This is a genomic window from Antribacter soli (genome assembly GCF_021568775.1).
GTDB lineage: Bacteria > Actinomycetota > Actinomycetes > Actinomycetales > Cellulomonadaceae > Antribacter > Antribacter soli.
Genome location: NZ_JAKGSG010000025.1, coordinates 227,585 through 284,248 on the forward strand (window position 1 = coordinate 227,585; position 56,664 = coordinate 284,248).

Annotated in this window: 52 protein-coding genes and 1 pseudogene (2 of these 53 only partly in view); 18 read left to right on the forward strand and 35 right to left on the reverse strand. The window is 71.5% G+C overall.

Features of this window, described 5'->3' with window-relative positions:
• The 6 genes from L1785_RS08490 to L1785_RS08515 all read left to right on the forward strand — a co-directional run.
• Positions 1-352, forward strand: partial view of a branched-chain amino acid ABC transporter permease gene (locus L1785_RS08490; protein ID WP_236088778.1) — the end only. It extends 680 nt beyond the left edge of the window; only the last 352 of its 1,032 coding nucleotides appear in the window; its start codon lies off the left edge, out of view; it ends in the stop codon at positions 350-352.
• Positions 349-1,062 carry an ABC transporter ATP-binding protein gene (locus L1785_RS08495; RefSeq protein ID WP_236088779.1) on the forward strand — a complete coding sequence of 238 codons (714 nt, stop codon included), beginning with the start codon at positions 349-351 and terminating at the stop codon, positions 1,060-1,062. Before L1785_RS08490 ends, L1785_RS08495 begins: the two co-directional genes overlap by 4 nt.
• Positions 1,059-1,775, forward strand: coding sequence for an ABC transporter ATP-binding protein (locus L1785_RS08500; protein ID WP_236088780.1), 717 nt, complete (start codon positions 1,059-1,061; stop codon positions 1,773-1,775). The genes L1785_RS08495 and L1785_RS08500 overlap by 4 nt, the downstream gene beginning before the upstream one ends.
• 54 nt (positions 1,776-1,829) lie before the next feature.
• Positions 1,830-3,326, forward strand: coding sequence for a GMC family oxidoreductase (locus L1785_RS08505; RefSeq protein ID WP_236088781.1), 1,497 nt, complete (start codon positions 1,830-1,832; stop codon positions 3,324-3,326).
• A 308-nt stretch (positions 3,327-3,634) separates the two neighbouring features.
• Positions 3,635-5,155 (forward strand): WXG100 family type VII secretion target, encoded by a 1,521-nt coding sequence (locus tag L1785_RS08510; protein ID WP_236088782.1) that lies wholly within the window; start codon positions 3,635-3,637, stop codon positions 5,153-5,155.
• A 28-nt stretch (positions 5,156-5,183) separates the two neighbouring features.
• The gene (locus L1785_RS08515) at positions 5,184-5,789 is read left to right on the forward strand and encodes a hypothetical protein (protein WP_236088783.1); all 606 of its coding nucleotides are present in this window, start codon (positions 5,184-5,186) and stop codon (positions 5,787-5,789) included.
• Positions 5,790-5,797: 8 nt separating this feature from the next.
• Here the strand turns inward: L1785_RS08515 and L1785_RS08520 are convergent, their stop codons facing one another.
• The 3 genes from L1785_RS08520 to L1785_RS08530 are packed head-to-tail and all read right to left on the reverse strand — an operon-like array spanning position 5,798 to position 9,890.
• Complete coding sequence (locus L1785_RS08520; protein ID WP_236088784.1) at positions 5,798-6,304, reverse strand: hypothetical protein; 507 nt, start codon at positions 6,302-6,304, stop codon at positions 5,798-5,800.
• Positions 6,305-6,306: 2 nt separating this feature from the next.
• Positions 6,307-8,364 carry a primary-amine oxidase gene (locus tag L1785_RS08525; protein WP_236088785.1) on the reverse strand — a complete coding sequence of 686 codons (2,058 nt, stop codon included), beginning with the start codon at positions 8,362-8,364 and terminating at the stop codon, positions 6,307-6,309.
• A gap of 26 nt (positions 8,365-8,390) precedes the next feature.
• A complete protein-coding gene (locus tag L1785_RS08530) occupies positions 8,391-9,890 on the reverse strand; it encodes an APC family permease (protein ID WP_236088786.1) in 1,500 nt (499 codons plus the stop codon).
• Between the two features lie 248 nt (positions 9,891-10,138).
• On the opposite strand from L1785_RS08530, the gene L1785_RS08535 reads away from it, so the two are divergent.
• Positions 10,139-11,611 (forward strand): APC family permease, encoded by a 1,473-nt coding sequence (locus tag L1785_RS08535; RefSeq protein WP_236088787.1) that lies wholly within the window; start codon positions 10,139-10,141, stop codon positions 11,609-11,611.
• Complete coding sequence (locus L1785_RS08540) at positions 11,608-12,318, forward strand: helix-turn-helix domain-containing protein (RefSeq protein ID WP_236088788.1); 711 nt, start codon at positions 11,608-11,610, stop codon at positions 12,316-12,318. The genes L1785_RS08535 and L1785_RS08540 overlap by 4 nt, the downstream gene beginning before the upstream one ends.
• Here the strand turns inward: L1785_RS08540 and L1785_RS08545 are convergent.
• A complete protein-coding gene (locus tag L1785_RS08545; RefSeq protein WP_236088789.1) occupies positions 12,307-13,284 on the reverse strand; it encodes a helix-turn-helix transcriptional regulator in 978 nt (325 codons plus the stop codon). The two genes, L1785_RS08540 and L1785_RS08545, sit on opposite strands and share 12 nt — an antisense overlap.
• Positions 13,285-13,301: 17 nt before the next feature.
• On the reverse strand, positions 13,302-13,874 hold the full coding sequence (locus L1785_RS08550; RefSeq protein WP_236088790.1) for a dihydrofolate reductase family protein: 573 nt from the start codon (positions 13,872-13,874) through the stop codon (positions 13,302-13,304).
• Between the two features lie 178 nt (positions 13,875-14,052).
• Here L1785_RS08550 and L1785_RS08555 point away from each other — a divergent pair, with 178 nt between their 5' ends.
• The gene (locus L1785_RS08555; protein ID WP_236088791.1) at positions 14,053-14,739 is read left to right on the forward strand and encodes an alpha/beta fold hydrolase; all 687 of its coding nucleotides are present in this window, start codon (positions 14,053-14,055) and stop codon (positions 14,737-14,739) included.
• A gap of 70 nt (positions 14,740-14,809) precedes the next feature.
• Here the strand turns inward: L1785_RS08555 and L1785_RS08560 are convergent, their stop codons facing one another.
• Positions 14,810-15,403: a hypothetical protein gene (locus L1785_RS08560; protein ID WP_236088792.1), complete on the reverse strand. Its 594-nt coding sequence runs from the start codon at positions 15,401-15,403 to the stop codon at positions 14,810-14,812.
• A 318-nt stretch (positions 15,404-15,721) separates the two neighbouring features.
• Between L1785_RS08560 and L1785_RS08565 the strand changes: the two genes are divergently transcribed.
• The 3 genes from L1785_RS08565 to L1785_RS22790 all read left to right on the forward strand — a co-directional run bounded on the left by L1785_RS08565 (position 15,722) and on the right by L1785_RS22790 (position 17,505).
• Positions 15,722-16,690, forward strand: coding sequence for an NAD(P)-dependent alcohol dehydrogenase (locus L1785_RS08565; protein WP_236088793.1), 969 nt, complete (start codon positions 15,722-15,724; stop codon positions 16,688-16,690).
• A 270-nt stretch (positions 16,691-16,960) separates the two neighbouring features.
• The gene (locus tag L1785_RS08570) at positions 16,961-17,218 is read left to right on the forward strand and encodes a globin family protein (RefSeq protein ID WP_236088794.1); all 258 of its coding nucleotides are present in this window, start codon (positions 16,961-16,963) and stop codon (positions 17,216-17,218) included.
• Positions 17,219-17,373: 155 nt separating this feature from the next.
• Positions 17,374-17,505, forward strand: a complete 132-nt coding sequence (locus L1785_RS22790) for an SRPBCC family protein (RefSeq protein WP_268914996.1) — start codon at positions 17,374-17,376, stop codon at positions 17,503-17,505.
• A 23-nt stretch (positions 17,506-17,528) separates the two neighbouring features.
• Here the strand turns inward: L1785_RS22790 and L1785_RS08575 are convergent, their stop codons facing one another.
• Positions 17,529-17,729: a hypothetical protein gene (locus L1785_RS08575; RefSeq protein WP_236088795.1), complete on the reverse strand. Its 201-nt coding sequence runs from the start codon at positions 17,727-17,729 to the stop codon at positions 17,529-17,531.
• 293 nt (positions 17,730-18,022) lie between these two features.
• Between L1785_RS08575 and L1785_RS08580 the strand changes: the two genes are divergently transcribed.
• Positions 18,023-20,008 (forward strand): coiled-coil domain-containing protein, encoded by a 1,986-nt coding sequence (locus tag L1785_RS08580; RefSeq protein ID WP_236088796.1) that lies wholly within the window; start codon positions 18,023-18,025, stop codon positions 20,006-20,008.
• Positions 20,009-20,090: 82 nt separating this feature from the next.
• Here L1785_RS08580 and L1785_RS08585 read toward each other — a convergent pair whose 3' ends face one another.
• The 8 genes from L1785_RS08585 to L1785_RS08620 form a co-directional block, all read right to left on the reverse strand.
• On the reverse strand, positions 20,091-21,077 hold the full coding sequence (locus L1785_RS08585; protein ID WP_236088797.1) for a sugar phosphate isomerase/epimerase family protein: 987 nt from the start codon (positions 21,075-21,077) through the stop codon (positions 20,091-20,093).
• Positions 21,074-21,700, reverse strand: a complete 627-nt coding sequence (locus L1785_RS08590) for a tRNA-specific adenosine deaminase (protein ID WP_236088798.1) — start codon at positions 21,698-21,700, stop codon at positions 21,074-21,076. Before L1785_RS08590 ends, L1785_RS08585 begins: the two co-directional genes overlap by 4 nt.
• 16 nt (positions 21,701-21,716) lie before the next feature.
• Positions 21,717-23,240 carry a GMC oxidoreductase gene (locus L1785_RS08595; protein ID WP_236088799.1) on the reverse strand — a complete coding sequence of 508 codons (1,524 nt, stop codon included), beginning with the start codon at positions 23,238-23,240 and terminating at the stop codon, positions 21,717-21,719.
• 56 nt (positions 23,241-23,296) lie between these two features.
• A complete protein-coding gene (locus tag L1785_RS08600) occupies positions 23,297-24,439 on the reverse strand; it encodes an ROK family transcriptional regulator (protein ID WP_236088800.1) in 1,143 nt (380 codons plus the stop codon).
• Complete coding sequence (locus L1785_RS08605; protein ID WP_236088801.1) at positions 24,436-25,332, reverse strand: carbohydrate ABC transporter permease; 897 nt, start codon at positions 25,330-25,332, stop codon at positions 24,436-24,438. Before L1785_RS08605 ends, L1785_RS08600 begins: the two co-directional genes overlap by 4 nt.
• Positions 25,329-26,267, reverse strand: a complete 939-nt coding sequence (locus L1785_RS08610) for a carbohydrate ABC transporter permease (RefSeq protein ID WP_236088802.1) — start codon at positions 26,265-26,267, stop codon at positions 25,329-25,331. Before L1785_RS08610 ends, L1785_RS08605 begins: the two co-directional genes overlap by 4 nt.
• A 7-nt stretch (positions 26,268-26,274) precedes the next feature.
• Positions 26,275-27,573, reverse strand: coding sequence for an extracellular solute-binding protein (locus L1785_RS08615; RefSeq protein WP_236088803.1), 1,299 nt, complete (start codon positions 27,571-27,573; stop codon positions 26,275-26,277).
• Between the two features lie 205 nt (positions 27,574-27,778).
• Positions 27,779-28,390: a helix-turn-helix domain-containing protein gene (locus L1785_RS08620; protein WP_236088804.1), complete on the reverse strand. Its 612-nt coding sequence runs from the start codon at positions 28,388-28,390 to the stop codon at positions 27,779-27,781.
• A 118-nt stretch (positions 28,391-28,508) separates the two neighbouring features.
• Here L1785_RS08620 and L1785_RS08625 point away from each other — a divergent pair, with 118 nt between their 5' ends.
• Entirely contained in the window at positions 28,509-29,561 is a 1,053-nt protein-coding gene (locus L1785_RS08625) for an isopenicillin N synthase family dioxygenase (RefSeq protein ID WP_236088805.1), read from the forward strand.
• Between the two features lie 27 nt (positions 29,562-29,588).
• On the opposite strand, the gene L1785_RS08630 is transcribed toward L1785_RS08625, so the two are convergent.
• From L1785_RS08630 to L1785_RS08660, 7 genes are read right to left on the reverse strand one after another with little or no spacing between them, the layout of a single operon-like run.
• Positions 29,589-33,980: an FtsK/SpoIIIE domain-containing protein gene (locus L1785_RS08630; RefSeq protein WP_236088806.1), complete on the reverse strand. Its 4,392-nt coding sequence runs from the start codon at positions 33,978-33,980 to the stop codon at positions 29,589-29,591.
• 1 nt (position 33,981) lies between these two features.
• Positions 33,982-35,670, reverse strand: a complete 1,689-nt coding sequence (locus L1785_RS08635; protein WP_236088808.1) for a LysM peptidoglycan-binding domain-containing protein — start codon at positions 35,668-35,670, stop codon at positions 33,982-33,984.
• A 59-nt stretch (positions 35,671-35,729) separates the two neighbouring features.
• Positions 35,730-36,431 carry a hypothetical protein gene (locus L1785_RS08640; RefSeq protein WP_236088810.1) on the reverse strand — a complete coding sequence of 234 codons (702 nt, stop codon included), beginning with the start codon at positions 36,429-36,431 and terminating at the stop codon, positions 35,730-35,732.
• Positions 36,428-37,114, reverse strand: a complete 687-nt coding sequence (locus L1785_RS08645; RefSeq protein ID WP_236088814.1) for a hypothetical protein — start codon at positions 37,112-37,114, stop codon at positions 36,428-36,430. The genes L1785_RS08640 and L1785_RS08645 overlap by 4 nt, the downstream gene beginning before the upstream one ends.
• Positions 37,114-38,493: a hypothetical protein gene (locus tag L1785_RS08650; RefSeq protein WP_236088815.1), complete on the reverse strand. Its 1,380-nt coding sequence runs from the start codon at positions 38,491-38,493 to the stop codon at positions 37,114-37,116. Before L1785_RS08650 ends, L1785_RS08645 begins: the two co-directional genes overlap by 1 nt.
• A gap of 26 nt (positions 38,494-38,519) precedes the next feature.
• On the reverse strand, positions 38,520-38,801 hold the full coding sequence (locus tag L1785_RS08655) for a type VII secretion target (RefSeq protein WP_236088817.1): 282 nt from the start codon (positions 38,799-38,801) through the stop codon (positions 38,520-38,522).
• A 4-nt stretch (positions 38,802-38,805) separates the two neighbouring features.
• Positions 38,806-39,102: a WXG100 family type VII secretion target gene (locus L1785_RS08660; RefSeq protein ID WP_236088818.1), complete on the reverse strand. Its 297-nt coding sequence runs from the start codon at positions 39,100-39,102 to the stop codon at positions 38,806-38,808.
• A gap of 327 nt (positions 39,103-39,429) precedes the next feature.
• Here L1785_RS08660 and L1785_RS08665 point away from each other — a divergent pair, with 327 nt between their 5' ends.
• The gene (locus L1785_RS08665; protein ID WP_236088820.1) at positions 39,430-40,308 is read left to right on the forward strand and encodes an alpha/beta fold hydrolase; all 879 of its coding nucleotides are present in this window, start codon (positions 39,430-39,432) and stop codon (positions 40,306-40,308) included.
• Here L1785_RS08665 and L1785_RS08670 read toward each other — a convergent pair.
• The 12 genes and pseudogenes from L1785_RS08670 to L1785_RS08725 form a co-directional block, all read right to left on the reverse strand.
• Complete coding sequence (locus L1785_RS08670; protein WP_236088821.1) at positions 40,280-41,209, reverse strand: ATP-grasp domain-containing protein; 930 nt, start codon at positions 41,207-41,209, stop codon at positions 40,280-40,282. The genes L1785_RS08665 and L1785_RS08670 overlap by 29 nt on opposite strands.
• Positions 41,206-41,964 (reverse strand): hypothetical protein, encoded by a 759-nt coding sequence (locus tag L1785_RS08675; RefSeq protein WP_236088822.1) that lies wholly within the window; start codon positions 41,962-41,964, stop codon positions 41,206-41,208. Before L1785_RS08675 ends, L1785_RS08670 begins: the two co-directional genes overlap by 4 nt.
• A gap of 4 nt (positions 41,965-41,968) precedes the next feature.
• Positions 41,969-42,292: a hypothetical protein gene (locus L1785_RS08680; protein WP_236088823.1), complete on the reverse strand. Its 324-nt coding sequence runs from the start codon at positions 42,290-42,292 to the stop codon at positions 41,969-41,971.
• Between the two features lie 189 nt (positions 42,293-42,481).
• The gene (locus L1785_RS08685) at positions 42,482-42,790 is read right to left on the reverse strand and encodes a hypothetical protein (RefSeq protein WP_236088824.1); all 309 of its coding nucleotides are present in this window, start codon (positions 42,788-42,790) and stop codon (positions 42,482-42,484) included.
• Positions 42,791-42,939: 149 nt separating this feature from the next.
• Positions 42,940-44,526 carry a glycoside hydrolase family 32 protein gene (locus L1785_RS08690; protein WP_236088825.1) on the reverse strand — a complete coding sequence of 529 codons (1,587 nt, stop codon included), beginning with the start codon at positions 44,524-44,526 and terminating at the stop codon, positions 42,940-42,942.
• 56 nt (positions 44,527-44,582) lie between these two features.
• Positions 44,583-46,127: a glycoside hydrolase family 32 protein gene (locus L1785_RS08695; protein WP_236088826.1), complete on the reverse strand. Its 1,545-nt coding sequence runs from the start codon at positions 46,125-46,127 to the stop codon at positions 44,583-44,585.
• A gap of 32 nt (positions 46,128-46,159) precedes the next feature.
• A complete protein-coding gene (locus L1785_RS08700) occupies positions 46,160-47,212 on the reverse strand; it encodes an ATP-binding cassette domain-containing protein (protein WP_236088827.1) in 1,053 nt (350 codons plus the stop codon).
• On the reverse strand, positions 47,209-48,186 hold the full coding sequence (locus L1785_RS08705) for an ABC transporter ATP-binding protein (RefSeq protein WP_372461847.1): 978 nt from the start codon (positions 48,184-48,186) through the stop codon (positions 47,209-47,211). The genes L1785_RS08700 and L1785_RS08705 overlap by 4 nt, the downstream gene beginning before the upstream one ends.
• 51 nt (positions 48,187-48,237) lie before the next feature.
• Positions 48,238-49,071: pseudogene (locus L1785_RS08710) on the reverse strand (ABC transporter permease); the annotation flags it as partial.
• Positions 49,072-49,222: 151 nt separating this feature from the next.
• Positions 49,223-50,200: an ABC transporter permease gene (locus L1785_RS08715; RefSeq protein WP_236088829.1), complete on the reverse strand. Its 978-nt coding sequence runs from the start codon at positions 50,198-50,200 to the stop codon at positions 49,223-49,225.
• Positions 50,201-50,282: 82 nt separating this feature from the next.
• Positions 50,283-51,953 (reverse strand): ABC transporter substrate-binding protein, encoded by a 1,671-nt coding sequence (locus tag L1785_RS08720; RefSeq protein ID WP_236088830.1) that lies wholly within the window; start codon positions 51,951-51,953, stop codon positions 50,283-50,285.
• Between the two features lie 72 nt (positions 51,954-52,025).
• Positions 52,026-53,084, reverse strand: a complete 1,059-nt coding sequence (locus L1785_RS08725; protein ID WP_236088832.1) for a LacI family DNA-binding transcriptional regulator — start codon at positions 53,082-53,084, stop codon at positions 52,026-52,028.
• A 207-nt stretch (positions 53,085-53,291) separates the two neighbouring features.
• Between L1785_RS08725 and L1785_RS08730 the strand changes: the two genes are divergently transcribed.
• Positions 53,292-54,182 carry a phosphotransferase family protein gene (locus L1785_RS08730; protein ID WP_236088834.1) on the forward strand — a complete coding sequence of 297 codons (891 nt, stop codon included), beginning with the start codon at positions 53,292-53,294 and terminating at the stop codon, positions 54,180-54,182.
• 99 nt (positions 54,183-54,281) lie between these two features.
• Here L1785_RS08730 and L1785_RS08735 read toward each other — a convergent pair whose 3' ends face one another.
• On the reverse strand, positions 54,282-55,199 hold the full coding sequence (locus L1785_RS08735) for a phosphotransferase (protein WP_236088835.1): 918 nt from the start codon (positions 55,197-55,199) through the stop codon (positions 54,282-54,284).
• Positions 55,200-55,395: 196 nt separating this feature from the next.
• Between L1785_RS08735 and L1785_RS08740 the strand changes: the two genes are divergently transcribed.
• Both L1785_RS08740 and L1785_RS08745 read left to right on the forward strand, forming a co-directional pair.
• Positions 55,396-56,100 (forward strand): VanZ family protein, encoded by a 705-nt coding sequence (locus tag L1785_RS08740; RefSeq protein ID WP_236088836.1) that lies wholly within the window; start codon positions 55,396-55,398, stop codon positions 56,098-56,100.
• A gap of 68 nt (positions 56,101-56,168) precedes the next feature.
• Positions 56,169-56,664: the 5' portion of a response regulator transcription factor gene (locus L1785_RS08745; RefSeq protein WP_236088837.1), read on the forward strand. 200 nt of this gene lie beyond the right edge of the window; only the first 496 of its 696 coding nucleotides appear in the window; its start codon is at positions 56,169-56,171; the stop codon falls past the right edge of the window.

Sequence of the window (56,664 nt, forward strand, 5' to 3'; positions counted from 1 at the left end):
CGTGACGAGCGCGGTCACCGGGGTCGCGGGCGCGCTGCTCGCGGCCGGCTCCGGGATTCTCGACCCCGCGTCGTTCAAGGCGCAGCAGTCGGTCCTGCTCTTCGCGACGGTGCTCATCGGCGGGGCCTTCTCGCTGTTGGGCGCCGTCATCGGTGGCCTGTTCTTCTACGGCATGCCTCAGCTGCTCAGCACGGTCGGCCTCGACGGCAACCTCGTGTTCGTCGTCCTCGGCCTCGGGCTGGTCCAGGCGGTCACGACCGCCCAGGCGGGCATCGCCGGCCAGCTCGCCGAGCTGTGGCGGCGGCTGCGGCCGCGGCTGTGGCCGCGGCCCCGGCGGGAGGTGACGGTATGAGCCGGCTCACCCTGTCCGGGATCACCGTCCGGTACGGCGGCGTGAAGCCGCTCGACGACGTCTCGCTGGCGTTCGAGTCAGGTGTCTGCGGGGTCATCGGCCCCAACGGCGCCGGCAAGACGACGACGTTCAACGTGCTGTCCGGCTTCGCGCTCCCGGTGGCCGGGTCGGTCGACCTCGACGGCGACGACCTGCTGGCGGTCCCGGCGCACCGCCGCGCGCGCTGGGGCCTGCGCCGCTCGTTCCAGCAGGAACAGGTCGTCCGCACCCTCACGGCGCGCGAGAACGTGCTGCTCGCCGCCGAGCACAGCGGCTCCCCCGCCGCCGACGCCGACCGCGCGCTCGACTACGTACGGCTCGCGCGGCCGCACCGGCTGGGCGCGGAGCTGACGATGTTCGAGCGGCGGCTGGTCGACATCGCCTCCTGCGTCGTCGGGACGCCGCGCCTCGTGCTGCTGGACGAGCCCGCGGCCGGTCTCGACCCGGCGGAGTCCGAGCGGCTGCTCGGGCTGATCACGCGCATCCCCGAGGAGGTGGGCGCACTGGTGCTGCTCGTGGACCACGACATGGACCTGGTGCGCGCGGCGTGCGGCACCGTGGCGGTGCTCGACTTCGGCCGCCGGATCGCGGCAGGCCCGACGCTCCAGGTGCTGAGCTCCCCCGAGGTGCGCAAGGCGTACCTCGGCATCGACGAGGAGGTGACGACGTGACCGCCCTGGAGATCAGCGACCTGCGCATCCGCCGCGGCGGGATCGAGGTCGTGCACGGCATCGACCTGACGGTCAACGCGGGCGAGGTCACGGCGCTGCTCGGCGCGAACGGAGCGGGGAAGTCATCGACGGTGCTGGCCGTCGCCGGGATCCTGCGTGACACCAGCGGCTCGATCACGACCGACGGCACGACCATCCGTGGCCTCGCGCCGAACCGGGTGCGCCGCGCCGGCGTCGCGACGATGCAGGAGGGACACCGCGTGTTCGGCGACATCTCGGTCGCCGACAACCTCACCATCGCCTCCCTGCTGCTGCCGCGCCACGAACGCGCCGAGGCGGTCGACTCGATGCTCGACCTCTTCCCCGAGATCCACGGCTTCGCCGACCGGCCTGCGGGCTCGCTCTCCGGCGGTCAGCAGCAGATGCTCGCCCTCGCCACCGCGCTCGCCGCCCGGCCGAAGGTCCTGGTGATCGACGAGATGTCGCTCGGGCTGGCACCGCTGGTCGTCGCGCGCCTGGTGCCCGCGCTGCGGGCCGTCGCCGAACGAGGCGTCGGGGTGCTGCTCATCGAGCAGTTCACCAGTGTCGCCCTCGAGCTGGCGACCAGCGTCACGGTGCTCGCCCAGGGCCTCGTCACGCTGCGTGCGCCGGCGAAGGAGCTGCTGGACCATCCGGAGAAGCTCACCGCGGCGTACCGCCTCACCGAGCACTGAACGAGCAATGACCACGGCGGCGCACCCGTCGCCCGGAAGGAGAAGGAGACAGCCATGGCTGATTACGACGTCGTAGTCGTCGGGGCAGGGACCGCGGGGAGCGTCGTCGCCCGGCGCCTGGCCGACGCCGGCCGCAGGGTCGCGATCCTCGAGGCGGGCGGGTCCAACCGCGACGACATGATCCAGGACGTGGGCCGGCTCAACCAGCTATGGCACAGCGAGCGTGACTGGGGCTACCACACGGTGCCCCAGCCGCACGCCGCCGGTCGCCGGATCCACCTGCCGCGCGGGCGCGTGCTCGGGGGTTCCCACTCCCTCAACGCCGCGATCTGGGTGCGCTGCGCCCCTGAGGACTTCGACGGCTGGGCGGCCGACGGCTGCCCCGGCTGGTCATGGGCGGACGTCGAGCCGGTGTACCGGCGGATCGAGCAGTGGCACGGTGCCGCCGACGCACGCCGCGGCACCGACGGGCTGCTGCCGGTCGCGCCCAACGAGCCGCTCCACCCGGTGCAGCAGGCGATCATCGACGCGGCCGTGCAGGCGGGCCTCCCCCTCAACCGGGACTACAACGTGGACGAGCTCGGAGGCGTCTCGGTCCAGCAGGTGACCGTCGCCGACGGCGACCGCGTCACGACGTGGGACGCCTACGCGCAGCCCGCCGTCGACGAGGGCCGCCTCACCGTGCTCACCGGTGTCGTGGTGCACCGGGTCCGGATCGAGGGCGGCCGGGCGACGGGGGTCGAGCTGGCAGACGGCCGCGTGATCACCGCCGATCAGGTCGTGCTCTCGGCGGGTGCCGAGGGCAGCGCCGAGACGCTGCTGCGCAGCGGGGTGGGCCCGGCGCAGCACCTCACCGCCCTCGGCATCGACGTCGTCGCGGATCTGCCGGTCGGCGAGAACCTGCACGACCACTACCTCGTCCCCGTGATCTTCGCGACCGACCGCGAGGTGGATCCTCCGACCCCGCACCGCAGCGTGACGCAGACGCACTGGTTCTGGCGCTCCGATCCGTCGCTGCCCGTCCCCGACACGCAGCCGATCAACTTCGCCGTGCCGATGCTCGAGCCGGACATGGAGCCGATCCCGTGGGGCTTCTCGCTCATGGCGGGCATCGTCACCACGCGATCGCGGGGCACGCTGCGCCTGGCCAGCGCCGACCCGGCGGACGGCATCCTCATCGACCCGCACGTCATGGAGGACGAGCGCGACGTCTCCTCGATGCTCGCTTCGGTCAAGCAGTGCCTCGAGGTCGGGGCGCAGGAGGCGCTCGCCTCGGACTGGAAGGCGCGACCGCACTACCCGTCGAACGACCTGAGCGACGACGCTCTCGTGGAGTACATCCGCCGGCGCGTGATCACCTACCACCACCAGGTGGGCACGTGCCGCATGGGCTCGGACGAGCGCTCCGTCGTCGACCCCACGCTGCGGGTGCGCGGGATCGAGGGCCTCATGGTGGCGGACGCGTCGGTCATGCCGACGATCACCACGGGCAACACCAACGCGCCGAGCGCAATGATCGGTGAGAAGGCGGCGGACCACCTGCTTGCCTGAGCAGCCTGGTTTCAACAATCACGTCCGTGGCCGGCGCCGACGCCGTCGGGCGGAGCCACCCGGGCAGGAGTACCCGCACCTGGTCCCGGATCTCCTGCCGCCGTCCTGCGAGGTGGTGCGCCCGTCGCTCTGCAGGACGGCGGCGATCGCTTCCTCGGTCTGCACGGTCAGGGTGGTGCCGTCGTGGAGGGGCAGATCTCCCCATGGCCGCCCGAGCCGGATCCCGCTATGTTCACCTCTGCCGGATGACCGGCCCCAAGGCTGACCGGGTCCACCGGTACGCGGACGACCGGCGGAGCGGGGGACCAATGGGTGAGGTATGGGGCGCCGACATCGCCCAGCTGCGCACCCTCGCGGCCACCATTCGAGAGAAGACGCAGACCCTCGAGGCCGCGCGCGCTCAGGTGGACTCACTGATCGACGGCCTGGACTGGTTCGGCCCGAACGCCGAAGAGTTCTACGCGGAGTGGTCGGGCATGCACCGCGGGAACATGTCTGCGGCCATCGACACTCTCACGCAGGCCGGCGACGCGCTGGACCGGAACGCCGACAGCCAGGAGCAGACGAGCGAGGACGCCGGGATCGCCGGGGCGGGCACCAGCGGCCCCATCTCCGACACCGCGCCGGGCGGACCCGGGGCCGGCGTCCCCACGACTCCCCAGACGCCTGCGCTCACCCCCGAGGAGTACACGGACCTCTCGAACGCGGAGCGCGAGGCCTGGCTGAAGACCGCCTCCGACGAGGAGATCGCCGCCCTCCTGGCCGCGATGGAGGCTCAGGGCCTGTACCCGGGACCGGACGCCCGCCTGGTCGCCAACGCGCACTGGACCCGGCAGGCGGCCCAGGACGCCGGCATCGACTACCTCGAGTGGGACCCGAGCCTCGGGGCCGAGGCGAACCGCGAGAACATCGAGGCCGTCTACGAGTACTACGCGCAGCTGTATCTCGAGAACCCCGACCTGCATTGGGCCGGGATGGCCGCGATGATCGGGCCGTCGTTCGCCGCAGGCTTCCTCGACCTGGCCCTGATGCGCGATGTCGCGCAGGGCTTCGAGGTCGCGGGCGAGGTGGTCCAGCACCTCCCCGGCGGCCTCCCCCAGGGCGTCCTGATCGAGCAGGTCGCCGGGATGACCGACGACGAGCTGCGCTTCTACGAGACCACCTTCCTGTCGATGCAGCAGGAGATCTTCCGCGACCAGGCCTCGATGCACGCCGCCTACGAGCACGGCGGCATGGCAGAGATCGACCGGATGTACGAGTCCGGTGCGATCGACGAGGCGGCGTACGACGCCTGGGCGGACATCGCGTCCGGCGATCCCGAGCGCGTCCAAGAGGGCAACGTCGAGATGCTGCGCCGCGAGCAGCAGGACATCATCGCGGACGACTACGGGGACATGCGGAACCACCCGGTCACGGGTGAGGCGATGACCTACATGATGACGGTGGTCGGTGAGGCGTCGATCCCCGGTGCGGGGACGTTCGGCGAGTACAACCCGCTGAGCGTGACCGTGGAGACGCCCGGGCCCGAGAGCGTGGACATCCCGTTCACCGGCCTGTCCGTCGACAACCCCGTCCAGGGGTCGGTCACCATCGACACCCCGCTGCCGGACGGGAACATCGCGGACACCGGGCAGCGCTGGGACTACATCAAGGCCGACACGCTCCCCGCGTACCAGGACCTGCTCGCGAACGACCCGGGTCGTGTCCAGGAGATCCTGCAGACCGACGTGTCCGACCGCATCGAGGAGTACCGCCTGACCAACCCGGACCGGCTCGGCCGCATCGCGGACGACCTCGCGACGAACTGGGACGTGGATGTCGACCAGTGACCTCCCAGCGACGTGACAAGGTGGACCGATGGCAGTACGACAGGTGATCCTCGCGGCGTGCGCGATCTTCGCCCTCACGGTGGCGGCCGGCTGCACCGTCCACGTCGGCGGCGACCAGGACGACGACGGCAACGACGGCACCCAGGTATTCGGAGAGGCGAACAGCATGCAGTGGGACCTGACACGACCGCTCGAGGCGGAGGCCCTGGGACTCCCGGCGGACGACATGGTGATCGTCGCCGTGCCCGAGGACGCCACCGTCAGCCTCACGCTCCCCAGCGGCACGTGGTCCGGGCGCACCGAGGAGATGACGGTGACCACCCGGCACGGCTACGTGGACTCGGTCGACCTGTTCTGGACCGAGGCGGGCGGGCAGGCTGCCGCCGACCGGATGGTGGCGGACGCAGCGCTCCTCGGCGTCGACGCCGCTCAGGTCGCCGAATGGGCCGAGACCGCACGGTGGGCCGAGACCGCCGACGTCAACGAGACCCGCGCGAAGGACAACTACAACGGCTCGACCGGTGAGGTGTCCACTGCGATCAAGCCCAGCATGGCTGTGGGCGAGGGCGCGGGGACACCGGTTCGGCTCTGGTACAAGTTCTACGTCCGCGACGTGGTCGAGACGGCGGGCTGAGCAGGGTCTCAGGCGACGACGGCGGCCGCCATGAGCGCCACCGATCCCGCCCCCGCCAGGACGGCCACCCGGTCCTTCGTCCGTTGTCCGGCACCCGCGGCGACCACGCAGCTGGCGACGACGAACACCGCCGCCCCGCCGAGCCCGAGCACGAGGAGGGGGTCCGCGCCGGCGCCGTGACGGTGGCCCGACGACGCCGCGCCCGGCCCCGCCATGGCCGCGGTGAGCGCCGCCATCGCGAGCAGGCAGCCCACGTGCAGCAGGTGCCGACCGTGGTCCTCGCCGCCGTCGGACGGTCCGTGCCGCCGCGTCCCGGCCAGGGCGACCGCGGCGGCGAGCAGCACCGCGACCCAGACGAGGTCCGGCACCCCGCCGGGCACGAGCGCGATGTCCGCCATCGCGACGAGCATGACCAGCCCGGTCGCGACGGCCGCGCGCCCACCCCGCCCCCGGGCCGGGGTGCACGCGACCGCGAGCACCGCCGGCCCGAGGGCGAGGGCGTGGAGCACGTACACGCTCAGGCCCCGTGGTGCGGGCAGGGCCCGTCGCCGTGCGCGCCGCCGCAGCACGGGGTCGACGACGCCGACGTCGGCGCGCAGTGCGCCGACGTCGAGGCGGGCACGTCCAGCGTGGGGTTGCGGTCGAAGAAGCCGTACGGCGTGAGCTTGAAGCCGGTGTGGTCCACGGGCATGACCGGCCAGTCCTCGGGCCGCGGGAAGTGCGTGAGCCCGAAGGTGTGCCACAGGACGACGTCCTGCCCGTCCAGCGGCCGGTCCTTGGCCTGCCACTGCGGCAGTCCCCCGCCCCCCGCGTGCTGGTTCACGTACGTGCCGGCCGCGTACCGCTCGTCGTCGGCGAACCGCGTCACCCAGACGTGCTGGGTGGCGAACGCGGCGCGCGACGCGATCGAGGAGTCGTCGGCGGCCAGCAGCGTCGGGGCGTCCTGCGCGTGCAGCACGTACGCCGTCGGGCGCCCGAGCCGGTTGGTGCGCTCGGTGGAGCTGATGTGCCAGGTGCGGCCCACCGACCCGTCGGCGCGGCGGGCGGCCCCGGCCTCCGAGGTCAGCCGCGTGCGCCTGGCGGTGAACGCGTTGCCGAACGGGTTTCCCTCCCCCACCGGGACGCGCACCGCATCGACCTCGTCGACGGCGTTGGCGGTGCCGTCCACGTCCAGGTCGAGCCGGGCCGAGAACAGGTGCTGGTGGTAGGGGGCGCCCAGGCCCGGAGCCACCTCGGACGCATAGGGGTACGGCTCGCCGTCTGGCCCCGGCCCGGGGTAGGCCGAGGAGAACAGGAAGCCGGTGAGCTTGGCCTCGCACTCGATCGTGCCGTCCAGGTACAGGTACCAGTAGAAGCCGTAGTCGTAGTTGCCCACGGTGGTGAAGAACGAGACGACCATGCGGCGCTGACGCCGCGTCTCGTTGACACCGGTGAAGATGTCCGAGTGCTTCCACAGCACCCCGTAGTCCTCCTCGTGCAGGCAGATCCCGTTCTTGACCACGCGGGGGCGGCCGTGCTCGTCGGCGAGGACGGCGTCGAGGTAGTGGATCTCGCCCAGGCAGTCGCAGCCGAGCTCGAGCGAGTTCACGTACCGGCCGAACAGGTACTCGCCGGTGTCGAAGTAGTTCTGCCAGAACCGGGTCGGGGACGGGTCGGCGTAGGGCACGACCATCTCGGAGATGGACGCCCGGTAGGCCACCGAGCGCTGCTCGCCCGCGTCGTCGACCGAGATGCGGTGCAGCACCAGGCCCTCTCGCGCGTCGAACGAGACGCGTACCTGCCAGCTCTCCCAGGTCACCAGGCCGTCGTCGGTCACCTGGAAGGAGGGGCCTTGCGGCTGCGTGATCTCGATGGGCCTGAGCGTGGTGCGGGGCGTGCCCGCGAGGTCGGGCCGGGTGTAGTTGCCGTGCTCGGCGGGCACGGGCAGGGTCGTGTGGTCGATGACGCGTGTGACCTCGCGCGTGGTGAGGTTCACGTACGCGACCAGGCCGTCGACGGGGTGCGCCCACGGGTGGTCGGCCTCGTGGTCCATGCGGAACCCGAAGACGCGGGCCATGCGCTTGCCCGCCTCGTCCTCGAAGCCGAAGACGCCGGCCGACAGCGGCACGGTCACCACCGCGGCGGGGTCCAGGCCGCGCCTGGCCAGAGCGTCCAGCCACTCCGGTGACGCGGCGACGATCTCGGGGACGATCTCGAACTCCAGGTCGAGGATGGGAAGCTGGCCCACCTCGGCGGTGTCGAGCACCTCCTGGGACACCAGGGAGCCGGCGGTCACGTCCACGACCGTGTCGTGCTGGACCCCGGTGGCAAGGTCCAGCAGCTGGACCCGGACCTGCCGGGGCGGCGCGCCGCCCGTGCCGGCCTCCCAGGCCAGGACGGCCGCCTTCGGCGCCTCGAGCAGCCCGACGTAGACGAAGCGCGTGGTCTCGCCCACCAGGCCGGCCGAGCCGACGACGGCGGCAGCGGCCGTGATCTCGCCGGCGGTCAGCGTGGCGAGCGGATGCCTCGTGGTGGGGTCTGCGGTGGGTTCGATGGCCGGGGTCGTGCCCGGCGCGACGGAGTGCGTGGCGGTCATCGTGTTTCTCCTCTCGAGGGTCGGCGTCAGCCGATGGCCTCGGTGATGCGGGCGTAGGTCTCGGGGCTGCGACGGCGCAGGACGACCGCCTGCACCCAGCCGGCGGCGGGGCAGAGCACGATCAGGGCGAGCAGCACCGCGCTGGTCGCGCCGAACTGCTGGTTCCCGGCGGCGTCGACGTCGCCCACCAGGAGCGGGAAGTTCGCGACGATGGCGACCGCCGCACCAGCCAGGCCGACCAGGCCGAGCGCGGGGGCGACGACCGTGTTCCAGACCCGCGCGTCCTGCCGGGTGCGGCGGAACCAGACGATGACCGCCAGGCTGGTGACCGCCATCAGGATCGCGATGGCGAGCGTGGCGACGCCGGCGAACCAGGTGAAGACCTCGAGCACCGGGTCGAGCCCCGCCAGCGCGAACACGAGCACCAGCAGGACGGTGGTGGCCGACTGCACGAGCGACGACCAGTGCGGGGACAGGTGCCGGGCGTGCACCGCGCCGACGGCGCCGGGCAGCAGGCCGGCGTTCGCCATCGTGTGCTGGTAGCGCGTGATGACGTTGTGGAAGCTGAGCACGCAGGCGAACATGCTCGTGATCAGCAGGACGTTGACGATCACCTCACCGGCCGTGCCGAGGTACTTGGCCGTGGTCGTCAGGATCATCGCGCCGGGGTCCGCGGCGGCGACGTCGACGGCGTGGTCGGGACCCCACGCCATCACCAGGCCCCATGAGGCCAGGGTGTAGAAGATGGTGATCCCGATGACGGCGGCGTAGGTGGCGCGCGGGATGGTGCGAGCCGGGTCCCGCGCCTCGTCGCGGAAGACCGCCGTCGCCTCGAAGCCGATGAAGGCGGCGATGGCGAACGTCAGCCCGATGGCCGGGGACCCGGAGAAGACGTTGGCCGGCTCGAACGGTTCCAGCGACAGCCCCTGGTCGCCGCCCGTGAGCACGACGCCGGCCACGACCGCCAGCACGATGCCGATCTCGCCGACGAGCAGGACGCCCAGGACCTTCGACGACAGGTCGATGTGCCGGTAGCCGAGCACGCCCACCAGCGCGGCGACCGCCAGGGCCCACAGCCACCAGGGCAGCTCCGCCACGCCGAGCTGCGCGAAGGTGACCGACAGGATGTAGCCGAGGTATCCGTACACCGCGACCTGGACTGTCGTGTAGGTCAGCAGCGCCAGGTATGCGGCGCCGAGGCCGGCGCGCCGGCCCAGGCCGTGGCCGACGAACGTGAAGAACGCGCCGGGCCGCGGGACCACGCGGGTCATCGCCGCCAGGCCCACCGAGAACAGCAGCAGGATGACACCCGAGGCGACGTACAGGGCGGGGAAGCCGACGCCGTTGCCGAGCAGGATGCCGAGCGGGGCGGCGCCGCCGACGACGGTCAGCGGCGACGCGGCGGCGACCACCATGAAGACGATCGCGACGGGCCCGAGCTTGCCGGTGAGCGCGCGGACGGCGGGGGCTGCGGGGGCTGGGCCCGCGTCGAACGGCGACGAGCCGGTCCGGATCGGAGCGGACATTGGACCTCCAGGGCGTGACAGGACGGGGAGCGTGACGTCCACCAGAGTCCGAGGCAGCCGTTGCTCCGGGGTCTCCGCGTCGTAAACCTTCGTCGGAGGCCGCCGAGACGTCGGCCGAGCCCGTGTCTCGTTGAGGGTCACACCGCCGAAACACGAGCCGGCGGCCGGCGCAACAGCCCGTTGTTAGGCTCCCGCACACCCGGCCGGACGACGGCCGGAAGACCGGTCGGACGACGGAGGGAGCGCTCGTGACCACACCCGCCCCCGTGCGCGCCCGCCGGCCCGTCGTCGGAACCCGCTCTCCGGTGCACGGCCTGGCCCGCCGCTCGCTGCCGTTCACCGACGTTGTGGCGCAGTCGCTGTCGGCCGTCGCGCCGTCGGCCGCCGCCACGACGATGCCGCTCCTGGTGGCCACCGTGGCCGGCGGCTCGACCGTGCTCGCCCTCGCCGTCGCCCTCGTCCTGGCGGTCGCGGTGGCCGCGTGCGTGAACCAGTTCACCCGGCGGATCGCGGCCACGGGCTCGCTGTACACCTTCGTCGTCCGCGGCCTCGGCCCGCGAGCGGGTGTGGTCACCGGGGTGGCGATGCTGCTGGGGTACGGGTTCATCACGATGTTCGCCCTGGCAGGCGGTGGCTGGTACGCGCACATCCTGGTCGTCCGGTTCTTCCCGGCTCTGGCGCCGGGAGCGGCGCCCGCGCTCGTCGTCGTGCTGCTCATGGGCGCCGCGGTGTGGTGGGTGCTGCTGCGCGGGATCCGCCGCTCGGCCCGGGTGACGCTCGTCATCGAGGTCGTCTCCGTGGTGCTCCTGGCCGTGCTCGTGCTCGCGATGCTCGCGCACACCGGGCCTACGGCCGCCGTCCGCGCGGCCCTGCCGGAGCCGGGCACCGGCCCCGCCGACGTCGCGGTCGGCACGGCGATCGCGCTCACCGCGTTCGTGGGCTTCGAGTCCGCTGCCACGCTCGGCGCCGAGGCGCGGCGGCCGTTCCGCGCCGTCCCGCGCGCCGTCACCTGGACCGCGCTCGGCTCGGGCCTGCTGTACCTGGGCGCCTCGGTGAGCCAGCTCGTGGGCTACGCCGGCCTCGGGCTCGACCTCGCCGGCGCCCGCTCCCCCGCCAACGAGCTCGCCGTGGCCTACGGCGTGAGCTGGGCGGGTCCGGTGCTCGACGTCGGCATCACGGCGTCGTTCTTCGCCTGCGCCATCGCCTCGTCCACGGCGCTCGTGCGCGTGCTGTTCACCATGGGGCGCGAAGGCCTGGCGCCCCGGGCGTTCGGCATCGCGCACGCCGTGCACGGCACCCCTGCCCGGGCGCTGGCGCTGACGATGCCCGTGGTGACCCTCGGCCCGGTCGCGATGGTGCTGCTCGGCACGGACCTCTGGTCGGCCATGCAGGCGATCCTTGTCGTCGCCGCCGGCGGCTACATCACCGCCTACGCGCTGGTCTGCGCCGCCGTGCCCGCCTTCCTGCGCCGCATCGGCGAGGCGACCTGGCCGCCCGTCGCGCTCGCCGCGGGCACCGCGACGCTGCTGGCCGGCTCGCTCGTCGTCATGCTGGTGGTCCAGAGCGGAACGCCCCGGCAGGCCGGCGTGTGGGTGTTCGTGACGCTGCTGGCCGTCGGGGTCGCGGCCGGCCTGGTCCGGCTCGGACGCCTCCCCCGGCTGTGGGCGCGGCTGGGCGTGCACGACGAGGCGGTCGTCACCGATCTGCTCGGCGCCGAATGAGCCGCCCCATCTTCGCCAGCCCCGAGGCCGCCGCGCGGCTGCTCGGGCTCGCGGACGGTGGCGCAGCGGACAAGGGTGCCGACGACGCGGGCGAGGAAGGGCTGCGCGGGCGTCAGCCGCGCGCCGCGCGGCACGCTCTGCGGGTGCTCGAGTACGTGGCCGCGTCCGGGGCCGGCGTGACCGGCCAGGAGATCTCGGCCGATCTGGGCCTGTCCCGCGCGACCACGTACCGGCTCATCCAGGTGCTGACCGAGGACGAGTACCTCGTCCGGCTCCCGGACCTGCGCGGCTTCGCGCTCGGCCGCAGGATGGCCGCGCTGTTCCCGCCGCCCGCACCGCGTCCGCCCCGCGCGGCGCGGGCGATCCTGGACCGGCTCCGCGCGGGGCTTCGGGGCGGGATCCACCTCGTCCGGCTCGACGGCGTGGTGCACGCGGTGGTCGACGAGGACCCCGACTTCCCGCTCGTCCCCGAACCGGGTGTCCGCGAGGTCGTCGACGGTGTGTGCGCCGAGCTGACCGCCGGGAGGCAGCCGGCAGTTTGCGTGGCGGACCGGTGGACCGCCATCGGCGCCACCGTCGTCGACGAGGCCGGCCAGGTGGTCGCCGGGCTCGTCGTGGTCGCCCCCGAGGACCGGATGCCCGGCGCGGCCGAGGTCGACGCCCGGCTCGCGCCCGCCGCCCTCGAGCTGGGGCCGCTACTCGCCTGAGCCTGAACCTGAGGGGTCCGCCACCGCCGCGGCGAGCCGCGCCGCGAGCGCCCCGACCGCGGCCCGGAGCTCGGGCCCGCCCTCCACCCGGAACGGGTACGGCACGCTCGCCAGCCACTCCTGCGCGTACATCTCCGGTTTCCGCGTGCTGCCGACGAGCACGCACCCGTCGTCCGACGCCTCGAGCCGCCCCATCTGCGCCCCGACCCACGGCGCGACGTCGGCGAGCGGGGCGTCGAACACGACGCGGGTGGTGAACTGCCAGCCGGTGCCCAGGTGCTCCTCGAGCGCCGCCACGGGGTCCAGGTCGGAGGGCGGTTCGAAACGCTGGTCGCTGTGCTCGACGGCGAGGACCCGGTCGACGCGGTAGGTGCGGACCGCACCGGCGCGGTGGGAGTGGCACAGGAGGTACCAGCGCCCGTAGCGCACGACGACGGCCCAGGGGTCCACCTCGGCGACCCACTCGCTGCCGGACTCGCCCCGGTAGGTGACCAGCACGCGCCGTCGGGCGGCGATGGCCGCGACCAGGTCGCTGGTGATCGCGGTGTCCGGGCGGGCGGCGAACCGGTCGGGCGCGGCCGAGGCATGCTCGCGCAGCGCGGCCGCCTGCCGTCCGACGTCCTCGGGCAGCGCCCGGATCACCTTGCCGAGAGCGGTGTCGACGAGGTCGTCGCCGTCGGCGTCGGGGTTACCATCGAGCACCGCCATGACCAGGCCGAGCGCCTCGGTCTGCGTGAAGGTGACCGGTGGCAGCCGGGTCCCGCGCCCGAGGCGGTAGCCGCCGTGCGGGCCCCGGGACGACGAGACGGGGACCCCGGCCTCGCGCAGTATCCCGACGTACCGGCGGGCGGCACGCTCCGTCACGCCCAGCCGGTCGGCGAGCTCGTCCGCCGTCGTGCCCGGGCGCGTCTGCAGGATCTCCATGGCCCGGAGCGCGCGTGCGGTGGGGCTGATCTCGGACGGCACGCCCTCAGGCTAGGCCGTCAGCGCACTACCTCGAAGATCTGCTTCTGGACGCCGTTCTTGTACACCTCGTGCTCGACCAGCCGGAGCTTCTGGGCCGCCTTGTCGGCGTCGCTGAACAGCGGCTTGCCCTGGCCGAGGAGCACCGGGAAGACGAGCAGGTGGTACGCGTCGATGAGCCCCGCGTCCGCGAGCGCCCGCGTGAGGGACACGCTGCCGTGCACCTGGATCTCGCCGCCGTCGGTCTCCTTGAGCCGCACGACGTCGTCCAGCGAGCGCAGGATCGTGGTCTCGCCCCAGTTGTCGGTCAGGTCGTCCTCGGTGAGCGTGGTGGAGACGACGTACTTGGGCAGGGTGTTGTAGCGCGTGAACTCGTCCATGTCCGGCCAGACGGGCGCGAACATCTGGTAGCTCACGCGGCCGAGCAGCAGTGCGCCGGCCTCCTCCTGCTCCCTGCCCTTGAGCTCGTACATCTCCGGCAGGGCGTCGACCGTCTTGAAGGTCCACGCGGTGTCGTGCAGCTCGGGGTCGCCGCCGGTCGGGTCGACCTTGCCGTCGAGCGAGACGAAGTGCGTGGCGACGATGTTGCGCATTCGAGTTTCTCCTGTCGTCCGGCCGCACGGTGCGGCCCTCCAGCAACACAGACGAGGAGGGCACGAAGAAATCATCGGATGCGTGGTGCCGGGAATGATCCGGAAGCAGAACGTCCGGAACTGGTCCTAGCGTGGGAGTCATCGGCATCCGGCCGCACCTCATCACGGAGGAGAAATCATGGACATCCTGCTCATCGGCGGCCTCTGGCTCGACGCGTCCGCCTGGGACGACGTCGTACCCGAGCTCGAGGCGCTCGGCCACCGCCCCGTGCCGATCGCGCTCCCGGGCCAGGGCGACGGGGCGACGTCGGCCACGCTCGACGACCAGGTCGCCGCCGTGCTCGCTGCCCTGGACGCGGCATCCGGGAAGCCGCTGGTCGTGGGGCATTCCGCCGCCTGCACGCTGGCCTGGCTCGCCGTCGACGCGCGTCCCGAGAAGGTGGCCGGGGTCGTCCTCATCGGCGGCTTCCCCTGGGACGACGGCAAGCTCTACGCGGACCTGTTCGAGATCACGGACGGCGTCATGCCGTTCCCCGGCTGGGGGCCGTTCGAGGGGCCGGACTCCGCCGACCTCGACGAACAGGCCAAGGATGCCTTCGCGGCCGCGGCCGTCCCCGTCCCCGAGGGGGTTGCCCGGGGCGTGGTGCGCCTGGCCGACGAGCGCCGGTTCGACGTCCCCGTCACCGTCGTGTGCCCGGAGTTCACGCCCGCCCAGGCCCAGCAGTGGATCGATGCCGGCGACGTGCCCGAGCTCGCACGGGCCAAGCACGTCGACCTGGTCGACCTCGACGCGGGCCACTGGCCGATGTTCACGCGCCCGGCCGAGCTCGCCGTGGTGCTGGCGGGCGCGGCACGGTCGGCCTGACCGGCACAGCCCGTGTGACGACGTCGGCCCCGCCCCGCCCACCTTGGGGCGGGGCGGTGCGGCGACGGCGTCACCGCTTCAGGCCGAGGTCCCGCAGCTCGAGGTCGGCCAGTCTGCGCACGACGGCGGGGTCGCCGTCGCGCCACGCGCCCACCGGGTCGTCGGAGATCTGGGTCAGGGCCCGCAGCGGCTGGTTCGCGAGGGCGCGCAGAGCCAGCAGCGCCGGATCGGCCCCGACGAAACGACGTGCGGCGCCCGCACGCCGCACGAACCGGATCCGCAGCGGCACGTACAGCACGGCCACCAGCAGCACCGGGATCAGGAACACCGCGATCCCGGCCAGCAGCGCGACGTCGGCGACCGTCTCGGCCTGGGACCGTCCCGCGGCGGCCAGGCTCTCCGCCGCGTCCGCGGCGCCGCTGAAGGGTGCGGCCAGGTCGTCGCCGACACCCGGGATACGGCCGATCCGGCCCTCGACGTCGTGGAACTGGCCGGCCATCTCGTCGGCCGCCGACGCCGTCGCCCGGCCGGGCCGCCCCAGCTCCAGGGTCGCCTCGTGGACCGCACGCCCGGCCCAGGCCCAGGCCGCGATCCAGGCGAGCAGCACCAGGTCGCCGAGCACCTGGCGGGCACAACGGGCCGGTGCGGCCGCGTACAACCTCATGGTCTGATCCTCCGGACGTCGGCGAGCTGCACGCCGCACCGTATCGGACATGAGCCGATATTCGGGGACCAGCTGAGCCGCTACGCCGAGCTCGCGTACGACGAGCTCGTCCTGCCGGACCGGAACCTGGGCGCCGACGCAGACGCAGGGCAGGACCTCCTGGGGCGGGTCAAGACGGAGGTGCTGGAAAAGCTGTAGCAGGGGTGTACGACCGGCTCGCGCCCGCCGCCGAAGAGCTGGGGCCATTGGCCTGAAGCCTGTCGCCCGGCGCGGCTAGGCTCGTGCCCGCCCGGAAGCAGGCCACGACGAGGGGTCACCATGCGAGCTGTCGCCTACGACGAGTACGGCCCGCCGGACAGGCTGCGGATCGAGGAGATACCGGTGCCGTCGCCGGGCCCGAAGCAGGTCCTGGTCAAGGTCGTCGCGACGTCGGTCAACCTCTCCGACTGGGAGAGCCTGCGCGGGACACCGTTCTACGCGCGGCTCGGCGGGCTGCGCACCCCGGCCCGCCGCGTGCTGGGCTCGGACATCGCCGGTCGGGTCGAGGCCGTCGGCCCCGAGGTGACGCGGTTCCGCCCCGGCGATGCGGTGTACGGCGACAACCTCGGGCTCATGGGCGGGTTCGCCGAGTACGCGGTGGCACCTGAGTCAGCCCTCGCACACAAGCCCGAGGCCATGACGTTCGCCGAGGCGTCGACGCTGCCGCAGGCGGGCGCCATCGCGCTCCAGGGAACCGCGGCCGCACGCCCGGGCCGGCGCGTGCTGATCAACGGCGCAGGCGGCGGTTCGGGATCCTTCGCGATCCAGCTGGCCAAGCGCGCCGGAGCCCACGTGACCGGCGTGGACGCCGCCGGCAAGCTCGAGTACATGCGGTCTCTCGGCGCCGACCACGTCATCGACTACCGGACCGAGGACTTCACCCGGACCGGGCCGTACGACCTGGTGCTCGACCTCGTCGCCCACCGATCGGTCTTCGCGTACCACCGCGCGCTGGCGCGGGGCGGCCAATACCTGTGTGTCGGCGGACCCGTGCGGACACTGGTGCAGATCGCGACCCTCGGCCCCCTCGCCGGCCTGCTGACCGGCCGCCGGCTCGGGGTCCTCGTCGTGCGCCTGGGTCCGAAGCACTTCGAGCCGCTGACCGAGCTGTGCGCGGCCGGGCAGGTCGGCATCCGCATCGACCGCACGTACTCGCTCGACGAGGTACCCCAGGCACTGGCTCACCACGGCGAAGGCCGCGCCCTGGGCAAGGTGGTCGTCGACGTCGCGGGCAGCAGCGGGCGCTGAGCTGCCCGTCACCTGCAGTTCACCCGGCCGCGACAGGCTGGGGCGATGACCCGTCACCCGTCCGCGCGGGCTCGCGCGGACCGGCTCCGTGGCCTCCCCTCACCCTGGACGCCGATGCGGACGTCGCGGCGGTGCTCGACGCCTACGACGACGAGCTCCTGGATGGCCGCGGGTGGGACCCGATGCCGGAACCGCAGACGGCAGACGACGAACCCCAATCTCAGGGACTGGCACACGAAGCAGCTGGGCAGGCTTCCGGGGCTCAAGTTCATGCGAACGCTGTGGGTCTGTGCGGTGGCCGGCGGGCCGTTCCAGTATGCGGCGACCGAGCCCGGGAGTACCGAAATGGGTCTCGAGGAAGCGCATCGCGAACTGAAGATCGCGCCCGACGAGTTCGACGAGGTCGCGGCCGAGGTCGGTCGCACCCTTGACTTCTTCGAGGTGCCTCCTGCCGAGAAGGGCGAAGTCCTCGCCGCCTTCGCGGCCCACAAGGACGAGGTGACGACGGGCTACCAGGACGCGCACTGACAGGTTGAAGCCTGGCATCGCACTCGCCCTGCCGACACGCGTCGTGTTCGCGCGCAGCCGTAGGGCTCGTTGCCGCGCGGCGATCAGCTGAGGATGGTGGGGGCGCTCGGTCGGACCGACAGATGGCCTCGGGAGCCCGAGGTGACGGCACGCGCATGACGCTCCGCAACACGGGAGAGCCGTCAGGCTTCGCCTCGGTCGCCGCGCCGGTCGTGGAGGCCCCGATGCGACGTGCGACGAACAAGGACCTCGCACGGCTCGCGCGGATCCTCGAGGGCCCCGCGTAGACCGGTCGATGCGCGGACACGCCTCAGCCGGAGTGACCGGACCGGCCTGCTCGCGCGGCCCAGACGATCAGCGCGATCCCGGCGAGGGCGAGGATCGGCCCGATGATCGCCCACAGCGTCACGCCCGTCATCACGCTGCCCGCAAGGTAGCCAAGTCCCTGCAACGTGAACACGCAGCCGATGATCACGAGGACGACGCCGAGCGCCATCAGGCCTGACTTCACGTCTGCCTCCGAACTGTCGCGGGGCTCGGGATCGGCAGTACGACCTCCATGGGTCGCCTCCTGGTCCGGGACGCACGGTCGCTCACACCGTATGGCTCAACTGTCCCGCGCGTCGAGGTGCCCCGGTCCGGTCGTGTCGACACCGCCCTGACGCACAGACCTTTCGCTGGCGGTAAACTAACTTGAGAAGAAACCTTGCGTCTCACGCATGTTTGCCTTAGAGTCGGTCTCACCTGTTGAAAGAGCGACTTCTCATCTGGGAGTCTCTCGCACCTCTGTCGAGGAGACGCCTCATGTCTGTGCGCACGCAGAAGACCGCTCGCCGTGTTGGTACCGCCGTAGTTCTGCCGGGGATGTTCGCCGGGATGCTGATGATCGCCGGGCCGGCCACAGGCACGACGAGCCAGACCACCGGGATCTGCAACGGTGTGACGAACCAGCTGGCCCACCGGGGCAGCGTGCAGCCGAACCTGCTCAGGGCCGCGGCGCGCCAGAACGCCGAGCAGATCGCGAAGCTGCAGGCCGAACGGGCCGCGCTGGTCACCACGCAGAACAGCCTGACGGCGCAGGTCGCCGCTGCGGAGAAGGAGATCGCCGCGCTGGACGCGCAGTACGCCGCGCTGGTCGGGCAGATCGACACGGTGACGATGTCGCTGACCAAGCTGACCGCGGACAAGGCGACGCTGACCGCCGCGATCGCGACGGCGAACACCGAGCTGACCACGCTGCAGGGTCAGCGCACGACGCTGGTCAACCAGATCACCCCGCTGCAGACCAAGCTGACCGCCGCCCAGAGCGAGCTGGCCGGCCTGACCACCCAGAAGGCCGGCGTGGTCAGCAGCCTGGCCACCAAGGAGGCCGACCTGGCCGCGGCGAAGACCCGCCTGGAGAGCCTGACCAGGACGGCGACGACGGCGCAGAACGCCGTCAACGCCCAGCTGGGCGCGATCGCGCAGGCGACGCAGGAGCTGGCCGGGCTGGTCGCCCAGGGGGATGCGGCGCAGGCCGCGGTGGACGCGGCCGAGAGGGAGGTAGCCGACGCTCGGGCGGCGCTGCCGGCGCTGGAGACCGCCGCCGAGACCGCTGCCACCAATGCCGCCGCCGCGAACGCCGCGGTCGTCAGGGCAGAGGAGAACCTGCGCCTGGCCGAGCAGAGCGTGCAGACCCTCACCTTGCAGATCAGCACCATCGAGGCCGAGCTCCCCTCGCTGCAGACCGCGATCGCCGGCCTGCAGGGTGACATCGCCACCAAGAGCGCGGAGATCACCGCGAAGCAGCAGGAGATCGCCGCCGCCACCGCGATGCCGACCACCGACACGACCACGCTGCGAGCCCAGCTCGCGGCCGTCGAGACCGAGCTCGCGGAGCTGAAGAGCCAATCGGCCAAGAAGAGGGCCGAGCTGCAGGCCCAGATCGACGCGCTGAGGGCGCAGATCGCCGCCGCAGAGCAGCAGGCCGCGACCAAGACCGCGCTGATCATCGCCCTGAACGGTGACCTGACCGAGCTGCAGGATCAACTGGCTGCTCTCAACTCCCAGCTGTCGGCCAAGCAGCAGGAGAGCAGCGACCTCCAGGAGCAGCTCCCGGGCCTGCAGACCAGCCTCGCCGGCGCGAACGGGCAGGTCGCCAGCGCCACCGAGGCGCTGGCCGATGCCAAGGCCGGCCAGGCCGCCGCGAACACCGCCCTGAACGACGCCAATGCCGCGGTGACCGCGAAGAAGGCGGAGATCGCCGCACTCGAGGCGTCCCTGCCGGGGCTGATCGGTGACCTGACGGCCGCGAAGGCGGAGATCACCACCAAGCAGGGTGAGCTCAACGCCCTCGAGGAGGCTCTGCCTGGCCTCCAGGCCACCCTCGCCGCGGCGAACACCGCGGTCACCACGCAGACCGCCGAGGTGGCCACGCTGGACGGTGAGGTCGCCACGCTGATCACGACCCTGGACACGGTGAACGCCTCGATCACCGCGGCGGAGAACACGATCCTGTCCCTGCAGAACCAGCTCACCCCGCTGCAGTCCTCGCTGAACACGCTCAACCAGCAGATCAGCGAGAAGGAGGCCGCGCTGGCTACCGCCAAGGCCGACCTGTCCGCGCTCGACGCCAAGATCGTCACCGAGTCCGCGACCCTGCGGACCCTGGAGAGCGCCAAGAAGCCCAACCGCGACGCCGTCGCCGCCCAGAAGACCGTCGTCGCCGGTCTGCAGGCCCAGTACGCCGCCGTCATCGACCGCATCGCCGTCATCGACGGGGCAATCGCCCTCGGCGGCTGCCTCGCCTGACCCGGGCGCCCCCGAAGGGGCCCCGCCCAGCCAACCGGCCGGGCGGGGCTCCTTCTGCTGTCTCGGGTTGCGGCCTGAACCTTCAGTGCCCGCCGTGGCCGAGAGCCTGATCAGCGGCGGTGAGCCGGGCCTCAACCCAGGCGCGGCTCACGTCGGCGCTGGCCCTCGGGTCCATCGAGGCACGGTCGACCTCGACGATCACCCAGCCGTCCCATCCATCCGGCAGCGCCGCGAGCACAGCATCGAGGTCCATGTCTCCGAGTCCCGGTTCGCGAAACAGGCCGCGGTCGACAGCACTGTTGTAGGACGACGGTTCGGCACGGCTGGCCGCGACCACCGTGAGGTCGAGGTCCTTGATGTGGAGGTCGAGCAACCGGTCGGCATGCCGCTTCAGCATCCGCACGGGGTCGATCCCCGCCCACGCAAGGTGCCCGACGTCGAAGGAGGCGCCCAGCAGGGACGGGGGAATCGCGGCGAGGGCGCGCTCGATCTCTTCCTCGGTCTCGATCCACGTGCCCACATGGTTGTGCAGTCCGGCGCGCACGCCTTCCTGACCGAGGACTTCCGCCGCGGTTCCGAGGATGTCTATGACGCGATCCAGGCGAGAGCCGTCGAAGTCCGCCCCGACAGCCGTCTGCTCCAGAGTGCGCCGGGTTCCGGGCGCCCAGCTCATCTCGGGCGCGAGGAAGATGGTGTCCAGTCCGAAGTAGTTCGACTCCTCCGCCTTGCGGCGGATGCCGTCGTACCAGCGCACCTGCTCGGCGCTTCCCCGGGACAACAGCGCGCCGTGGTCCTCCGGCAGGGCGACGCTCGCATAGCCGGGCGCGAGGACCAGGCCCGCATCCCCCACCATCCGCTCGTACGACTGCAGAGTCTGGGTATCGAGCACCTCCATCATCACCGCGGAGAAGCCGGCGTCCCGCACCTGGGCGAGGATGCCGGGATAGTCGGCCCGGAAGGCCGGATCGGCGAAGAGCCAGAGATCCTCACTCTCCGGGTCTGACGGATCGGCCTTGATGTTGATCCATTGGATCGGGTTCAGGGCGACCCGGTCGGCGCGCAGCTTCATGCCTCCCCCTCCCCGGCGCCCTGACGCGCGTTGTAGACCGTCAGTCCGCCGGAGTCCACGGCCTGGCGGTAGGCGCTGAAGACACCGAGCGCCTCGTCTCGGAGCACGTCCTTCACGACGCGGATGCCGCGGCGCTCGAACTGCTCTGCCCAGTCGTCGCCGAGCGGACCCTCGTCGAAGGTCGTGATCTCCTCGAGCTCCGGACCTTCGCCAGCGACAACCAGGGTGCGCACTCCGGACCACATGGTCGCCCCATAACACTGGATGCACGGCCGCCAGTTGACGACGAGCTCGTGCGCGGGCATCCCGGCGCCCCCGAGGTCCCACGTTCCCGACCGGCTCTGGGCGAGCCCCAGCGCGACGACCTCCGCGTGGCCGCTGGACACCCCGCTCGCCAGCACGACATTCACACCGACCGAGACGACGCGACCGGTCTCGCTCTCGGCGACGAGGGCGGCGAACGGGCCTCCGTTCCCCTCCCGCCAGTTGCGGTCGGCCAGGCGGTGCACGAGCCGCATCCGGTCGTCCAGCTCTGGGACCAGATCCGGCACGTCGGCGAGCTCTTCCCGCACCCACGGCGGCAACGCGATGCGGTACTCGGTCGAGATGTGCTGCGCGAGCATGATCGGCTTCTTCCTGTCAGTTGGCGAGAGCGGCGGATCGCCGCGCGACGGCTCGGGCGGTGCGAACGGCGGTGACCGCACCGGTGAGGGTGGCGTTCGCGACAACCGGGGTCGGCACCGCCCCCGTGCCGGCGACGTAGAGGTTCTCGAAGCCCCAGACCCGGCCGCTGGCATCCGCGACGCTCGTGCCGTCGTCGTGCTCCCCGATCCTGACGGTGCCGGTGAGGTGCAACGACGATCCGGGCGCCAGCAGAGCCCGCTCCGTGCCGGGGTCGAATGGGCCGAACAGCTCTGCGATCTCCTGTACCCGGGCGAGCGCGCGGTCGATGAGCTCGAGGTCGGTCCGGGAGTACGCGAACTCGATGCTGATCCGCGGCATGCCCGCCGCGTCCGTCTCGGTCTCGGAGAACACCAGGCGGTTCGCGGGCCGCGACTCCACCGGAGAGTAGAACGACAGGCCCACCGAGTGCGCGAGGGGATGTCCGGTCGCGTCGACGTAGGTCGTGTTCATGATCTGCCCGTGGAACGGCTGATCCGGCCCGTTCTGCGGTATCCAGAGAGAATCGGTGCAGAACTCCCCTACCCGCGGCAGCGGAAGCGTGGTGAGGCCGAGCCCGAACCGGTCGACGTCCATGAGGACCCGCCCGGTGACGAACGCATGCTCGTTCAGGTAGCGCCCGAGTGCCCATGGCCTGATACCCGAGGCGAAGAGGAGCTGCGGCGTTCGCATCGCGTCCGCGCACACCACCACGGTGTCCGCGAGCACCTCCTGCTCCGTCCCGTCGGCGACCCGCCGGACTCGCGCGCCACGCACCCGGTCGCCGTCGACCAGCAGCTCGGTCACGAGGACGCCGGTGAGCAGCTCGAAGCGGTCGTCGCCGCCGGCTGCGATCGGCGGGAAGATCACCGACGGGCCTGTGCGGGTCATCAGGCCCTCGGCGGCCGGGACGACCGCCATGGGCATCGGCTGCGGCGCACGCTCGCTCGGTCCGGTGCCGGCCAGGTGCTCCCGCAACACGTCGAGCACGACCCGACCGGGCTCGGTAGGACCGATCGGGCCGGGATGCACGCCCAGCACGCGCCGCGCGGTCCGCAGGTCATCGGACCAGCCCTGCGGGTCGCCGTCGTCGAACACCTCTCCGCCGGCGGGCCACGGGGTCGCCGCCGTCCAGTGCACGCCCATGCCGCCGGCGTTCCACGCGATCGCCGCCGCCGGCATCGCCTCGGCGTCCTCGCCGAACGCGACCGCGTGGAACATCCCGGGCCGAAGCCCGACGACGTCGCCGACGGGTTCGCGCTCCACGCCGCCCCCGGTGTACATGCCCTGGATACCGCTCGCGACACGCTCGTTGTAGCGTTCCCACAGCTCGGGGTCCGGCACGTCGTGCAGGTGCAGTCCCGGGGTGTCTCCGATCACCGCCCCCGCGTCGACCATGAGGATCCGAGCGGTCGGGTCTGCCTCTCGGACCAGCCGGGCGACGGTCGAGCCCATGATGCCGCCGCCGACGATCAGGACGTCGGCGCTGCGAGGGTGGGTCAAGGTGGTCACTCCTATAGATGGTGGTGCGAGCCGCAGAGATGTAGGCGCGGCCTCGGTCATGCGTCGTGCACGACGGGGCCGAACAGCTGGGTGTCCATGCGGTCGAGGGCGAACTTGAGTGCCCCGATGAGCGGGCCGTCGGAGCCGAGCGAGGTGGCCCGCAGCTCGATGTCCGGGTTGCGCGCTGCCCGCATCCGGTCCCGGACGCGGGGCAACAGGACGTCCGCGGCGTCCTCCAGCCCACCGCTCAGCACGATGAGCGACGGTGCGATGGTCCAGGACAGGGTGGTGAGGATCGACACGATGTGCTCGACAAACTCGTCGACCTCGGCCAGAGCCGCCAGGTCCTCTGCCCGGGCGGCGTCCATCCGCGCCCGCGCGAACCTTCGCTGCTCATGGACCGGTGAGGTCAGCCCCGCGATGGGGTGGTCGTCGAGGGACCCGGCCAGCATCGAGGCCGCCTCGACGATCTCCCCCGCCGCTCCCTCGAAACCGCGATGCACACTGCCGCGGATGAGGATGCCCAGGCCCGCGCGGCTGCCCAGCTGCGCCCAGACGACGTCGTCGTGGTCGCTCGCCGCCCCCCGCCAGTGCTCGGCGAGTGCTCCGAGGTTCGCGTCGTTGTCCGCGAACCACGGGATCCGGATGCGTCTGCCCAGCTCAGCGGGCAGGTCGACGCCCTCCCAGTGCTCGGTGAAGACCAGCCGCCGGACGACGCCGTCGTCGTCGATGGCGCCACCGCTCGCGATGGCGCCCGCGCGAAGGCGGTCGGCAGTCCCGCCGGCATCCACCAGCGCCTCCCGCACGAGGTCGGCGGCGTCGTCGAGCGTGGACTGCGGATCGTGATACTCCCGGAGCGCGCGACGGGCGCGGCCGAGGATGTTCCCCCGCACGTCGGACACCACTGCGGCGCCCTCGAGCGTGTTCACCCGGACCGCGGCGAGCAGGGCGTGCTTCGCGCGCAGCCTGAACCGCCGGGGGGGTCTGCCCGCGCCGCCGGTCACGGGCACCCGCTCGAGCTCTTCGACCCAGCCCGCCTCGACGAGGGCGGCGAGGATGAGCTCGATCGTGCGCCGCGACAGGCCGACCTGGTCGGCGAGCACCGTCATCGTCATCGGCTCGGCAGAGACGGCGAGCGCCCGCAGCGCCACAGAGGTGTTGAGCCGGCGGATGGCGCTCTGATCCAGCCCCGCCGTCATCGCAGCCCCGTGGCGGCGACGCCCTGCACGAAGTAGCGCTGCAGGAAGAGGAACAGCACGAGCACGGGCAGCATCACCACGATCGCGCCGGACAGCATGAGTCCGTAGTCGGTGACGTTCTGCGCGGCCTGGCTCGTCGCGGCCAGCCCGACCGGAAGGGTGTAGGTCGACGTGCTCTGAGCCACCACGAGCGGCCAGATGAAGTTGTTCCATGCGGCGAGGAACGACACGATCGTGATCGTCGCGAGGGCGGGACCGGCCAGCGGCACGAAGATGCGGGAGAAGATGCGGAACTCACCCGCACCGTCGATGCGCGCGGCCTCGAGCAGCTCGTCCGGGATCGCGGACGCGTACTGCCGCATGATGAAGATCGAGATCGGCAGCGCGACGCTCGGCAGGGCGATACCGGCGAGGGTGTCGACGAGGCCGAGGTTCACGGTGATGACGAACTGCGGGACGAACGTGGCGGTGTACGGCACCATGAGCGCCGCCATGACCGCACCGAAGGCGAGCCGCTTGCCGGCGAAGTCGAACTTGGCGAGCGCGTACCCCGCTGCGGATGCGGCGACGAGGTTGCCCGCGACGACGACGGCGGCGACGGCGACGCTGTTCACGAGGTAGGTGCTGAATCCTGGTAGCGCGAACAGCCGCACGAAGTTGTCGAAGGTCACCTCGCTCGGCAGCCACGCGCCAGGAGCGGCGCGGATGTCGTCCAGACTGCGCAGGGAGCCGCTCACCACCCAGAGGAAGGGCAGCAGCGTGAGCCCGGCGGCGGCGGCGAGGGCCGCATACAGAGAAACCTCCGGCGTGCGACGCGCTCGCGTCGCAGGGCGGGCGCCCTGCTCGACGCGGACGTCGTCATGGGTGATCTCGGGCGGCGCGACGACGGTCATGCGCGGGGCCTCAACAATCTGAGCTGGATGATGCTCACCACGGTCACCATGACGAGGATGGCGAAGGATGCGGCGGAGGAGAGCCCGAACTGGCCGAATCCGAACTGATGGTACGTGTACAGCGCGACCGACTCGGTGGACCCCAGCGGGCCGCCGTCGGTGAGCAGGTAGGGCTCGTCGAACACCTGCAGGTAGAACACGGTGAGCAGCACGGAGACGAGCAGGATCGTGGGCATGAGCAGGGGCATCGTGATGTGCCACAGGCGGCGCCACCACCCCGCGCCGTCGAGGGCGGCCGCTTCGTGCACGTCCTGCGGCACGGCCTGCAGTCCGGCCAGGAACAGCACCATGGCGGTGCCGAAGTTGCGCCACACGCCAAGCAGGATCACGACCGGCATCGCCAGGTTCGGGTCGCCGAGCCAGTTCGGCCCCGCGAGTCCGAGGTTCGCGACCACCTCGTTGACCGTGCCGTTCGTGTTGAACGCGTACTGCCAGATGAGCGCGACGGCCACGACGTTGGCCACCACGGGGGCGTAGAAGATGGTCCGGAACACGCCGCGCATCCGGCGTATTCCTTCGTTCAGCGCGAGGGCGAGGACGAACCCCAGCAGCATGGTGAGCGGGACCCCGACCAGGACGAAGATCGCCGTGTTCCCGAGGGCACGGACGAACCGGCTGTCGGAAAGGAGCCATGCGTAGTTGTCGAGGCCGATGAAGTCGACCGCGAACGGGTTGCGCAGGTCGGTTCCTCGCAGGTCCGTGAGGCTGAAGCCGAGTGCCGCGATGGTCGGGATCGCCGTGTAGACGACGAACACCGCGAGGAACGGCAGCAGGAACAGCCAGGCGATGACGGAGCGGCGGCGAGCGCCGGACCTTCGCGAACGCCGGGGAAGCCGCACGCTCAGCGGCTTCCCCGACGTGGTGGTTGCGGTCATGAGCGCCCTACTCCGTCCCGGTGCCCAGGCTCTCGGCGAACGACTGGATGGCAGCCGCAGCCTGCTCCGGTGTCTGGCTCCCCTTGGCCACTGCCTCCATCTCGACGCCGAGCTGCGTCGCGATCTGCGCCCAGGTCTGCACCTGCGGGTACGTCTCGGTGCTCTGGAGCTGCTCGAAGAAGGCGTCGAGGAGTGGCTGGTCCGCGATCGCAGGGTCGTCCCAGGCGGAACGGACAGCGGGAAGCGAGGAGTACGCCTCGTACTGGGCGACCTGCGTCTCGGGCGCGGCGAGGTGGCGCAGCAGCTTCCAGGAGGCATCCTGGTTGTCGCTGTCGGCCAGCACGCCCCAGCTACCGCCCGCGATCGCGCCGACGCTGCCGCCGGCATCGCCGGGCACCATCGCGGTCGCGACGTGCTCCTGCGTCCAGCCCTCCTCGCCGGCGACGTCGTCCAGCTGCCCGATCACCCAGGGGCCGGTCATCATGGCACCCGTCCTGCCCTCGACGAAGTACGGCTGAGCGTCGAGAAAGCCGGGTGCGTCGGGGTCGGCGATCCCGGAGGTGAAGAAGGACTCGTTGTACGACAGCGCGTCGATCATCTCCGGGGTGTCGAGGGTCCACTCGGTGCCGTCGTCCGACATCGGCCGGCCCCCTGCCTGCCACAGATACTGGGTGACGTCCTGGCCGTTGTAGACGTCCCAGCCCACGTCCGCACCCAGGCCCTTCTCGGCGCCCCCGGCCTGCAGGGCCTCGAAGAACGGGATGGCCTCGTCCCAGGTGGCCGGCGCCTCCACCCCCGCGGCTTCGGCGAAGTCGGAGCGGTAGACCAGCGCATACGTGTAGGCGTACCAGGGAACGGAGTAGGCGACTGCGTCGACGACGCCGGACTCCCACGCGCCGGGGAAGAACGCGGTGCTGTCGACCAGCCCTTCGGGCACGGGGGCAAAGGCGCCACCCGCGATGAACTGGGCCTGGGACTCGGTGTAGAGCTGCGCGATGTCGGGCCCGCCGCCTGCGGCGACCGCCGACTGCAGCTTGGTCGTGTACTCGTCCGACGGGATCAGGGTGATCTGAAGATCGAGCTCCGGGTTGTCCTCCTTGAAGGAGGCGAGGACGTCGTCGAGCACGGTTGCGTCGCCGTCCGGGGCCCAGAGCTCCACGGTTCCGGTAGCGGGTCCGTCGTCGACGCGCGCTGACGCGGCGGACGATGCGGGTTCGTCGCTGCGGCCACAGCCGGAAAGCACAAGGAGGGAGATGGCGGCAGCACCGGCGGCAAGCCGGGCCGTCATGTGTCGGGAGAGTGGCACGGGGGACTCCTATCGCGAGAGTCGGTGGGGGCCGACGCAAGCAGGCAGCATTACGCTACCTAGTAGCGTTTTTGATCCCACTCGTTGTGGGTCCGTTTACCAAGGTAGGGACGGGCCGTTTCAACGGGGTTGCGCAGGAGTGAAGAATAATTTCGGCGGAGGTAGCACAATCTCGCGCCTGGCGATGACGACAGTCGGTCTAGCGCTACGCCGGTCCCACTGGCGCCACCGCCGGGTGCGCGTGGGCGACCGAGAGCAGGATCCGGGCCGCCCCGTCGCCGACCCGGGCCCAGCGGTGCCGGATGTCGGCCGGGTGGCTGATCGCCTCGCCGGCCCCCAGCCGCCAGGAGCCCTCGTGCTCCAGCGTGACCTCGACCTCGCCGTCGATCACGTAGACAGTCATCTCGCCGTCGGACTCGAACCAGCCGCCGAGGTCGGCGCCGGGCTCGACGTGGTACTCGACCACCTCCAGCAGGTGACCGGCGCCCCCGGACAGGAGCCGTCCGCTCGCCGTCCCCGGCGCGTCGGAGACCGGCAGCTCGCGACCCTCGCCGCGACGCAGCACCGTCACGCCGCGGGGTGCGCTCACCGGCGGCATGAGCTGGCTCGGCGGCAGCCCGAGCGCGTGGGCGAGCCGGTACAGGCTCGACAGCGAGGGGCTCGTCTCGCCCTTCTCGACCTGGCTCAGGAACGGCTGGCTCATCTCGCTCGCGCGCGCAAGGGCGCGCATCGAGAGGCCCGCCGCCTCGCGCGCCCGCCGGATCGCCTGCCCCACCGCGACGCGGAGATCGGCCGCGGCATCCGGATCCTGTAACACGGCCTTAACCCCTCCGGCTCGATCCTGGTCCATGCTGATAACCAATACCTATCACCTTGGTCCCGGAACGGGCCCGGGGAACAGGACCGAAGGTATCCGAACACCGGAGGAGACCGGCATGTCAGCTGCATTCCACGTTCCCGCGATCGACATCGCCCCCTACATCGCGGGCGGCACCGACGCCGACCGGGCCGACGTCGCCCGCCAGGTCGACGAGGCGGCTCGCACTGTCGGCTTCATGCAGATCCTCGGGCACGGGATCCCCCTCGAGGCCTGGGCGCGCCTCGGCCGTGCGAGCGACCGTTTCTTCGAGCTGCCGCTCGACGTGAAGAAGCAGTACCGGGCGCCTGACGGCGTCAACCGCGGCTACAGCCCGCCCAGGTCCGAGCGCCTCAGCCTCAGCCTCGGCGTCGAGAAGGCCGAGCGCATGAACGACTTCTTCGAGGCCTTCAACGTCGGCGCGACCGCCGCCGACTACGCGCACGCCGACGTCGACCCCGGCATGTACTCCGAGAACATCTGGCCCGGCGAGAGCGACACCTTCCAGGGCGACGTCGAGCTGTGGATGTCGCACGCCAGGGTCGTCGCCAGGGTCATGATGCGGATCTTCACCGACGCGCTCGGCCTGCCCGCCGGGTACTTCGACGCGTACACCGACCACTCGCTCGACGTCCTGCGCATGAACAACTACGCCCTCCCCGAGGGCGAGCGGGTCGAGCTCGACGGCGACCTCATCGGCATGGGCGAGCACACCGACTTCGGCATCGTGACGCTGCTCTGGGCCGACGACGTCAAGGGCCTCCAGGTGCTCGACGCCGACGGCGGCTGGCACGACGTCTCGCCGCTACCCGGCGCCCTGCTGGTGAACCTCGGCGACCTGACGGCGCGGTGGACCAACGAGCGCTGGAGGTCGACGCTGCACCGCGTGAAGCCGCCGGTGATCGACGGCCGCATCAAGCGGCGCCGCTCCGCCGCGTTCTTCTTCGACGGCAACGTCGACGCGGTGATCACCACGCTCCCTGGGTGCGTCGCCGAGGGCGAGACCGAGCTCTACGGCCCGATCACCGTCGGCGAGCACATCGAGGCGAAGCTCAACGGCTCCCGCGGTCTGGTGAACAACACGACCGACACGGAGCGCGAGGCCGGGCGGGTGCTGGCGAGCCGCTCCTGACCTGGTGCGGGTCCGGGCCGCGAGGCCCTACACCGTCGGGACCAGCACCGTCATCAGCTCGCCCGAGCCCAGGTGAACCAGCGCCTTGCCGGGGCTCACCTGCGACGACACGGACGAACGCGGCAGGCTCACGCCCACCAGGTCGCCGTCGAACCGGTCCTGCGGGCTGAGCAGCGCTCCCCGCCGGCTCTTCTTGACGTCGACCTGCCAGCCGGAGAACCCGCCGGCCACCTCGGAGGCGTTGCCGCCGAGGATCAGCCCGCGCTGGTTGTCGGTGGCCGTTCGCAGGTAGGCGCGCAGCCAGTTCTTGGCCGGGGCGTCGGTCACCTGCTCACCGTCGTCGACGACCAGGACCACTGGCGTGCCGTCGGGGTCGAGGTGCGGTGCAAGGTCCTCCTCGGTGACCTCCGTGCCGGTCAGCACGGCGCGCACTCCGTCCCGGCCCTCGAAGTCGCGCAGGATGCTCGGCCGCGGCGCGAGGATCACCACCTGGGTACCGCCGCGCAGCAGCGACTCCGTCATGACGGCGAGCATCGTGGACCGGCCCGACCTGGACGGGCCACCCACGAGGAACGCGGGCGCGTCGCCTGCCAGGTCCATGCCGAACGCGGTCAGGTCGTCGCCGCCGACGCCGAGCAGCGCCCACATCGGCTTGGCCGCCTCCGGGCCGACGTACTGGTAGGCGGCGTCCACGGTGATCGTGGACGGGAGGTCGTCCACCCGGAACGGGCCGGTGCCCGGCACCACGTCCTCCCGCTCCCGGATCCCGGCCGCGATCTGGCGTGCCGCAGTGGTCTGGGCCCGGCCCGCCGGGTCGTCCCCGAGGATCGCAACCTGCACCTCGAGCCCGCTGCCCGACCGGAAGCCGCGCCCGGGCAGGATCTCCTCGGGCAGCTTCTTGTGGTCGATGCCCGCCATCCCGTAGTCGAACCGGTCGGTGAGGCGCAGCACGAGGGCGTCGTCGGTCAGCACGCTCATCCGGCTCGACAGCAGGCTGCGGTCCCCGGCCACGAGCAGGTGGATACCCGCGCTCGCGCCGTCGCGCAGCAGCTCCTGGACGATCTCGACGAGCTTGCCGCTGTCGACCTCGCCGTAGGTGCTCATGAAGCTCTCCCAGCGGTCGATCAGCATGAGCACGCGCGGCAGCCGAGTGCCCGGGTCCGCGAGCTCGCGCTGTTCCGTGACGCTGGCGAAGTTCCCGGCCGCGAGGACCTGCTGACGCCGCCCAAGCTCGGCCTGCAGGCGCGTGAGCAGCCGCTTCGTCCGCTCGGCCTGCCCGCGCTGCACGACGGCGCCCGTGTGCGGCAGCTCGTTCAGCACCGTCAGCGCCCCGTTGCCGCAGTCGATCGCGTACAGGTGCAGGTCGGCCACGGGCATGGCGGTGGCCGCGGCGAACGCCGTGGTGCGCAGCGCCGTGGACCGGCCGCTGCCCGCAGCGCCGATCACGTACCGGTGCCCGAAGCTGTCCAGGTCGATCACTGCTGGACCCTGCCGCTGATCCGAGGGCGAGTCCTCCATGGCCCACCCGAACTCCGACTCCGCGGTCGGCTGTGGCAGACCGGAGAGCGGGAGCAGGTCCGGCAGGGCCGGCAGCCACGGCCGCCGCGGGACGGGCCAGCCGCCCACTCGGGCGGTCTCGCGCAGGGTCTCCACCAGGGCCGCGAGGTCGGTCTCGACGTTCTCCTGACGCTTCACCCGCGGACGGCTGGGCGGCGGGGCGCCGAGGTCGGCCACGGGCACACGCGCGACGAACGGCGGTTCCACCTGCACGACGTCGGACAGCGACAGCCGCCGTCCGCCCACGCGGGCGGACTGGAACGGGATCAACGACGTGTGCCCCAGCCGGGCGTAGGCCCGGCCGGGCTGCGACTTGGCGATCTCAGCCGCCTCGTTTGCGTCGATGACGTCCTTGGACTCACTCTTGTCCGTCATCCGCAGCGCGACCCGGAGGTTCGTGTTGGCCCGGATCTCCGGCGAGATGACACCGGACGGGCGCTGCGTCGCCAGGATCAGGTGGATGCCGAGCGAGCGGCCCCGCTGGGCGATGTTGACCAGCCCGGAGACGAAGTCGGGGAGCTCGCGGGCCATCGAGGCGAACTCGTCGATGACGATCAGCAGGCGCGGCAGCGTGGGGCCGACGTGCCCGCGGCTCTGTGCGTCGAGGTAGTCCTCCAGGTCCTTCGCCCCCGCGTCGGCAAGCACGTGCTCCCGGAAGGTGAGCTCGGCACGGAGCGAGTCGAGCGCGCGCTCCACGAGGTGGGAGTCCAGGTCGGTGACCATCCCGACGGTGTGCGGCAGCTGCTCGCACTGGCTGAACGCGGCGCCGCCCTTGTAGTCGACGAGCACGAAGTTCATCGTCTCGGGCGTGTTGACGACCGCGAGCGACGCGACGACGGTCTGCAGGAACTCGGACTTGCCCGAACCGGTGGTGCCACCCACGAGAGCGTGCGGCCCGTCGCGCACCAGGTCGAGCGCGAACGGCCCGTCCAGCGAAACGCCCACCACGGCCTCGGTGCTGCCCTTGCCCCCGTTGGAGATCATGCGCCAACGGGCCACCATCTGCCCGGCGTCGACCTCCTCGATGCCGAGCACCTCGACGAGGCGCGCGGAGTCCGGGATCAGGCCCTCACCTTCGGTGGCGGTCACGTCGTGCACGGCGGCGACGGCGCGCGCGACCGGCTCGAACCAGTCGTCGGCCACCTCGTCGACCAGCACGGACCGCAGGTCGTCGGCGTCCTGCCTGCGCAGCGTCATGCCGCCGTCCACGCGGGCGAGCGCCACGACCGTGCACTCCTCGGGCAACAGCTGCTCGTCGCCGTCCAGGCAGACGACGCTCACGCCGACGCCGGGGCCGTCGCGCAGGATGGACACGACGCCGGGCAACGCGCGCAGGCGGCGGGCACCGTCGAGCACCACGACGACCTGCGGGTCGGACATGACCTTGCTGCCGGCCCCCTCCATGGCGGCGCGGCGCTGGGTGATCAGGGAGTTCACCTCGGCGACGCGGGCGGCCAGCGTGTCCGTGGTGGTCCCGATCAGGGCGACGGCGTCCTGGCCGAGCGACGGGCGCGCGTGCGGCAGCCAGGCCGCCCACGCCCAGTCCTGCACGTGCTCGGAGCTGGTCAGGATGTAGACCTGGACGTCGCGCGGGCTCTGCAGCACGCCGAGCTGGCCCACCATCCACCGGGCGCGGCGGCGCGGCCAGTCCCCCGGGCCGGCCAGGCCGACCACCCCGGCCTCGCGCAGCGGCACCGTGACCGGCACGGACCGCACGGTCGCGCGGGTCTTGCGCCGGTGCTCCGGCTCCGCGCTGTCCTCCACCTCGACCCGGCTGGTCGCGTCGCCGAGCCCCAGCCGGACAGCCAGGTGGTCAGCATCCGTGCTGCGGCGTTCCCAGAGGCGGCGCGTCGGCGTGGTCGCGATGAGCCGCAGCTCCGCGGCCCCCGGGCTCGACACCCTGCGCCGGTGCTGCTCGCGCCGGACGGCGTCCAGCACCTCCTCCTCGAGCGCGGCTCGCTCGTCGGCGTGCTGCTTCAGCCGGTCCCGATGGGTGGTCACGCCGTTGCGCTTCTGCATCCACCAGTTGCCGAGGCCCATCAGCGGCGACGCCAGGGCGAACATCAGGTAGTACGGCTGCCGGAACACGAACGCCATCGTGATGCCCATCACCGCGGGCATCGCCATGGCGAGCCACGGCAGCGGGTTCCGGCTGGGCGCCGCCGGCTCCGCGGGCAGGCGGAAGTGCGTGGCGGGCATCGGCGGCAGCAGCCGCGGCGGCCGGTTGTAGTCCAGGTGCCCCGGCTGGGCGGCGGGCCGCAGGTCGGCGTCGGGCCGCGTGGCCGGCTGGACCGTCAGGACGCTCGGCCCGATCCGCAGCTGCGTGCCCGCAGGCCACGGCGCGTCGTCCTCGCCCAGCGGTTCCTCCAGCCGGTCCAGGTGGACCGGGCGGCCGGCGGAGCGCGGGTCCGGCAGGCGCCGCACCCGCACCGCGCCGTCGAGCGCGACGACGACGGCGATGGCGGCGAGCCCACCCTCGCGCGGCTCGTCCACACGGACGCGGCCGTCGGAGCCCACCTGCACGGTGGACTCCCCGACCCCGAGCCGGGCCAACGCGCCTGCGCCCGTCCCGCCCGTGACACACAGGTCGACGGGGCCGCCCGATGCGTCGTCCCGCGCGCCGAGATCGGCGAAGGTGACGACGGCGCCGTCCCGGATGCCCGAGTCGGCCGCGAGCGCCTCCGCGCCCGTCGGCAGGCGGTCCGCCACCGGGCGGCCGTCCACGTACATGGTGCTGCCCCGGGGAGCGCCCACCTCGGCGGCCAGACGCTCGGCCAGGTCGGACGCCTTGGTCCGCTCGTCCAGGTCCAGGGACAGGAGGGCTTCACGCGAGCCGTGGCGCGTGGTGATCAGAGCATGCACGTCACTCGCCTCCCCGCCGCACCGCCGTCTGCTCGGTGTAGCGGACGTCGGGCAGGAACCCGCTGCGCAGCCAGCCGTCGTCGCCCGCGGTGATCCGCCACTTCGCCGACGGCGACGGGCCGAGGACGATGACCACCCAGCGGAAGCCCGGGCGGGCGAACCGGGCGGCGAGCATGTCCTGCAGCGCCACCGACGGGGCCTGGGAGAGCACCAGCACGCCGCCGCCCGCGGCGTCCAGCTCGGGTATGACCTGCTCGATCGCCGACAGGTGCTCCGCGAGCTCGGGCTGGGGCAGGCCGTTGCCAACCATCACGACCCGCGGGTCGTTCGACCACGGGTTGCCGGTCAGCTCGCCCAGCCACCGGCGCAGCACCTCGTGCCGCGCCCTCGTCGGGCCGTCCAGGCTGATCACGCCACGCGCCGTGGCGAAGTCCACGAGCACGCGGCCCGTCTCGGCGACGCCGATGGTCACCAGGCGCGCGAACCGGGCCGTCGACCCCTCCGACGCCGGGGCCGCCTGCAGCTTCGCCAGCGGGGCGGACCAGCTCTGCCCGTCCTCGTTCGCCACCCACGGCGACGGCGCAGGAGAGGCCGGGCTCGCGAGCCGGAGCCGCATCGCCCCGCCCTCGATGAACACCCCGGTGGCGCCGGGCACATCCTGGCCGTCGCGCTCGCACGCGGCGATCAGCACCCGCAGCGCACGGTCCACCATCCACGACGCCGACGTGTCGGTGCGCAGCAGGCTGTCGTCGAACGGCTCCTCACGCCCGGCGCGGAGCCGGCGAACCAGGAGCACACCGCCGAAGGCGGCGGCGCCCACCAGCAGCACCGCGCCCACGGAGATCAGGACGGGCACCAGCAAGGACGCGCTCGCCGCAGCGTCCTGCCCGCCCGCGCCCGCCTCGTCCGACGCGGAGGCGCTCGCCTCCGCGGTCGTGCTCGGACCGGGGAGCGGGCCGTTCTGCAGGCCCTCGCCCTCGGCGTCCTCCGGGAGCTCGAGCACCCAGCCCACCGTGACGGAGCTCGGGTCGGTGAGCACGCCGCCGTCGGGCTGCGTGCGGCCCTCGTTGAGGTCGAAGATCTCCGTGTACCGCTCGCCGTCCCCCAGGAACCGCTCGGCGATCTGGTAGAGGAACTCGGCTTCGCCCTCCGGCGTCGTGCCGACGACGTAGTACGGCACCGACGGCGCGGACGACGCCTCCGGCGACGCGTCGTCCGCCGGTGCGCTCGCCTCCGCACCGCCTCCGCTGCCCGCCGGCCCCGTCGGCAGCACCCCGAACTCGATGCCCTCGCCCTCGGCGTCGGCGGGCATCTGCATCACCCAGCCCGGCAGGACGGCGGCCGGGTCGGTCAGGGCGTTCCCGTCGGGCTGGGTGCGCCCCTTGTTCAGCTCGAAGATCTCCGTGTACCGGTTGCCGTCGCCGAGGAATCGCTGGGCGATCTCGAACAGGAACTCCTGCTGGCCGTCCGGCTTGGTCTGCATCACGTAGTACTTGACCTTCTCGCCGTCCTTGCCCTCGTCCGTAGCAAGGCTCATGGCGAGGGCGGTGCCGAGCTCGGCGGGCGCCAGGCCCCCGAGGGCGGGGCTCGCCACCGTTGGCAGTGCGGTCCCGACCATGAGGACCGCTGCCGCAGCCGTGGACAGGACCGTCGCAGCGAGGGCGGCGGCGATGCGGGGGGCGTGGTGCACGGTTGCTCCGTCTTCAGGTGTGTCGCGTCAGTCGAGGTTGGTGCGTCGGGCGAGGCAGCTCACGCGGAGCCGGGAACGCTCGTCTCCGGCAGGTTCAGGATGTTCGTACCGGGGCCGGCCCAGCGGAAGGTGGTCATCACCGCGTCGAAGAAGAAGACCAGCGCCTCGGCCAGCCGCTCGGTGTTCTCGCTGTTCCAGACGGTGCTGAAGGACAGGACCAGCCACTCGCCGTCGGCCTCGTCCCGGGAGACCGCGTACAGCACCTGCCGGGTCGACAGCTCGGGCCAGTCGTCGTCCCGTTTCATCCCGTGCTCGGTGTGCACCACCCGGATGCCCGGACGCCCGTCGAGCTCGACCAGCTCGCTCTCCTCGTACCCGTCGCTCAGGATGCTCGTCACGATCCGCGCCGGGTCGGTGCCCGCGTCGCTGACGACCTCCACCTCGGCGATCGAGGCAGGGATGTGCACACCCTCCATCGGCTCGGTCGGGAGGTACACCGCGCCGGTGCCGGCCTCGCGGGCCTCGCCGAGGATCTTGTGCAGCTCGTCGCGGAGCATGTGCCGGTACGGCTCGGCCTTGTCGCGGGGCAGGGACTCCGGCAGTGCGCGCGCGACGACCTGCTCGATCGCGTCGTTCAGCTCTCGCTGGAGCCCCTCGCCCGTGGGGAACCGGGCCCACCCGGGCGGGAGGAGGATCACCCAGGCGTCGGTCGGCTTGCCCGCGCGCCCCGGGGTGGGCTCCGCGGCCTGTTTCTGGTTCACTGTGCGCTCCGGGTGACTCGTACGGCGGGCAGCAGCTCGTCGAGCGCCTCCCCCACCGCTTCGACGGTGATGATGTCCTGGGTACGCCAGAGCAGGACGGTGTCCACCACCGCGTCCGGGTGCTCGGTGCGCCTGCCGACGCCGACGCTCAGCCATACGCCGCCGGTCGCCTGGTCGAGGTCGAGCCGGGTGACCCGGATCCCGTCGCCGTCAGGCAGCTCGAAGTACTCGATGTTCGGCGGGTTCACCGGGTTCCCGCCGGTCGCTCCCAGCACCTCCAGGAGCGTGTCGTCCGACGCACCCGGCTCGCCCATGACGACGCTGACGACCACGGGAACGGGGCCCCGGTCCTCGAGACCGACGAGCGCGGCGATCCGGGCGTCCGGGGCCACGTGGTCGGCGAACTTCAGGAGGTTCGCGACCGCCAGGCCGACATTCTGACGGAGCAGTGCCCGGTCCTCGTCGGACAGGACAACTCCCCCGTCCGAACCCTCAGGAGTCCCCGGTTCGACCGAGCCGAGCACCGCCTCGACGACGTCGCTCTCCCACGAGCTGATCACCTCGGGCGACTCTGACGTGGTGGAGGGCACCACCACCCAGCCGGCCACCGGATCGACGGTCCACGACCACGCCTGCCCGTCGGCCTCCGTCGTACCCGCACCCTGCGTGCTCGTGGTGCTCACTAGATCGGCTCCCCCGCCCCGGTCGTCATGTGGTTGTACTCCCAGTCGCTCCGGCCTTCCCAGCTGTGGCGGAGGTCGTCGTCCCCGAAGGACGAACCCGGCACACCGGTGCTCCACGCTCCGCTGGTGAGTCCGATGAACCAGCTCCCGGAGCCGAGGACGTACGCCCAGGGCTTGACTCCCGCACCCGTGATCCCGAAGACGCTGAGGCTCTTGATCGCGGCGTTGATCCCGCCGAGCTCCTTGAGGCCCCCGAGGCCGATCATCCCGGTGAACGACCAGGTCTTCCACGCATTCGGGTTGATCTTGAGGAGCGACTGCAGCTTGAAGATGTTCTTCACGGACTCGCTGATCTTGAGCCCGCCCGAGAACACCCGGCTGAGCGCGAAAGCGCTAAACGGGCCATCGATGTTGTTCCTGAAGACGGCCATCCTCTCTGCCAGCCTGCCCAGGTCGTCCATCTGCACGGCAATCGCCGTCCTGCCCAGGCCGCTCGAGGCCTTCACGCTCGCGGCGATCGCCTTGGCCGCGACCATGCCTCCGACGGCAGCGAACACGCCGACGACACTCCAGACAACGGCCAGCCAGCTCTCCTCGCCCTGTGCGGCGAGGGCGATCGTGCCGACGAGGGCGACGACCCCGACCACGAGGGCGGCCATCGCAAGCGCACCCAGCCCCGGGATGATCATGGCCAGCACGGCCAGGGCCATGCCGATCCAGCCCAGGATCTCGACGAGCCCCTTCAGGAACTTGTTGAACCCGGACACAAAGGCTTCCCAGCCGCTGTGCTTCAGGCCGTCCTCGTTCCAGTTCTTCCGGATCGTCCTCGCCGCCGCCTCGGCCGCCGCGTCGAGCGCGGCCATCGCGGCACGCGCAATCGACCTGGCCGACTCCAGGTCGCCCTTGGCCGTCCCGATCGCGTCCGTCCGCTTCTGGGACGCCTGCTTCTCCGTGTCGGTGAGCGGCGGCGCGTCGTCCGGCCGGTCCGCGTTCGCCGGGTCGCTCATGCCCTCGGCGCCCTTCAGGGCGGCGGCAGCGTCCTCGGCCTTCGCCAAGGCCTTGCCGGTCTCCGAGCGTGCGGTCTTGAGCTGCGGCTGGTAGGTAGTGAGCGCTGCGTGCACGTTCTCGTAGCGGGCAGCGGCCTTGCCCAACGCCTCGTGACTCTCCTGGGCGCGCTTGCGCATCGCGTCGGCGGCCTCGCCCTTGAGCAGGGTCTCGTCGCCGTCGCCGATCCTCTTGAGGAGCGCCGCCTGCGTGGTCATCGACTCGGCGATCTCCTTGTAGTGCCGGATGACCGCGTCCAGGCCGGACGCCTCGGCCGGCACCGGATCCTCGTCGTAGTCCAGCAGGTGCCACTCACCCACGCGGGCGGCGCTCATCGAGTCTCCTTCGGTTCTACGAGGCTCTATTCGCTCTCGAGCGACTTCGCCAGCTCGATCTCGGTGTTGTTCCAGGTCTCGGCGGCCTGCTCCATCTTGCTCTGGAGGTCCTTGAGGTTTTCCTGGAGCTTCTCCCGCTTGACCCACCAGTCGTCGATGAAGTCGTCCATCGCGCGCTCAACCGTCTTGTGGCCCCAGATGCCGCCGTCGTCCCACAGCTCGCTCATGTTCTCGAGCTCGTGGACGACGCCCTTGAGCTGCTTGGCAGCGTCGTCGACGGCGACCGAGGTGACTACCAGGTCAGCCATGAGGTCACTTGTTGATGGCGTTGGCGAGCTCTTCGTCGGTCCTGCGGAGTGCCTCGGCGGCCTGCTTGAGGTACTCGGCGATCCCCGTCAGACCCTCCATGACCTGCTCGCCACCCTTGTTGAGCTCCTTGTAGGCCTCGTCGAACGCCTTGGAGGACTTGTCCGTGACGTAGCCGTCCTGCACCAGGTTCTCGACCATCGCCCGCAGCTGGCTCAGCTTGCCCTGCATGTCGCTCGCCTCCCGCGTCATCTGCTGGGCGGCGTCTTCCATCTGCTGGAAGGTCACGTTGATGTTGGCCATGATCGGTCCTCTCGGGTTGCCTGGTCGAAAGCAGGGCGATAGTACATGAGCCGTACATAGCGGAGGTTTCGCCAGGCGGACGCCGCCCGTTCACCCCCAGGCTCGATCCACGCGATCGTGTGGATCCGGAGGGCTCGGTGGCGCTGTCCGGCGGAACGAGTGCGTGGTGGCTAGGTTTTTCGTTGGAGCCTCGGGCTGCGGTGGCCACAGACACCGGCGTGCGACTTCGGGCCGCCGAGGTGATCGGAACGCTGTGCTTGGCACGATCCGCATCGCAATCGGAATCGCCTCGCCCGACGCCCGCCCGTCCGTCCGAAGGAGGTCGCCATGGACAGCACCGCCCAGGTCAACGGCATCGACCTGCACTACATCGAGCAGGGTCAGGGACAACCCGTCGTGTTCGTCCACGGCGGCTTCGGCGACTACCGCGTGTGGGCACAGCAATGGGACGCGTTCGCCCGCACCTACCGCGCCATCGCGGTCAGCTGCCGGGGCTACTGGCCAAATGAGAAGCTCGACCCCGACGAGACCATCACGCTGGACACGTTCGTCGACGACCTCACAGAGTTCGTGCGGACGGTCGGCGCCGGGCCTGTGCACCTCGTCGGCCACTCGTCCCCTGGGGGCTTTGGCGGCCTGTGCCTCGCGCGGAACCATCCGGAGCTCCTGCGCTCCCTGGTACTGCTCGAACCGCCGGCGTTCCCCGTCCTGGGTGTCAACATCCCACCTCGCCCACTCCAGATCATCAGGTTGTTCCTACGCAGCCCGCGGGCAGGAGTGGCCCTCATCAAGTTCGGGGCAAAGGGCGCAAGACCCGCGATGAGGGCCTTCGCCCGCGGGGACGACGAGGAGGCGGTGCGGGCGTTCGTCACGGCCAACGCCGGCGCGGACGTCATCGCAGCGATGCCGAAGGAACAGTTCGATCGGTTCGTCGCGAACGCCGGGCCGCTCAAGGCCCAGCTACGGGCCGGCTTCCCCAGGTTCGGCCCGGACGACGCCAAGGCGATACGGGTGCCCACCCTGCTCGTCTCGGGCACCAGGACCCCGGCTCACGTCACGGCCGTCACCGACCGGTTGGAGAAGCTCATCCCCGACGTTCAACGCCTCGACATCGCCGGCGCCAGCCACGGCATGTTCACCACACACCCGGCAGAGTTCAATGCCGGAGTCTTGCGCTTCATCCGCGCGCAAGGCCCGCCCGGGTGACGTACTGCGCGAGGCTGGAGCTGATCGCGCCGCCCGCCCGCGCGTCGTACCCCTGGAAGCACGGCATCGTGTTCGCCTCGAGGAACAGCCAGCTCCCGTCCCGGTCGTCGACCTTGAAGTCGACGCCCAGCAGCGGCGTGCTGGTCAGGTCGACGAGGGCGCGGCATCCGGCGGCCACGTCCGGCGGGCACGACGTGGCGACGAACCGGCTCCGCCCCCGGACGCGGCGATAGTCGACGTCCTCGCTGTGGATGAGCTCCGCGAACAGGTCGTGACCCACGGTGTGCACGCGCACGTCCGGCCCGTGCACGCGCCGCTGCAGCTGGATCGGCGTCGCGAGGACGAGGTCGAGCCGGCCCTCGTCGACGGTCGCATCCCAGGCCCGGGCCCAGGTCTTGGCGGAGCTGACGCCCTTCGTGATCACGTCGCCGTCGTGCTCGGCGACGAAGGCCCGCACACGCTCGGGGACGTTGGTCACGCACGTCTCCGGCACCCGGAAGCCGGCCTGGGCCGCCATGTGGATGAGGTGGACCGGCTTGCTGAAGCCGGTCAGGTCGGCCGAGGGCGGGTTGACCACGGGCACGCCCGTCGCCGCGAGGGCCGTCAGCGTCGCCGAGAGGGCGCGCGACGTGGACCAGGTCCGGCGGACGGTCTCGTCGTCGAGGCCGTCGTGCACCAGGTCGGGGATCCGAACCCAGACACCTGAGACGTCCGCGAGCCGGTACCGGGCGCCGGCGACGTCGAGGTGGCTCGCGAGCGGATCGGCCGCGTCGAGGACGAAGCCGCCCGAGAGGATCAGCTGGACGACGTCGACCGCCCGGACCTCGGCCCGGGTGCGGCGCAGGGAGCTCAGGCCGTGCAGAAAGGTCGGGTCGGCCGCCGAGCCGAGGCAGAGGATCATCGGACCGCCTCCAGGACCCCGGCCGCGATGGCCTCGCCGAGCGGCGAGTCCAGGAGGCCGGCCGGGACCGGCCCGACGTCGAGCACCCGGCCGTCGTGGGAGTGGTCCACCACGACGCTCGCCAGGACGGGAGCGCCCGTGGCGAAAGCTCCCGCCGCGGCCCGGAGCACGCCGACCGGGACGGTGCCGGTGCCCGGGACGACGAGCGTGCGCAGGCCGGCGACGACGACGCGGACGGTCGACGACGGCGAGCACGGCGTGATGTCCACGACCTCCTCCCCCGCCTGCACCTCGTGCAGGTACTCACCGGGCGCTCCGTCAGCGCCCGGGCGTACGTAGCCGCCGTCGTGCCCGTGACCCCCAGCAGGTACGGCGTCGCGCAGCGCCCACCGACCCGCCCAGACCGGGAGGTCGTCGAGGCGGAGCCGGTCGATGGTTGCGATCATGCCGGAGGACGTCGGGCGACCGATCACCGGTCCCGGGAAGGATGACAGCAAGGCCCACCACGATGCCGACTGCTCGGCGCTGCAGAACGGGTCGTCGTCGCCGGGGACGCTTCGCAGGACGATGGCGTCCACGGTGTCGCCCGATGTCATGGACACGCGGGCCGAGGCCGTCGAGTCGGCTGTGATGGTGAGGTCCCAGCACAGCTCGGTGAACGACTCGACGACCTCGGCCTTCGCCCCGGCCGTGCGCAGGAGACGGGTGAGGACGTGCGCACCCGTGTCGTACCCGGCCGCGACGACTGCGAGCATCACGTCACCGCCGCTCGAGCTCGTCGATCAGGGGCGCGGCGCGGTCGAGGATAGCTCCCCACTGGTCGGCCGACGGGTCGACCGCGAGGAGCGACTTGAGGAGGATCGAGCCCTCTCCGTCCTCGCTGCCGCCGCTCTCGTGGCCCTCGCTCGACTCGGTCGTCTCGCTCGCCTCGCTCGTCTCGCTGGTCTCGCTCGACTCGCTGGAGTCGGAGCTGAAGACCGGGACGCCTCGACCGAGGTCCTCCGTGATCTTCCCGAGGAACGTGCGAACCTTCTCGTCGAGGTCCCCAGCTGCCCGGACCGTGCTGTTCTCGTTCTCAGTCATGACGATCTCTCCTTCGTGTCCTTGTGCGGATCGTTCCGCCGCCCGCCGCGCGGGCGGGCATCGTGCGCCCACCCCGTCCGGGGCGACGGCGCGGCTGCGGCCACCGTGCAGAGCAGCTCTGCGGCTGCCCACGCCTCGACCGCCAGGGTCCGGACGACCGGAGGCCGGGCGTCCGGGGGGATGAACGGCTCAGTGGCCATGGCCGGCGCGCAGCCGGTCGAGGACCGGGGCGCTGGCACGGAGGATGTCCGCCCAGACCGCCGGGTCGGGGTCGATCTTGCTCAGGTACTCGTCGATCAGCTTGCCCTCGCTCATCTCGGACGACTCCGATGTCTCGGACGTCTCGCTGGACTCGCTCGACTCGCTCGACTCGCTCGACTCCGAGCTGAAGCTCAGGGTGAACGCGGCCTCGTCGAGCCCCGTCCGGAAGTTCGTCAGGAACGCCGACACCTTCGCGTCGAGGTCCTTGTCGACGGCTTCACTCACGTTCTCCGTCATGTCTCTCGCCCCCTCTTCTTCGGACACCTCGGACGGTGCCCGTATGCAGCGAACGAGTGGACGCGCAGAGACCCTGATACACGGGGACGGCCGGATCGGTGCCGTTCGGACGGGGATGACCGAAATGCTGGGCGGGTGAAAAATTCCGGTCAGCTCACCTCGAGCTCGCGCACCGTCAGGCCTTCGAAGACGGCCATCCCGCCGTGGGAGAAGAGCCGGATGTGGTTGTCACCAGCGAGCGGGAAGACCCGGTGGGAGTGCACGATCCGGCCGTCGCCCACGAAGAGCTCGACGCTCGCGTGGTCGACAAGGACTCGGATGCGCAGGCGTCCGGCCGTGCGGTCGACGGGTGTCTGGGACTCTCCCCCGCTCGGGTTGAAGGACGGGCGCCGGTTGACGAATGCGAACCCGCCGTCGAGGTACGCGCCCGCGGCGACGTGCCGCCCACCTCCCGGCGCCCGGCAGAGCTCGAACCCGATGTTGCCCGGACGGTTCGCCGGGTCCCACACGAGGTCGCACGACAGCTCGTACGCCCGCGCGGTGACGTCGAGATCGAGCGTGCCGTCGACGCGGACGTCGCCGAGCTCGTGGCTGACGGTGACGTGGTCCGCGAGCGCCGCCGTCGGCTGGGAGGCGAGGTAGTAGGTTCCGTCGTCGTCGCGTTCGAGGCGGACGTCCCGCACGATCATGTCGTCGCCGTTGTAGCCGTCGGTGACGAGGCTGGGCGCGTTGTGGGGGTAGTCCCAGAAGTTCGCCCAGCCGAGCGCGTGGCGCAGGCCGGGGTCTTCCGTCCCGTCCGCTCGGTGGTGCGGGTACGTCACCGCACCGTAGAAGTCGAAGCCCCGGTCGAGCCACTGCGGTTCCGCGCCGTCCGGGACGAAGGTCGACCCGTCGAAGCTGCCGGTCCAGTAGGCGAACGTGGCGGGAAGCCCACGTCCCTTGCCGTTGGCGCTGACTCCGAGGACCCAGTGGTCGGTGCCGTCAGCGGCCCGCATCGAGAAGACGTCGGGGCACTCGAGCAGCCCGATGTCGTCCCGCACGAACTCTCCGACGCGCTCCCAGCGGTGCAGGTTGTCCGACGCGTAGAACCCGATCCGGTTCCCCTCGGCGTTCGCCATGAACCACCGCGACCGCGCGTCGTCCCAGATGACCTTGGGGTCGCGGAAGTCGTTCACGCCAGGGTTGGGCAGCACGGGGTCGATGGGGCCGGGCTGGAACGTCCGGCCACGGTCGGTCGAGTACCACAGGTACTGCGCCTGCCTTCCGGCGGGCGCCTGCGTGACGAGCGCGACGACGGCGCCGGGCCCGTAGCCCGCCGTGTTCTCGTGGTCGACGACGAGGCACCCGGACCAGCAGTCGCCGTTCGCGGTGGTGAACTTCGGGATGGCGACGCCCTGGTCGATGAAGGAGACGTGGTCACGGGTGGTGGCGAGCCGCCAGGCGGTGCCACCGCCACCGGTGAGGTAGTCGGCGTTGTACAGGTAGTAGTACAGGTACTCCCCGTCGAGGTAGATGGGGCGCTGCGGGTCGTTCTTCCAGTTGTCCGGGACGCTCAGGTGGTACGCCGGGCGATATGTCTGGTTCACGTGCGGACCTCCGGTCCGGCTGGATGCTGGGCGGGTGGAGGCGAGGGCTGCCGCGCTGGTCGGCCCGAGCATCGCACCGGCGGCACCGGCGGCGAGGCCGCCGGCCGCACCGAGGAGCAGGGCACGGCGGGATGGCTGGATGGTGGTCACAGGGTCGACCTCTCTGTCGTCATTGCGTTTGATGCGTGCTGCTGAAGCGGGGTGCGTCAGGGCGTACCGGGCCAGAGCTCTCGGGAGCGGTGGTCCCAGGCGTCGGCCATGTGCCAGCTTTCGAGCCGGGTCACCGTGACCGCGCCGGAGGACGCGGCGAGCTCGACGCCGGTGGCGTCGGGCCGGGTGGGGTAGATCCTCGCGGTGAGCGGCCGGCCGTTCGCGAAGACCTCCAGGGCCGAGTGGTCGACGATCACCCGCAGGCGCACGGCGCCGTCGGGCTCGGTGGGGACCTCCCCGGACCGGGGCGTGGCGTCGACGGCGGCGTCCAGGCTGGACCGCGAGCGGTCGAGGCGCAGCATGATCGCGCCGCCGCCGTCACGCTCGAGCAGGAGGCGCGTGCGCTCGCCGGCGGCGTCGTCGACCGGCCCGGCGGCCCTGACGTCCAGCTCCAGGCTGCTGCCGGCGGTCAGGACGACGTCGATCTCCAGGTCGAGCTGATCTCCCGTGATCGCGACGACTCGGCGCTCGCCGGCGCTCAGCCGACCGGGAACGGTGCGGATGCCACCGCGCCTCAGGAGGCTGACCTCGGCCGCTGGTTCCTGGGCGAGCGTCCCGTCCGGCGCAAGCGTCACGTGCCGCGGCAGCGACATGACACCCGACCACCCGGCGAGCAGGCTCGCGGCATCCGGCCTGCCCTCCTGCAGCCACCCGAACACGAGCCGTCGGCCCTGGACGTCCTGGAAGGTCTGCGGGGCGTAGAAGTGCCGGCCGCCGTAGTCGAGACGCCCCAGGCGGTGCGGCGTGAAGACGTCTCCCTCGTAGGCGCCGATCCAGTAGAGGGGGTGGTGGGTGACTCCCTCGTCCCACGCGGAGAAGACGAGGACGTCCCTGGCCGCATCCTGGGCGGTGAGCCGGAACAGGTCGACGCACTCCCACATCGTCCCGGTCCAGTCCGGCTCCCCCGCCTCGCCGATCGACGCGTCGCCGACGACCAGCGGGCCGACGTACTCCCAGGAGCGCAGGTCCGTGGAGTCGTACAGGAACGCGGCGCCGCCCCGACCTCGGATGCCCGACCCCACAAGCTGACGCCACCGGCCGTCCTCCCGCCAGACGCAGTGGTCGCGGAAGGCCGTGACGTCCACGCCCGGTGGTGTGGCGGCGATGACTGGGTTCTCCTCGACCGGCGTCCAGGCGCGCAGGTCGCTGGAGCCGGTCGCGACGCACGGCAGCTCGCGCCCGTCGTGCCGTCCGGAGTACACGATCGTCGGGGTCCCGCCGTCGTCGACGAGCACGCCGGACCAGCATCCTTCGACGTCGGGTCCGGTCTCGCCGGGGACGAGCGCGACCGGTTCGTCCGTCCAGCGGACCAGGTCGGTGCTGGTGGCGTGCCCCCAGTGGATCCGGTCGTGGACGGGCGAGTACGGGTTGTACTGGTAGAAGAGGTGGTACGTGCCGTCCCAGAGGCCCAGACCGTTCGGGTCGTTGAGCCATCCGGCCGGCGAGACGAAGTGGAAGCGGGGTCGATGGGGGTCGGCCTGGGCACGTTCGACCATCCGGTCGTCGGCGCGTCGTGCGGTGCCGACGGTCGGCTCACTCATGCAGATCTGTCCTTGTCTGGGTCGGGCGATGTCTAGGCGTTGGAGGTGCCGGCCACGTCGAGTGCCCGGCGGGCCACCTCGGTCTGCGGGCGGTAGAGGTGGCAGCGCACGGTCCAGCCCGGTGCGACGGCGTGGTGCACCGGCGAGTCGTCCCGGCACCGCCCGTCGGCCGCGTAGGGGCACGTGGTGGCGCCGAGCACCTGCGCACGGAGCGCAGCCCTCTCGGCCGGGTCGAACGTCCCCGCACGCTGCGGGTCCGGGACGGCGGAGAGCAGCAGCTGGGTGTACGGGTGGGCGGGATCGGCCATGAGCGCGGTCGACTCCCCCGCCTCCACCACCTCGCCGGCGAACATCACCGTCGTCCGGTCCGCGACGTACCGGGCCGCCGCCAGGTCGTGGGTAATGTAGAGCAGAGAGATGCCCCGCTCGTCGCGCAGCCGGCGCATCAGGTTGAGGATCCCGATGCGCACCGACACGTCGAGCATCGACGTGGGTTCGTCCGCGAGGATGACCTCCGGCTCGACCGCCAGCGCTCGGGCGATCGCGACTCGCTGACGTTGCCCCCCGGACAGCTCGTGCGGGTAGGCGTCCAGCAGGGCGCGGTCGAGGTCGACGGTGTCCATGAGCTCCGCGAGCCGGCTCCTGAGCGCGACAGCCGAGGCCGTGCGACGGTGCAGCCGGAGAGCCCTCGTGAGGAAGTGCTCGACGCGGTGCGCGGGGTTCAGGGAACCGAACGGGTCCTGGAAGACCATCTGCACCTTGGCCCGGTAGGCGCGGGACGCGCGCCGCGGCTCGGTCCGCAGGACGTCGACGCCGTCGACGCGCAGGGTGCCCGACGTCGGCTGCTCGAGCCGCGCCACGCACCGCGCGATCGTGGACTTGCCGCTGCCGGACTCACCGACGAGCGCCAGGATCTCCCCGCGCCGGACGTCGAGGTCGACGCCCCCGAGTGCCCGGAACGTGGCACGCGAGAAGAGCCCTCCGACCGGGAAGTCCTTGACCAGCCCGCGGATCTGCACCACCGGCGTGCCGGCGGAGGTGACGTCGCCGGACCGGCCGGGTGCGTGATCGGTCGTGGCACTCATGCTGGGACCTCCTGGTCGCGGGGCGCGTCGTGGGGCTCGTCGTGGGGCGCCACCCAGTGGCCCCCGGCCACCTCGACGAGGTCGCCGATGTCGGTGAACCGCACGCCCTCGGCAAGACCCCTGAGCTCGGTGCGGGGTCCGGTCAGCGGCGGGAACGCGTTCATCAGAGCGCGCGTGTACGGGTGCCGCGGTTCCGCGAGGATCGTCGCGGCAGGTGCGGACTCGACGAACCGCCCGCCGTACATGACGGCCATCCGGTCGGACAGCTCGATCATGAGCGACATGTCGTGGGTGATGAACAGCACGGCGAAGCCGAGCTCCCGGCGCAGGTCCGCGATCTGCGCCATGATCTCCTGCTGCACGACGACGTCGAGAGCGGTGGTGGGCTCGTCCATGATGAGCAGCCGCGGTCGCAGCGCGACGGCCATGGCGATCACGACGCGCTGGCGCATGCCCCCGGAGAGCTGGTGCGGGTAGGCGCGCAGGCGCGAGCGGTCGATCTTGACGAGCTCGAGCAGGTCGGCGGCGCGCCGCAACGCCTCGCGGCGCGAGACTCGCTCGTGCGTGGTGTAGACGTCGACGATCTGGTCGCCGATGGTCATGACCGGGTTGAGCGAGCTCATGGCGGACTGGAACACCATCGCGACGTCGCGCCAGCGGAAGCTGCGCAGCTGGTCGTCCGGCATCGCGAGCACGTCACGCCCGCAGAACCGCACGCTTCCCCCGGTGATGACCGCGGGCGCGCGCAGCAGGCGCATGATCGCGTGGGCGACCGTCGACTTCCCGCAGCCGGACTCCCCGGCGAGGCCGAAGACCTCGCCCTCGCCGATGGTGAACGAGACGCGGTCGGCTCCGACGACGGTGCGGTTCTCCCCCCGGTACTCGACGGTGAGGTCGCGCACCTCGAGCACGGGCGTCGCGCCGTGCCCGTTCGCGCTCGCGCGGCTCGTGGCGGTCCCTGCGGCGGCGGACACGACCGTGCCGCCTCCGGGCGCGTGCACCCCAGCGCGCCGGCGCCGCGGCACGCGGAGCCGCGGGTTCGTGACCTCGTCCACCGCGTAGTTGAGGAGGGAGAGCGCGAAGGCGACGAGCGCGATGCACAGGCCCGAGGGGAGGAAGGCCCACCAGGCACCGACCATGAGCGCGCCGTCGTTGCTGGCCCAGTACAGGTTGGTGCCCCAGGAGACGACCGAGACGTCGCCGAGGCCGAGGAACTCGAGCCCGGCCTGGCTGCCGATGCCGAAGATCACGGTGCCCAGGAACGTGCTCATCACGATGGACGCCATGTTGGGCAGGAGCTCGCGGAACATGACCCATCCGGCGCCCTCTCCTGTGACCGTCGCCGCGGCGACGAAGTCCTTCGCCCGGATGGACAGCGCCAGCGACCGCAGCACGCGCGCCGCGCCCGCCCATCCGGTCACGACGAGGACGACGATCACCGTCCCCGTACCCGGCGGCAGGAACGCGGCCAGGACGACGAGGAGCGGAAGCCCGGGCAGGAGCAGGAAGACGTTCGTCACGAGGGACAGGACGTCGTCGGTGACCTTGCCGAAGTAGGCGGCGGCGAGCCCGACGGTCACGCCCACGAGGGTCGCGGCGAGACCGACCAGGAAGCCGACCGCGAGCGACGACCGGGCGCCCCAGATGGTGAGGGCGAGGACGTCCTGCCCCTTGGCCGTCGTTCCGAGCAGGTGCTCGGCGGACGGTGGCTGCGAGCCGGCGTCGGTGATGAGCGTGGGGTCCGAGGGCGCGAGGAGGGGCGCGAGGAGGAGGAGCGCGGCGAAGAGGGCGAGGATTCCGACCCCGACGGTCGCCTTGCGATTCCGGAGCAGGCTGCGCACGAACCCCCGGCGAGGCAGAGGCCCGCCGGACGGGCCCGCCGGGGGCGTCGCGTCGGACGCGAGGTCGAGGTGTGCGTTCGGGGCAGGACGTGAGCCGGCGCCCGGGGCGGCGCCGAGAGACGCCGACGTGGATTCGGTGACGGACACGGTCTCGGTCTCCTTGGCGCCGTCAGGACACCCGCACGCGCGGGTCGAGACGGACGTAGACGATGTCGACGAGGAAGTTCACGAGCAGCACGGCTGCCGTGATCGTGAGGAAGATGCCCTGCATGAGCGGGTAGTCGAGCCCCTGCACTGCGGCGAGCAGCTGGTAGCCGACGCCGGGGTAGGCGAACACCACCTCGGTCAGCAGTGCGCCGCCGACCACGAAGCCGAGGGACATCCCGAAGGACGTCACGGCCGGCAGCATGGCGTTGCGCGCCGCGTAGCGGAACATGATGCGGCCCGGGCGCAGGCCCTTTGCCTCGGCCATGACGATGTAGTCCTCGGCGTTCGTGGCGATCATCGTGTTGCGCATCGCGAGCATCCAGCCGCCGATGGAGACAACGACGATCGTGACGGCGGGCAGGACGAGGTGCAGGGCGACGTCGCTCGCGAACTCGCCGGTCCATGCCGGGGAGGTGCCGGCGCTGAACGCGTGGCGCAGCGGGAACCAGCCGAGCGAGACCCCGAACAGGTAGAGCGCGCCCATCGCGAGCCAGAAGTACGGGAACGAGCCGACGAAGACGAGGAAGGGCGGCATCATCGAGTCGAGGAACCCGCCGCGTCGCCACGCGGCGAGGATGCCCAGCAGGTTGCCGACGACGACGGCGATCAGCAGCGCGGTCCCGCCCAGGAGGACGGTCCAGCCGATCTGCCCGGCGATGACCTCGACGACGGGCGTCGGGAAGCGGGAGATCGAGACGCCCATGTCCCCCGTGACCACGTTGCCCAGGTAGTCGACGTACTGCCGCCAGAGCGGGCGGTCGTCGAGCCCGAAGAGCTGCCGCAGCTGCGTGATCTGCTCCGGCGTCATCCTGCTCTGGGAGCGGGCGAACATTCGCGAGACGGGGTCTCCCGGCATGAAGCGCGGAAGAAGGAAGTTCAGGGTGACGGACACCCAGAAGGCGAGCAGGTAGAAGCCCAGTCGCCGCAGGACGAACTGCACGGTGTCCTCCGTTTCGGTGCGGTACGGGAGGTCTGTTGGTGTGGCGCCCGGCCGGCGCGGGAGCGCGCCGGCCGGGCGTCGGTCAGCCCTGCACGGGTTCGAGGGTCGTGAGCACCAGCACCGTCGTCGGAGCGCGCGTGCTCAACGTGGCGTACGGGTTCTCCTCGGTCGGCCATCCCGTGAACCGGGCGTCGGTGTAGGCGCCCCACTCCGGGCCTGGGAACAGGGGGATCACCGGGGCCCGCGCGTCGAACTCGGCCTGGAGCTCGTTGACGAGCGCGTGCTGTGCGTCCTGATCCGCCGTCGCCGCGAGCTCGTCGAGCAGGGTGTCCGCCTGCTCGTCGCCGAAGCGGTGGTAGTTCTCGAACGTCTTCTCGCCCACGGGCTTGACCGTCGCGGTCGACATGACACCGCGGTAGAACTGGTACGGCGTGGGGGCGTTGTTGCTCCACACGATGCCGCTGTCGAAGGAGCCGTCCTCGTAGCCCGCCACCACGGCGGACCAGTCGGGCGCGTCGACCGAGGCCTCGACACCGATCTCGGCCAGGTTCTGCGAGATGATCTCGGCGACCGACAGCCAGTCGGACGACGTGGAGCCCACCGAGATCGTGGCGGTGAAGGGGGAACCGTCCTTGAGCGTGCGGTTCCCGTCCCCACCGCGCGGGTAGCCGGCGTCGTCGAGCAGCGCGTTGGCGGCCTCGACGTCACGCTGGGTCCACTCGCACGAGTCGGCGAGACCCTGGTCGCGCCACGTGTCGTAGGCGCCGGACAGACCGGTGCAGTCCGCGGGGTACGTGTAGCCCTGCATCGCGACGTCGACGATCTGCTGGCGGTCGATCGCCATGCTGAGCGCCTTGCGGACGTCGACGTCGTCGTACGGCGCCTTCGTCGTGTTGAGCTGCCAGTTGATCATCGAGCCGGTCGGCGGGAACCAGTAGTGGTTGTGCTCCGGGTCCCTCGCGACGAACGCCTGCTCGATGTTGGGGATGAACTGCGGCGCCCAGTCCACCTCACCGTTGGCGGCGGCCAGGTTGGCGCCGTCGTTACCCGCGAACGCGAGCATGCGGATCGACGGGATCTTCTGCTTCTCGGGCTGCCAGTAGCTCGGGTTCGGCCCGAGGTCGAACGACTGGCTCTCGAAGCGGATCACCTCCGTGTAGGGCCCCGTGCCGACCGGGGACTCGTTCGTCTCCTTGGCCGGGTCCGCCACCTGGGACCACACGTGGTCCGGGATGATGATCTGCTGGCCGATCTCGTACAGGGCCGGCGAGTAGACCCGGTTGAGGTGGAGGACGACGGTGGCGTCGTCGACCGCCTCTGCCTTGTCGAGGTACTCGTAGCCGCCGAGAACCTCCTTCTGCAGCTCGAACGTCGTGGCGACGTCCTGGGCCACCAGCGGCTCCCCGTCGGACCACTGGACGCCTTCGCGCAGCGAGAAGGTCAGCTGCAGACCGTCGTCAGAGACACTCCACTCGGTCGCGAGCCACGGCGTCGTGCTGCCGTCGGCCGGGTTGTAGACGAACATCGGCTCGTAGACGGCCTGCTGCGTCATCGGCGCGACGTTCGGCGAGAACGGGTTGAAGTTGCGCACGAAGGTCCCCATGTCCTCGCGCGGGATGATCAACGGCGCGGCACCCTCTTCGGTGCCGTCCCCGGAGCCACCGGGCCCGCAGGCCGTGAGGGCAAGGGTGCCGGCCAACGCCAGCGCAACAACGCGCGCTGCGCGCCGAACCGGGCGGAATCGTGTCATCATCGGTATCGCATTCCTCTCTTCATCGCTGAAGGCGAAGGGTGGGTGTGTTGCGGTCGCCGGGGTTGATTGGCGTCAGACCGACGACCGTTCGAGCAGCGGGCAGTCGATCGTCACGATCTCCGTGCCGATCGACTGCCCCGCTGTGAGGGCGGCGAGCATGTCGACGCCCCGAGCGCCCATCTCCTGGAAGGGAAGGGCGACGGTGGTGAGCCGCGGACGCAGGTACGCGGCGATGAGCTCCTGGTTGTCGAACCCCACGACGGCCACGTCGCCCGGGATCGTGAGGCCACGTTCCTTGATCGCGTCGTAGGCCCCCATGGCCATCCGGTCGTTGCCGCAGAAGATCGCCGTCGGGCGGTCTGCGCGATCCAAGAGCTCAGAGGCGGCCGAATACCCGCCGTCGGCCGTGGCGTCGCCGGCGACCACGAGCGACGTGTCCACCGGGATGCCGGCGGCGTCGAGCGCCTCCTCGTATCCCTGCCGGCGGCCCACGCTCGCGGGGATCGCCGGATCGAGCGTGACGAGGCCGATGCGGGTGTGCCCGGCGTCGAGCAGCCGCTGCGTGGCGCGCCGGCCCCCGCCGACCTCGTCCGGGACGACCGCGGGGAGGCTGCCGTCGGCATCGAAGCAGTTGACGAGCACGGCCGGTACCTCCCGGACGATGTCCGGCACGTGAACCGCCCGGTGCCAGGTCGCGGCGTAGAGGAGGCCCTCGATCCGCTGCTCGAGCAGCTTCTCGATCCCGGCGGCCTCGGTGGCCACCTCCGACTCGCTCGAGGCGATCAGCAGGAACTTTCCCTGCTCGAGCGCGCGGTCCTGAGCGCCCTTGATCACGTCGACCGCGAACGGCGCGGTGACGATCTCCGTCACGATCCCGTACCAGTCGCTCCGGCGGGCCGCGAGCGCCCGGGCACCCGCGTTCGGGCGGTAGCCGAGCGCGGCGGCCGCGTCGATCACGCGGCGACGCGTCTCGTCCGGGATCCCGGCGTCGGCGCGGTCGTTGAGCACGAACGAGACCGTCGTGCGCGAGACGCCCGCCCTCTCCGCGACGTCGCCCATCGTGGGGCCGCGTCGCGCGCGCCCGTCCCCCTCGGTACGGGGGCGGCGCACTCTGGCATCGCTCGTCGACATTGACGCTCCTTCTTACTAACTCGCGTTAGGAGGGAACTTACGCGCGTTAGGAGCGGTCGTCAACCCCCTGTTGTTGCTCGACGGCGCCCACACAAGACCGACTCTCAACTGGTCCGGTGCGGACCGCCGGATTGCGGCGTCGCCGTCGAGATCGACGGTTCGGGAAACCACTGGTTCGCCTCCTGGGCAACGCCGTAGGTTCGCTGCATGGACTTCAGCATCGACGTCTCCTCCGTGCTGCCCGCCGGCGTGCGCGTCACCGAGGTCGTCCCGCGTACCAGCGGCGCGCTGTCCACGGTCTGGGAGGTTCGGCTGGCCGACGGCGCACCGCTGATCGTCAAGCAGTACGCCGACCGATGGCGGTGGAAGCAGGCCAAGGAGGCCTACGTCTACGGGCTGCTCGCCGACCTGCCGGCGCTGCCGTCGGTCGTCCGCCTGGACGCCGAGCGGGCCGTCACCGTCCTGACGCTCGTCCCCGGCACGCCGCTGTCACAGACCACGCTGCCCCCGGATGCAGAACGGGACCTGTTCCGCCAGGTCGGAGTGATCGCCCGGGCGATCCACTCGGTGCGGCAGGCCGAGTTCGGGTACCTCACCACACGCATCGTCGACCCTGAGCGGGACAACACGGCCTACATGTCGCGGCAGTTCGACAAGAAGCTCGCCGAGTTCACCGACCTCGGCGGGAGCCCTGGCACGGCGCGTCGGGTCAGCGAACGGCTGGCTGCCGACTCCGATCTGTTCGCGTGGTGCGCCGGCGCCCACCTGTGCCACAACGACCTGCACGCAGGAAACGTCCTCGTGGCGCCCGACGGCCACGGCTGGCGTGTGACCGGCATCGTCGACGTGGAGAACGCCATCGCGGCTGATCCGCTCATGGACCTGGCCAAGACGCTCCAGTACGAGTCGCGCCACCGGTCCGCCGGCGTCCTCTCTGGGCTCCTGGAGGGCTACGGCGACCTGCCTGGCGATGCCCACGAGCGGATCGCGCTCTACCGGCTCTATCACGCCCTCGAGCTGTGGGATTGGTTCGCGAGCAACGGCACGACCGACCCGCTGGACAGCATCGAGGACGACATCCGCCAGCTGGCCGGCTGATGCGAACGGTGCCTCCAGATCCCCCGGAACACGGAGAGGTCCATGGGCCACGTCGGCGCCGGGGACAACGCCGCGATGAAGTCGTTCTTCGCCCTGCTGTCAGGAGAGCGCGTCCACGTTGCGCAGGTGGGCAATCCAGCTGTTGCACTCGTCCACATGCGTCAGACCGATGGTGGGTGCAGCCCACATGATGAAGGCGGCGGCGTCGACCATTCCGGCCAGGTCGAAGGCGACCGGCAGCAGTTCGCGCTCGACATCGGACAGCGCCCTCGTCCGCTCGTATCCGGCTACGGCTGCGTCGGCGAGGTCGCGCGGCAGTCGCAGGTCGGGGTGGTCGACGGCGAGGTAGTGGAAGACGCGCGCCAGGTCGATGACGAGCGGACCGCGGTTGAGCTCGTCGAAGTCCAGCACGGCGGTCACCTCCCCGGCCGCCACCAGGAGGTTCTGCCGGTGGAGGTCGTGGTGGAGCGGACCGCAGGGCAGCTCGTCCAAGCGCTCCAGCTCTTCGCCTCGGCCTTCGAGGAAGTCCCGCACGCGATCGTGCCAGTCGTCGACGCCGTCGAGCTCGGGCCGGGACGCCAGACCCTGGTGGAGGAGGCCGAGGCGGTCGATCACCGGGATCCGCACGTCGGTCCAGTCGGTGGTGAGTAGGTGCATCCGGGCCAGCAGCTCACCGGCCTGCCCTGCCAGCGGCGCGGTCATCTCGGTCGGGACGTCGCCGGGCACCCAGGGGAAGACGGCGATCGGGCGGCGATCGGCCTCGACCACCAGCTCGCCCGAGGCGGTCCGAAGCGGTGCCGGCGTCGGGTACCCGTTCTCCCCGAGGAACGCGACCAGCCGCAGCTCGGCGCGGATCTTCTCGATGCCCGACATCCGGTACTCCCGCAGCACCATGTCGCCTTGGTCGGTCGCGACGCGGAAGTTGCCGTTGTCCTCGCCGCCTTCGAGCAGCTTCGGATCACCGGTGGGGCGCAGGCCGTACTCGGCCAGGATCTTGGGGAAGTCGATCTGACTCATCGTCTCCGTGCTTCCGTCGTCGTGGCGGCGGTGCCGCTGTCGGGGTACGACCCGGGCACCGAGCCGCCCGGGGCCGCAATGTCCCACCGGTCCAGGTGTACCCGGCCGGGACGTTGGTTACAGCCTGCGCGGAGTATCGCGGGCGTATCGAAAATCGCATACGCCACCGCGACGGCCCTCCGTCTCCAATGGGGGCATGAACCGCGACGCATCCCTGTCAGCACCGCCCCGCCGCACGCGCGGGATCGTGCTCCTCGGCCTGGCGATCCTCGGCCTGGCGAGCGCCGCGTTCGTCCTGCGGCGGCCGCTCATGATGTCCGCGCCGACGTGCCTGGCAGGGCGGTGGCACGGCTGCTTGGACACCTTCAACGGTGTGGTGCTCATGACGTTGGTGGCGCTGCCGGTGGCCGCGCTGGCGGTGTGGGCTCTGGCGCGCCGTCGTCGCGCCGCCGGCGTCCCGTCGCCATGGCGCATGTCGCTGGCTGAGGTAGGCATGGTCTACGGGACGGTGCCGTTCCTGTGGATGACCCTGATGCCGGGCTCCGGGGCCGGCACCGTCCCCGGCCGGGTGAGCCTGGTACCGCTGCGGGACCTGCTCACGATGGGGCCGGTCGGGTTCGTCGGCAATCTGCTGATCTTCGCGGCGCTGGGGTTCTTCGCCCCGATGCGGTTCGCGGCACTGGCGTCCGTGCCGCGGATCCTGGCGCTCGGGGCGGGCTGCTCGGTCCTGGTCGAGACCGCACAGTTCGTCCTGCGGCTCGACCGGGTGTCCTCCGTGGACGACGTACTGGTCAACGCCGCCGGCGCCGTGCTGGCCGCCTTGGCGTCGCGCCGCTGGTGGCGCACCACGGCGGAAGCGGCGTCGGACCAGCCTCGCCCCGCGCTGGCACCGGCAGGCTGAGTGGCCGGTCCGGTCTGCACACGTCTTTGCGTACGTCGGCAACATGTCGTGCTGCTTAGGCTCCAGACATGCGCGTGCTGATCGTCGAGGACGAGCCGTATATGGCCGAGGCCATCCGCGACGGGCTGCGGCTGGAGGCGATCGCGGCCGACGTCGCCGGCGACGGTGACACCGCCCTGGAGCTGCTGAGCATCAACTCCTACGACCTCGCGGTCCTCGACCGCGACATCCCCGGCCCCTCCGGCGACGAGGTCGCCGCGAGCATCGTGGCCTCCGGCAGCGGCATGCCGATCCTCATGCTCACCGCCGCCGACCGGCTCGACGACAAGGCGTCCGGGTTCGAGCTCGGCGCCGACGACTACCTCACCAAGCCCTTCGAGCTCCGCGAGCTCGTGCTCCGGCTCCGGGCGCTCGACCGCAGACGCGCGTATGCCCGGCCCCCGGTCCGCGAGATCGCCGGCCTGCGGCTCGACCCCTTCCGCCGGGAGGTCTTCCGCGACGGGCGCTATGTCCCGCTCACCCGGAAGCAGTTCGCCGTGCTGGAAGTCCTCGTCGCCGCCGAGG

Excerpts from the sequence above, each read along its gene's own strand:
- L1785_RS08495 (WP_236088779.1), top strand. The coding sequence starts at position 349 with ATGAGCCGGCTCACCCTGTCCGGGATCACCGTCCGGTACGGCGGCGTG.
- L1785_RS08505 (WP_236088781.1), top strand. The coding sequence starts at position 1,830 with ATGGCTGATTACGACGTCGTAGTCGTCGGGGCAGGGACCGCGGGGAGC.
- L1785_RS08510 (WP_236088782.1), top strand. The coding sequence starts at position 3,635 with ATGGGTGAGGTATGGGGCGCCGACATCGCCCAGCTGCGCACCCTCGCG.
- L1785_RS08515 (WP_236088783.1), top strand. The coding sequence starts at position 5,184 with ATGGCAGTACGACAGGTGATCCTCGCGGCGTGCGCGATCTTCGCCCTC.
- L1785_RS08525 (WP_236088785.1), bottom strand. The coding sequence starts at position 8,364 with ATGACCGCCACGCACTCCGTCGCGCCGGGCACGACCCCGGCCATCGAA.
- L1785_RS08530 (WP_236088786.1), bottom strand. The coding sequence starts at position 9,890 with ATGTCCGCTCCGATCCGGACCGGCTCGTCGCCGTTCGACGCGGGCCCA.
- L1785_RS08540 (WP_236088788.1), top strand. The coding sequence starts at position 11,608 with ATGAGCCGCCCCATCTTCGCCAGCCCCGAGGCCGCCGCGCGGCTGCTC.
- L1785_RS08550 (WP_236088790.1), bottom strand. The coding sequence starts at position 13,874 with ATGCGCAACATCGTCGCCACGCACTTCGTCTCGCTCGACGGCAAGGTC.
- L1785_RS08555 (WP_236088791.1), top strand. The coding sequence starts at position 14,053 with ATGGACATCCTGCTCATCGGCGGCCTCTGGCTCGACGCGTCCGCCTGG.
- L1785_RS08560 (WP_236088792.1), bottom strand. The coding sequence starts at position 15,403 with ATGAGGTTGTACGCGGCCGCACCGGCCCGTTGTGCCCGCCAGGTGCTC.
- L1785_RS08565 (WP_236088793.1), top strand. The coding sequence starts at position 15,722 with ATGCGAGCTGTCGCCTACGACGAGTACGGCCCGCCGGACAGGCTGCGG.
- L1785_RS08570 (WP_236088794.1), top strand. The coding sequence starts at position 16,961 with ATGCGAACGCTGTGGGTCTGTGCGGTGGCCGGCGGGCCGTTCCAGTAT.
- L1785_RS22790 (WP_268914996.1), top strand. The coding sequence starts at position 17,374 with ATGACGCTCCGCAACACGGGAGAGCCGTCAGGCTTCGCCTCGGTCGCC.
- L1785_RS08580 (WP_236088796.1), top strand. The coding sequence starts at position 18,023 with ATGTCTGTGCGCACGCAGAAGACCGCTCGCCGTGTTGGTACCGCCGTA.
- L1785_RS08585 (WP_236088797.1), bottom strand. The coding sequence starts at position 21,077 with ATGAAGCTGCGCGCCGACCGGGTCGCCCTGAACCCGATCCAATGGATC.
- L1785_RS08590 (WP_236088798.1), bottom strand. The coding sequence starts at position 21,700 with ATGCTCGCGCAGCACATCTCGACCGAGTACCGCATCGCGTTGCCGCCG.
- L1785_RS08600 (WP_236088800.1), bottom strand. The coding sequence starts at position 24,439 with ATGACGGCGGGGCTGGATCAGAGCGCCATCCGCCGGCTCAACACCTCT.
- L1785_RS08605 (WP_236088801.1), bottom strand. The coding sequence starts at position 25,332 with ATGACCGTCGTCGCGCCGCCCGAGATCACCCATGACGACGTCCGCGTC.
- L1785_RS08610 (WP_236088802.1), bottom strand. The coding sequence starts at position 26,267 with ATGACCGCAACCACCACGTCGGGGAAGCCGCTGAGCGTGCGGCTTCCC.
- L1785_RS08625 (WP_236088805.1), top strand. The coding sequence starts at position 28,509 with ATGTCAGCTGCATTCCACGTTCCCGCGATCGACATCGCCCCCTACATC.
- L1785_RS08650 (WP_236088815.1), bottom strand. The coding sequence starts at position 38,493 with ATGAGCGCCGCCCGCGTGGGTGAGTGGCACCTGCTGGACTACGACGAG.
- L1785_RS08655 (WP_236088817.1), bottom strand. The coding sequence starts at position 38,801 with ATGGCTGACCTGGTAGTCACCTCGGTCGCCGTCGACGACGCTGCCAAG.
- L1785_RS08660 (WP_236088818.1), bottom strand. The coding sequence starts at position 39,102 with ATGGCCAACATCAACGTGACCTTCCAGCAGATGGAAGACGCCGCCCAG.
- L1785_RS08665 (WP_236088820.1), top strand. The coding sequence starts at position 39,430 with ATGGACAGCACCGCCCAGGTCAACGGCATCGACCTGCACTACATCGAG.
- L1785_RS08670 (WP_236088821.1), bottom strand. The coding sequence starts at position 41,209 with ATGATCCTCTGCCTCGGCTCGGCGGCCGACCCGACCTTTCTGCACGGC.
- L1785_RS08675 (WP_236088822.1), bottom strand. The coding sequence starts at position 41,964 with ATGCTCGCAGTCGTCGCGGCCGGGTACGACACGGGTGCGCACGTCCTC.
- L1785_RS08680 (WP_236088823.1), bottom strand. The coding sequence starts at position 42,292 with ATGACTGAGAACGAGAACAGCACGGTCCGGGCAGCTGGGGACCTCGAC.
- L1785_RS08685 (WP_236088824.1), bottom strand. The coding sequence starts at position 42,790 with ATGACGGAGAACGTGAGTGAAGCCGTCGACAAGGACCTCGACGCGAAG.
- L1785_RS08695 (WP_236088826.1), bottom strand. The coding sequence starts at position 46,127 with ATGAGTGAGCCGACCGTCGGCACCGCACGACGCGCCGACGACCGGATG.
- L1785_RS08700 (WP_236088827.1), bottom strand. The coding sequence starts at position 47,212 with ATGAGTGCCACGACCGATCACGCACCCGGCCGGTCCGGCGACGTCACC.
- L1785_RS08720 (WP_236088830.1), bottom strand. The coding sequence starts at position 51,953 with ATGATGACACGATTCCGCCCGGTTCGGCGCGCAGCGCGCGTTGTTGCG.
- L1785_RS08725 (WP_236088832.1), bottom strand. The coding sequence starts at position 53,084 with ATGTCGACGAGCGATGCCAGAGTGCGCCGCCCCCGTACCGAGGGGGAC.
- L1785_RS08730 (WP_236088834.1), top strand. The coding sequence starts at position 53,292 with ATGGACTTCAGCATCGACGTCTCCTCCGTGCTGCCCGCCGGCGTGCGC.
- L1785_RS08735 (WP_236088835.1), bottom strand. The coding sequence starts at position 55,199 with ATGAGTCAGATCGACTTCCCCAAGATCCTGGCCGAGTACGGCCTGCGC.
- L1785_RS08740 (WP_236088836.1), top strand. The coding sequence starts at position 55,396 with ATGAACCGCGACGCATCCCTGTCAGCACCGCCCCGCCGCACGCGCGGG.